A 57251-nucleotide genomic window follows, 5' to 3' on the forward strand; every position below is an offset into this window, starting at 1 on the left:
GACCCATAAGAATATTCCTTATATTGGCCGCGTTAATCCGGATAACTCAACGGCAGCGGCAGAGAATTCTGATCCTTAATGTAATACATAATGCGGGAAAGTCTCGCCTGATCTGGCTGTTTTTACGAAACACGCTGTCCTGAAAACAGGACGATGTTTTGTTTGGACTGTTTTCCGGCACGGCTCTTTACGATCAAAAAAAATGATGTTAAGCAAACACACCGCATCAGTTTGCGGCTATTCACCTTTCAGGAGAACGGAATTGACAGGTCTGCAGTTCATCCGACGATGAAATTGTAAACGGTGCGCGGCACCGGTGGATACCTGTTTGCGTTTTTATGCCCCATAGCGGCGACAAATCACGCGATAATTCTGAAGTCTAAATCTCTGAAATAGTGAAGTGCCATGTTGCAGTCTGAACTGACTTACACGCAGGAAACCTGCGCCCACGATGCGGAAATCGAAGAAATCAATGCGCTAGCTTTTGGTCCGGGCAGATTTGTCCGTGCAGCCGCGCGTATCCGCGAGGGCGGGGCGCATGACCGCGATTTGTCTTTTGTGGCTCTTCATGGCGGCAGACTGATCGGCTCCATCAGAATGACACCGATTGCTATCGGCACCACACCTGCGTTGCTGCTGGGGCCGCTGGTCGTGCGGGATGGCTGGAAAAGCCTCGGCATTGGCCGGATATTGATGAACCAGTCGATGGAAGCCTCAGCAAAAGCAGGGCACAGGCTGAGCCTGCTTGTCGGCGACGCACCTTATTATAATGCTTTCGGCTTTGTGAAAGTGGATGCCAATAAGGTGATTATGCCGGCACCGGTTAATCCGGAGCGGCTGCTTGCCTGTATTCTGCCGGGAGCTGAAACTCTGTCAGGCCCTGCGCTCAATGAGCTGGCGGGGCAGGTTAAGCATCTCAACCAGCTTTGATGTAAAAAGCGGTTTCAGTGATCTGAAACCGCTTCATTTCCTTATTTGCCGCGTATCTTTTCCGATCGAAGCAGGACGAGAAATCAGTCCAGTGAACTGATTTCCCTGCGTAGGCGCTTCACACTTTTCGGGATACGCTCTGGATTCTTGAGCGGTCGCATTATCACTGCCGTCAAGTTGATTCAACTTGACTGTGAAATGCTCTAACGCCCTTCACGATACCATGTGCCGCCGAGAATAAGCAGCAGTGCGGCTAAAGCCAGCAGGCTGGTGAAAAGCGGAATGCGATGCACTGCCACCAGACTTGTATCCTGAGTAGGCCGCAGCCCCAGAAGAGTGGCAGGGCTTTGTTTTTGCGACGGGTTCATCAGCGAAACATCCGGCACGGAGATTGCAGCCTGTTCAGCCGTTTCTTTCAGGCGCAGAACATTGCCGCCGCTGGCCTGTGCCACAGGTAGCAATTTTTGTGTTGTAGAAATACTGTCGCGCAGTTCCGGCGTGTCCACATTGCCGACATGGGCAAGCACGGAATAATCGCCGTTCTCAATCTTATACAGTCCCTGTTCATCGGCCGGTAATTGCGCTGTGAACTGTCCGGCAACGGATTGCGTCAGCGGCACTTCAATGATTTTGCCGGATGGCGTGGTGACTTTGGCCGGAGCGGCCTTGTCGCTCATGGTCTGGCGGGTAATCTCCAGACGATCGGCAGTGCCTTTGGCCGTCAGCGCTTCTTCTTCCAGCTCCGGTTCCTGCATCAGCCAGTGTGCCATGCGGCGATAGAGCGATGCATAAGGCCCGCCGCCTTCAAAATCACGCGCCCAGAGCCAGCCCTGATCGGACAGCAACATACCGACACGGCCTTTACCCTGATGGCCGAGCACCATCAGCGGCTTGTTGTCAGGCCCCTGCATGACGGTTTCGCCCTGCGGTGTGGCAATATCAATCGAGCGGAACCAGCGTCCCCATTGCGGCGGTTCCTGTTCACTGCCTTCCAGCCCGCGTGTGACAGGATGGCGCTTACCGGCTTCAGTCAGACGCGGATAGAAGCCTTTTTCCGTGACATCACCGGTTGGCAATGCAGGCAAAACGCTGAGCAGCGGGGTGCGTGCAATCGACATACTGTCTGCATATTCAGGGCCTGCGGCGATCAGCAGGGCGCCGCCATTTTGCACATATTGGGCGATATAATCATAATAGAGCAGCGGCAGCACATTTCGGTGCTGATAGCGGTCGAAAATAATCAGATCGAAATCTTCCACCTTATCGACGAATAATTCGCGTGTCGGAAAGACAATCAGCGATAATTCATTGATCGGCGTGTCATCCTGCTTTTCCGGCGGACGCAGAATGGTGAAATGCACGAGATCGACAGAGGTGTCGGATTTTAGCAGGTTACGCCATGTGCGTTCGCCATTATTCGGTTCACCGGATACCAGCAGCACACGAAGATTTTCGCGGATTGCATCAATCAGTGCAACGGCCTGATTATTGGCGGTGGTGACTTCACCACTCAACGGTTCTGTGGCGATTTCCACAATATTGCGACCGGCATGAGGCAGGGTGATCTCGGTTTTGACATCCTGACCTATGGATGCCGGAACTGTGGCGACCAGTTCGCCATTGATACGGATGGTGACGCTGGACTGTGATGCATCCACCGGAATTTTTCCGGCATCTTCCACCCGGAAAACCAGCTCCTGCGGCTTGCCGCTGAGGCCGAAGCGCGGCACGCGGATGAAGCGGATACTGCGGTCGAATTCATCGCCGGTGCCGGTAATCAGCGCATGAAGCGGGGCTTTGAAATTCAGCTCGTCTGCTTTGGCAGGCACATCATGCACCTGACCATCGGTAATCATAACCGCACCGCCGATGCGTGACGGCGGCACGTCGCGCAGGCCTTCATTCAGGGCTGTGAACAATCGGGTATTGTCGCGGTTTTCAGTACCGGAACCGGCTTCGATAATCCGCGTTTCAATATCGGATTGTGCGCCGAGCTTTTGTTTCAGCGCTTCAAGCGCAGCATCCGTATCCTGTGTGCGGTTGCCCTGAGACTGGCTGGCGCTGCGGTCAACCACAATGCCGACAATGGTTTTGAGCTGCTCGTGCTGCTCACGTGTGATCTCCGGATTAAACAAAGCCAGAGCAAGCGCTGCAAAACCGCCAAAACGCAACCAGCTGCCGCGTTTGCGTAAGAACAAGCCAGCCAGAGTAATGAGAGCCAGCGGAGCCAGACAAAGTCCGAGCCAAAGCGGTGAGAGCAGGGGTGCGAAATGCAGGGAAAACAGGCTCATTATCAGTTCCCCAGCCGTTCGAGCAAAGCAGGCACATGCACCTGATCTGCTTTGTAATTACCGGTCAGCACATACATAACCATATTCACACCGCCACGCAGTGCATAGATGCGCTGCATCGGATCATTCGGCACGGTCGGATATAGCGGTTGCCAGTTTTCATCCATCGCCCATGCACCGGCCAGATCATTGGCGGTAATGAGGATCGGGCTCACACCATCACCATTGCGCACAGGCCTGTCGGCGGGCTGGTCAGCGGCATCCGGATTATCGGCAGGGGCTTCCGCCCAAAGCGGGCTGCCGCGGTAGCGTCCGGGAAAATCCGGCATCAGAAAGAAAGTTTTGCTCAGCACATGATTATCGGCAACGGGTGCAAGAGGCGGGACATTCATTGCATCCAGCATATCACGCAGCCGCTGCGTGGCAGGGCTGGTGCCATTCAACCCGCTTGTGTCGCCGGAGAGTTGATCGCGGGTGTCAAAAATTACCGTGCCACCCTGCTGCATATAGGCATCAATGCGCTGCAGCGCTTTTTCACTCGGAAAAGGTGCTTTCTCATCAACAGGCCAATAGATCATCGGATAGAAAGCGAGTTCATCTTTTTCCGGATTAATACCGACCGGTGCACCGGGTTCCAGTGAGGTTTTATCTGCAACAAACTGATTGAGACCGCTAAGCCCGACACGGCTCACATCATCTGTCGCTTTGTCGCCGGTAATCACATAAGCCAGATGTGTGACATCCAGCACGTCAATTTTTGCCTGATCGTCGGGCTTGCTATCGTCTCTGACCTGTTTTTCCTGTGCCAGAACCGGCTGCACTATGAAGGGCATAGCTGTCAGACTTGCGGATAAAGCGAACAAGAAAAGCAGGGATTTCACGGTGCCGGACGCTTTGCCGGTGAAATTACGCGATCTGTTCCGCGAGAAAGTGCCGCCGATCCACAGCATCAGCAAACCATCTAGCGCCAGCAATATTGCGGCCAGCGCAAAGAGCGGGCCTTGCAGATTAACGGTCTGTGCCTTGGTGGCCGGCACCATTACAAGATTGGTCGTCATTTCCGGTTTGGTAAGCGGGTTCAGAACTGTGTCACTCTTCATCAGGTTCAGTGCTTTATAAGCCTGTTCTGTGCCGTAAAGTCCGGGCGGATTAAGCAGGGATGCTTCCGGTGTTTTGCCTTTTTCAATCACCAGCGGCTGCGCAGCTGCGGGCTGGCCTGTCAGATTACCTGCGGCATCCAGCAGGCGATAGGCAGGCAGTGTCACTGTTTGCTCACCGGCTGCATTGGCAGCCTGTGCGCCGGATGTTTCGGTAAGCCTGCGCAGAAGATCAACAAATCCGCCTGAGAGTGGCAGATTAGACCAGCCGATATCCGGCGCGATATGAAACAGAACCAAGCGCCCCGCGCCGCGGTTTTCACCGGTAATCAGCGGTGTGCCATCGGCAAGATTGAGCCAGCTTTTTTGCATCAAATCCGGTGACGGCTCTGCCAGAACCTGTCGCAACACTGTGACATCATCGGGCAGCTGAATATTGCGGAACGGGCTGTTTTCCGGTGCAGGTGCAACGGGCTGCGGCGTTGACCATGACAAAGTGCCGCCAAGATTGCGCTGGCCGCTGCGCAACTGTACCGGCAGCAGCGGATCGCGCTTGGTGTCCGTATCGCTTTGTGCTGCCGCCAGACGCGGACCGGCAAAACGCAACAATGTGCCGCCATTTTCAACCCATTGCATCAGTTTCGCCGCTGTGCTTTCCGGCAGTCTGCCGATATCCGACAAAACAATGACGGAGGGTTTCTGCTCCAGCAGACGGTCAACTGACTGGCTCAGGTCGCGGTCATTGGCGTTGATAAGGTCAGCAAAAGGTGCCAGCGCCGAGGAAATATAATGTAATGGCGATAACAGCGAATGCGCCTTGTCGGCATTGCTTGCATCCAGCAGGCCGACACGGCGGCGGCGGTTATTTTCATCCAGCAGCCATGTGGCTGCGGCATGGCGCATCTGATCTGCCCGCACCATGGCAATATCATTGCGCAACTCAACCGGAATGGTCATTTGCGCCACGGCCTTGATTTCTTTGTCGGCAAAATCCGCCTGTGTTTGCGCCAGCACACGCCCCTGATTATCATAGGCGCTGAGCTGAACTTTGGCTGCCTGCACATCACTGGACGGGCGCAACAGATCAATCACCAATGCGTTTTGCTGATTGGCTACGCCCTGAACGGCAAAAAGCTGCTGACTGTCCGGCATAATCAGCTGAATAGTTGTGGCTTTCAGCTTGTCGAGAGCCGTAAAGGCTTGCTGATCCTGCGCAGTCTCCAGTCCGTCATTCAGATAAAAAATACGGCTTTCCGGTGTATTGTTCAGAGCAGTGCCAAGACGTTCAGCGGCAGCCAGACGTTCAACCGGAACAGCGCGAGGCTCCAGTGCCTGCAAGCGTTCCAGTGCCTGCGCAGCGGTGAAAGGCCCGCTTGCTGTGTTTTGCGGATCGGCAGTGGCAATCAGATAGACCGGAGCATCATTTTTCTCTGCATTGGAGATCAGCCATTGCGCCTGATTTTCATAGGCTGCCCATTGCGGGGCTGAAGCCCAGCCATTGTCGATCATGATGACAACCGGCTGCGCGCCGGTGAAAGTGATCGGCTGTGGTTTCCATACAGGCCCTGCAACGGCGAAGATCACCAGAGCGGCCAGAACCAGACGCAGCAGCGTCAGCCACCACGGGCTTTTGCTGGCTTCCTGATCGTGACGGGCAATTTTTGCCAGAATGGCCAGTGGCGGAAACGGTTCCTGTGCCGGTTTCGGCGGCGTTGCACGCAGCAGCCACCAGATAACGGGCAGAGTGAGTAGACCGGCAAGCAGCCACGGGGCAGTAAAAATCAGCGGCATTTACGCGGCGCCTCCGCCGGTGGAAGAATGATGTCCGAGAAAGCCATGGAGTGTGGTCAGAGCCTGTGCTGCAGGTTTATCTGTGGTGCTGGTGATAAAACTCCAGCCAAAACGGGTGCAGGTTTCACGCAGAAATTCGCGCTGTGCCTGATAAAGCCTGCGATAATCTTCCGCATAATTCTGCGCACGACCGGCGACAAGAATTTGACCGGACACAGGGTCTCTGAATTCTGTGCGGCCGGAAAACGGAAAATCCGCCTCTGCAGGATCGGCAACGGCGATGAGATGCGCACGGATACCGCGTCTGGCAATCTGATCAAGCTTCGCGCTGAGTATATCGGCAGGCTGCAGAAAATCGCTGATGAGCACCAGTTCATTAAAACGCTGCAATGGCTGAAGATCAGGTTGTGCTGCTAAAGTACCGGTTTGCAACAAGGCTGTTGCCAAACGCTCTGCACCATTGCGGGCGAGCAATGGCGGCAGCACATCAGGATAGGCAATACGTTCACCGGAGCGGCTGAACAGTTCGGCGAGCGCCAGTGTCAGCACCAATGCGCGATGCTGTTTGGAAACCGGACTGAAACGGGACTGATACAGCATAGACGGCGACGGGTCGCACCACAGCCAGATTGTATGCGCCGTTTCCCATTCACGGTCACGCATATAGGTATGGTCGTCGCGGGCTGAACGCCGCCAGTCAATGCGCGAGAGCATATCGCCCTGCGCATAAGGGCGGAACTGCCAGAAATTATCGCCGGTGCCGCGTTTGCGCCTGCCATGCCAGCCATTGATGACAGAGCCGGCAATATGGCGTGCCTGCGTAATCAGATCAGGCATCAGTGCTGCCTGCCTGCGCGATGGCGCCAGCAGGTCAACGGCCTGTTCAGAACGGGTTATGGCACCGGTTGCTGTCATCAGTTGAGCGCCTGTGTCAGTTTGGCAATCACATCACGCACGCCCACACCATCGGCGCGGGCGGCAAAATTGAGAGCCATACGATGCTGGAGAACCGGTTCTGCCAAGGCTTTCACATCATCAACAGACGGAGCAAGGCGTCCTTCATAGAGCGCGCGGGCGCGGGTGCAGAGCATCAGTGCCTGACCGGCACGCGGGCCGGGACCCCAGCTGATATGGTTTTTCGCATGGTCATTATCCGCATCAGGACGGGCTGAGCGAACCAGTTTCAGAATAGCTTCAAGCACAGTTTCCGGCACCGGCATCTGACGGATCAGCTGCTGGATTTCCTGCAGGCGCGTGGCTTCAATCACTTTGGCTGGTCGTGCCTGCATTGTGCCGGTGGTGTTGAGTAACACGGCACGTTCCGCATCAATATCCGGATAATCCAGATCGATCTGCATCAGAAAACGGTCGAGCTGAGCTTCCGGCAGCGGATAGGTGCCTTCCTGTTCAAGCGGGTTCTGGGTCGCCAGCACATGGAACGGGCTTGGCAGATCATGGCGCTGACCGGCAACGCTGACATGATATTCCTGCATCGCCTGCAACAAAGCAGACTGCGTGCGCGGCGATGCACGGTTGATCTCATCGGCCATCAGCAGCTGGGCGAAAACCGGCCCTTTAATATAACGGAAAGAACGGCGTCCGTCGCTGTCCTGATCCATGACTTCAGAACCGATAATATCGGACGGCATCAGATCAGGCGTAAACTGGATGCGCTTTTCATCAAGGCCGAGAACAGTACCCAGCGTTTCCACCAGACGGGTTTTGGCAAGTCCCGGTACACCGACGAGCAGGGCATGGCCACCGGCCAGCAATGCGACCAGCGTATTTTCAACCGCTTGCTCCTGACCGTAAATAACCTGTCCGATTTGCTGACGGATCAGATTAATGTCACTGGCAGCCTGATCGGCAGCCCGTATCACGGCATCAGGATCAATTTTCGACGCAGCGGTAAAATTCATGATGTCCTCTTTATTCCAGATCAGATGCTTTATCTGGTTTACTTGAATCATCGGGCAAGACTATGTCATGCTGACGGGAGCGTAAATGGCACAGTTCGCATTAACCGGAATGCACCGGACTGTCAGGCACAGGTCTTAACAGGAAACTGAAATGAACAGCGGTAATATGTCGAAAAATAAAGAAACTGCTGATGTTGATGCCGGTTCTGTCACCAGTTCTGCCACGAGCTCTGCAAGCGGGCTTGATGCGTTGATGCGCCGTGCCGCCAGTCAATTGCCTGAGGGAAAAGAAGGCAAAGGTCTGCCACCGGTGGAACGCTGGGAGCCGGATTTTTGCGGCGAGCTGGATATGGAAATCAAAGCCGATGGCACATGGTTCTATATGGGTACGCCGATCGGCCGCCCTGCATTGGTGCGCCTGTTCTCAACCGTGTTGCGCAAGGATGCCGACGGTAAAACCTATCTGGTAACACCGGTGGAAAAAATCGCCATCCGTGTGGAGGATGCGCATTTCAATGCCGTGGAAATGCATGTTTCCGGCGAGAGGGAGGCGCAGGTTCTCACCTTCCGCACCAATGTCGGCGATGTGGTTGAGGCGGGAGAGCAGCATCCGCTGCGTTTTGTAACGGATAGTGAAACCGGCGGTTTCAAACCTTATATATTGGTGAGAGGGCGTCTGGAGGCGCTGGTCAGCCGCGCAGTTATGTATGATCTGGCAGCACTCGGAGAAGAACTGATGATCGAGGGAAAGCTGATGTTTGCCCTGCGCTCCAATGGCCGGATATTTCCGGTGATGGCTGCTGAGAATTTACAGTGATACAATGAAAAACTTGATGACTGATACAGGTTTTACCGCACAGGATCTGATGCGGAGAGTTGAACAAAAACAAAGTTTTATGACGGTTGCTGATGAATTTGATTCAGGCGGCCTGCCTTTGTCCGGCGATCATGCGCTCAATCCACAATGGACTGCCTCTCATGTGATGGCGGGAGCTGATCCACGGCTGAAAATTAAACTCAAACCGGCGGCGGTGCTGATCCCTGTGGTGGATCACGGTGACCATGCCAGTGTGCTGCTGACCACGCGCAATGCGCAGATGCGCAGCCATTCCGGTCAGGTGGCTTTTCCCGGTGGCAAGATTGATGCTGAGGATCTCAGCCCTGAACATGCGGCTCTGCGTGAAGCCCATGAGGAAATCGGGCTGGATGCAAGGCATACGCAGACGCTTGGCCGTTTGCCGCAATATATGACCGGCAGCGGCTATACGATTACGCCGGTGCTGGCGGTGATACGGACACCATTTGAACTCCATGCCAATCCCGACGAGGTGGCGGATATTTTTGAAGTGCCGCTGCATTTTCTGATGGACCCGCGTGAGCATCAGCGCGAGAGCCGGATATTTGCGGGGCATGAGCGGTTTTTCTATGCCATCCATTATCAGAATCGGAATATCTGGGGCGCAACAGCGGGGATTATCCGCAGCCTCTATGAAAGGCTTTATGCGTGAGTGAACAGACGACAACTGTGCTGAATATTGCAGATCGTGCGGAGTGGCTTGCCGTGCCGTCTTTGCAGCAATTGCTGGCAGCACTGGCTGAAGATGGTGAAGAAGCGCGGGTGGTTGGCGGTGCCGTGCGCAATACGCTTCTGGGCGAACCGGTGGGCGATATTGATATTGCCTCCACAACCCTGCCGGAAGAGACCAAAGCGCGTGCCGAAAAATGCGGTTTTAAAGTCGTGCCGACCGGCATTGACCATGGCACAGTGACTGTTGTTGCCCATGGTGTGCCCTATGAGGTGACAACTTTGCGCGCCGATGTGGAAACACACGGACGGCAGGCCACAGTCGCTTTTGGCCGCGACTGGCAGGTTGATGCCGAGCGGCGGGACTTTACCGTTAATGCGCTTTATGTCCGTGCCAATGGTGAAGTGGTGGATCATGTCGGCGGGCTTGCAGATATTGAAAAGCACGAGTTGCGTTTTATCGGTGATGCGGAGACACGGATTACGGAAGATTATCTGCGTATTCTGCGCTTCTTCCGTTTCTTCGCGTGGTATGGCTCAGGACGGCCGGATGCGGCGGGACTGAAAGCCTGTGCCAAGCTGAAAAGCCATTTGCAAACCTTGTCGGCTGAACGGGTGTGGTCGGAGTTAAAGAAGCTGCTTTCTGCCCCCGATCCGTCACGCGCATTGCTATGGATGCGCCAGTCCGGTGTGCTGACCCAGATTTTGCCGGAGAGTGAGAAATGGGGCATTGATGCTATTCATGCGCTGGTGCGCTCTGAGCGTGATCTCGAATGGAAGCCGGATGCTTTGTTGCGCTTGCAGGCGATTGTGCCGCCGGATGCAGCGCGCATGGCAGAGCTTGGCAAGAGACTGCGCCTGTCCAATGCCGATAAAGCCCGTCTGGAAAGCTGGGCGCTGGCTGATCTGCCTAAGCCGGAACTGTCGGAGACAGGTTTGATTAAGCTGATCTATAGCGGCTCACGGGAGGCTTTGATTGACCGGATTAAGCTGGCGCTGGTTGCCGCGCGTGCAGAGGCCGAAAATGATAATCAGGCGATGATCCGCGCAGGTCAGTACAGCCGTTTGCTGGATGTGGCAGTGCAGACTGACATGCCGGTATTTCCGGTCAGCGGAGCTGATCTGATGAAGCTGGGTTTTGAAAAAGGCCCAGAACTTGGCAAACAGCTCAAAGCATTGGAGGCGACATGGCTGGCTTCCGGATTTGAGCTCAGTAAAGAAAATTTGTTAGCAACATTATCCTGACATATCGGGGCGGAAATTCCGCCCCGTTTTTGTTTTTAGCTGCCGGTTCAGATGATTAATGCGATTTCTGCAGGTCATGATTCATCTGAGGTGATTTAAATATTTTCAGAATTCCGGAGTTGCGTATCATGGATAAAAAAATGCGTTCAGCGGCATTGTTGGCTTTTGCGCTGACAGGCAGCACAAGTTTTCAGGCTCAGGCCGGAGAGAAGGGGATTGTAACGGAATGTGCTGTGGTTATGGATGCCGCAACGCAGAAAATCCTTTCCCGTAAAGGTGTTTGCGACAAACGCTTTACACCGGCATCGACGTTTAAAGTGCCGCTTGCTGTGATTGGTTATGACAAAAATATCCTCCGCTCGGAGCATGATCCGGTCTGGCAGTGGAAGCCTGAAATGGAAGCGCCGGAACGTGACCGGATTGCCGTTGATCCGGCACGGTGGCTGGAGCAGTCGGTTGTCTGGTATTCGCGTGAGATCACAAAACAGTTGGGACAGAAGCAGTTTTCCGAAGCTGTTGCAGCGCTTGATTACGGGAATAAGGATGTTTCGGGCAGAGCCGGAAAACAAGACGGGCTGACAGGTTCATGGATCGGCTCTTCACTGGAGATTTCACCGGACGAGCAGGTACAATTTCTGAATAAGCTCGTGCATGAGACTTTGCCGGTTTCCAAGCAGGCACAACAGAAAGCCAAAGCTGCCATGACGGTTTTTACATCTGAAAAGGGCTGGAAAGTTACCGGCAAAACCGGCGCTGCGCGGTTGCGTGATGCAAATGGCAAATTTGCAGGGGAGCAGCGCTTAGGCTGGTTTGTTGGCTGGGCGGAAAAGGATGGTCGTCAATTGGTTTTTGCCAATATGCAGGTCTTTGACAAGGCATTAAAGACCAGCCCTGGGCTACTGATCCGCGGGCAGTTCCTGAAAAATTTTGATCAATAAAGAACGGCGCTCTCATAAAAAAAACGGGGGCTGATGCCCCCGTTCTGATTTTATATTAAGGCCATTTCACTACTGGCGGCATGGAAGACAGGATCGAGGCGATATTACCGCCGGTCTTGAGACCGAAGATCGTGCCACGGTCATGCAGCAGGTTGAATTCTACATAGCGGCCGCGACGGATCAGCTGTTCCTCGCGGTCAGCGTCTGTCCATGGCTGGTTGAAGTTCTGGCGCACAATATGCGGATAGACGACAGCAAAGCAGCGGCCGACATCGCGGGTAAATGCAAAGTCTGCATTCCAGCCGCCCTGTTCATCGCTTGAATGCAGCCAGTCATAGAAGATGCCGCCAATACCGCGCGGTTCCTGACGATGCGGCAGATAGAAATATTCATCGCACCATTGTTTCATGCGGTCGTAATCGGCAATGCCTGCATGTTTGTTGCAGACGAAATTCAGCGCCTTATGAAAAGCCTGGCTGTCGGTGTCTTCCTGCGTGCGACGACGGTCAAGCACAGGGGTCAGATCGGCGCCACCGCCGAACCACTGGCGTGTCGTCACAACCATACGTGTATTCATATGCACTGCCGGTACATTCGGGTTCTGCGGATGGGCAATCAGCGAGAGACCGCTCGCCCAATAGCGCGGATCTTCATCGGCACCCGGAATCTGGGCGCGGAACTCCGGCGAAAACTCGCCATAGACTGTGGAGACATGCACACCGACTTTTTCAAAAACGCGGCCATGCATCATCGACATAACACCGCCACCACCACGGCCTTCGTCTTTTGCCCAAGGGGTGCGGACAAAGCGGCCGGCTTCACGGTCGCTGAGCGGGCCTGTCAGTTCGTCTTCAAGGGTTTCAAACAGGGAGCAGATACGGTCACGTAATTCTTCGAACCAGTTTTGTGCCAGTTGTTTTTTGTCTTCAAGATTATCTGGAAGATGAGCTGGAAGATCCGGACGTTGCATGCTTGGTTCCTTATTATGTTTTGGGAGCTTTGGGCGAAGCCGCAGCGCCAGCATATCAGCAGCTGTCAACAGGTTATATAGTCTTCATAAACCGGATTATGTTTATGAAAGCTTTCTGCTTTTCGGAAAATGACAGATTTCGTTCATACTTTACAGCGATAACAGGCGCGGAAATGACTCGTTTCGGATGAGATTCTGCTGTAAATTGCACTATAGAGTTGTGATGGGTGCATCTGTGGATTGTAACCCTTTGTAACTCATAATTTATGTCCGCTTTGTCTTTTGCCCCGTTGCGGCGCTGTAAAGGAAATCGCTTATGACATCCATTCCGCCAAAGCCACCATTGGAAGGTTTGCGCAGGCAGATGCGCAAAGCAGCTTCCGGCGTGAAGCCGAATATCAGTGACGGCTATATCCGCGAAACATTTTCACTGCCTCGCAGCATAGCGCGGGTTAAGGCGCGGGAATGGTTTGAAACCTATCCGAAGGCCGCTTACTGGACAGAAATTGAAAGCTGGTATGTGCGCCCGAATGATGTGATCGAATTCACCATCCGCCGTCTGCCAAGTTCCGACTAGATAGGTTAGCGCTGTTTGCTCATATTCTGATTCAAGTGGATCAGAATATGATTCTGCTATTCTTTTTAATTGACTGATATTTAAAGATTTATTCTAAGTTTTACCTTGTCGAATAGCTTCTAGCCTTTAACCTGTCGAATAGCTTCTAGCCTTTAACCTGTCGAATAGCTTCTCCGGCGGCCATCGCGACCGAAAGCGCGAGGTTGAGTGAGCGCGCACCTTCGACCATCGGGATGATGATCCGCTCTTCACAGGTCTCATGCACATAGTCCGGCACACCGGCAGATTCACGGCCAAACAGCAAGATGTCATCCGGCCGGTAGCTGAAATCCGTATAGGGTTGTGCCGCCTTGGTGGAGAGCAGCACCAGCCTGCGGTTTTCAGACAAGCGCCAGTTGTTGAAATGCTCCCAGTCGAGATGGCGGGTCAGCGCTGCCTGTTCCAGATAATCCATGCCCGCCCGTTTCAGCCCGCGATCGGAGAGGTCAAAACCGGCAGGTTCAATCACATGCACGGCCAGTCCGAGACAGGCTGCCATACGCAGTATGGTTCCGGTGTTGCCGGGAATGTCAGGCTGGAAGAGGGCGATATGTATTGTCATCAGGCTGTTGCTTCTGTTTCGGGTGACATCAGATAAGCGGCCTATAGCATATAATTTCAAACAATAAGAATTGTGTGCAATCTGTCACAGTTTAATGTGTTCTCGGTAAAGTGAAGAGAAAAGAACGAGCAGTGACTAGCCGGTAAAATAACATAGTGCTATACGGAGCATCCATTTTATCAGATTGGCCATGCCAGATTGACCATGAAGGAGGCTGTGATGAATATTAAGATTTCTTTGAATCTTTGCCCAGTTGCAGCCGCACCTGTATCCGGCGAGCTTAACCCCGCTCCGGTAGCTTTCATGGCGGGTACCGCACCAATCGAAGCTGTGGTATCTTCTCCCGAATTGTTTTTGCGGGCGTTGCGCTGAACGGGACTGTTAAAATGAGCGTATATATCAGACTGCTGTAGCAAACCACCTGATAGCCTGAAACCGATGATGAGTTGTGCCGTCGGATCCGCAGGTCAAATACGATTCTTCCATCTATCTTCCGGTTAAGTGTACTCACGCATTTAATCCTCAAACCGCATCTGAGTGTTTCGGGTTCTGTGCCCGTTGATTTTCCGATGCTTTAAAAATGCTGAAATTCTGCCTCATATTCAGTTGCTGAAGTGAATGGCAGAACCCAAATGAATCAAAACTGACCCCTGCCGTCTTCGTTTTACGAAAATGATGCGGGGGAATTGGTTTTCGCACGGGATAGCCCGTATTTGAGGTCGAAAATGTTTCGTTGGTTCGAAAAGAAGCTGAACGCCTATCCGGATGTTCCGCTTGAACAACCGCCGAAGGGCTTGTTCAAATTCTGTATGTATTACAGCCGCGGCGCGTGGGGCTGGATTATTGTGATGGCCTTTCTGACAGCGCTGATCGCAATCTTTGAAGTGTCGCTGTTTGCTTTTCTCGGCAATGTCGTGGACTGGCTGAGTGAGCATAACCGTGAAACCTTCCTGCAGCAGGAGGGCTGGAAGCTGGCGCTGATCGGCGGCGTTGTTCTGGTGATTTTGCCATTGATTGTTTTGCTGCAATCTCTGGTTCTGCACCAGACACTGATCGGGAATTTCCCGATGCGGATACGCTGGCTGATGCACCGTTATCTGATCCGTCAGTCGATGACATTCTTTCAGGATGAATTTGCCGGACGTATCTCCACCAAACTGATGCAGACAGCACTGGCTGTGCGTGAAACGGTGATCAAACTTGCGGATGTGATGGTCTATGTAGCGGTCTATTTTACCGGTACAATTTTCATCGCAGCCACGGCTGACTGGCGCCTGATGATCCCGTTCATTGTCTGGCTGCTGGCCTATGTCGGTCTGCTTCGCTATTTCATTCCGCGCCTGCGGGTGATTTCCGAAGCACAGGCCGATGCCCGCTCCGAGATGACCGGCCGTATCGTTGACAGCTATACCAATATTGCCACGGTCAAACTGTTCTCGCACACACAGCGCGAGGAAGGGTATGTCCGTGACAGTCTTGAGCAGTTTCAGGGTACAGTAAACCGCCAGATGCGTATGGTGACGCAGTTCTTCGGTTCACTCTATTTCATGAACTCTTTGCTGCTGTTCTCAGTCGGTGCATTGGGTATCATGCTGTGGATGGATAATGTTGCTTCTGTAGGTGCGGTGGCCATCGGTATTGCGCTGTGTTTGCGTCTGAACGGTATGTCCCAGTGGATCATGTGGGAAATGTCGGCACTGTTCGAAAATATCGGCACAGTGGAAGACGGTATGCGTTCGATCGCACAGCCGCGCAAAGTGATCGACCATGAAGGTGCAAAGCCGCTGCATGTGCGTTCCGGTGAGATCACCTTTGACCGCATCGGTTTCCACTATGGCAAGGGCAAAGGCATCATCAATGATCTGTCGCTGAATATCCGTCCGGGTGAGAAGGTTGGTCTTGTCGGCCGCTCCGGCGCGGGTAAGTCCACACTGGTCAATCTGCTGCTGCGTTTCTACGATCTGGAGCAGGGCAAAATCCTGATCGACGGTCAGGACATTTGCAAAGTCACACAGGACAGCCTGCGCGCCAATATTGGTATGGTGACGCAGGATACCTCGCTGCTGCATCGTTCCGTCAGGGATAATGTCGGCTATGGCCGTCCTGATGCAACGGATGAAATGATGCTGGAAGCGGTTGCACAGGCGCAGGCCGATCAGTTCCTGCCGCATCTGACTGACCCGAAAGGCCGTCAGGGCTTTGACGCGCATGTCGGTGAACGTGGTGTGAAACTGTCCGGCGGTCAGCGCCAGCGTGTGGCCATTGCTCGTGTGATCCTGAAGGATGCGCCGATCCTTATTCTGGATGAAGCGACATCTGCGCTTGATTCCGAAGTGGAAGCGGCAATTCAGGACAGTCTGTACAGGCTGATGGAAGGCAAGACTGTGATTGCCATTGCCCATCGTCTGTCGACCATTGCCGCGCTTGATCGTCTGATCGTGATGGATCAGGGACGCATTATCGAAGACGGCACCCATGAAGAACTGATTGCGCAGGGCGGCATTTATGCTTCGCTTTGGGCACGTCAGTCCGGCGGGTTCCTCGGCTTTGATGATGAAGAAGAAAAACAGGCGCTGCCTGAGCCTGCTGAATAATCACTGTTCAAGCAGAGAAAAACACCCGCCGCCGTTCTACCCGAGCGGCGTCGGGTACGTTTTCAGTCTTTTAAAGATGACGTCCGGCGTTAATCGCGGACGGAAAGTTTTTTATTTTATATATTAAAAACATCAGCAACTTGCTTGCCGATTCTGTTTGCATGCGCCTTCCTGCCTGTAATTATTGCGGGGTGCTGCGGAAAGGCTTTCCGATGAATATGATTTACCGCTGGTTTGAAAACTGGATTGATCCGTTACAGGATTTTGACGGTAAACGCCCGCCGCAAACTACATTACGATTTCTCTGGCATTATATTTATCAGGCGCGGTGGCCTTTGCTGCTGGCTTTGATTGCCGGTGGTATTCTGCCGCTTCTGGAAGCCGGCCTGTTCTACTTCACCGGACGCATTGTGGATATTCTTGACCAGAGCGCAATGGAGCGTAGCTGGCACGGGCTATATGTTGCTGCCGGTGCCGAACTCTTGATGATGGGTTTTATCGTGCTGGTCGTGCGGGTGCTGATGACTGCGCTCAGTTCATTGCTTGATGACCAGACAATCACGCCCGGATTTTACAATCTGATCCGCTGGCAGGCGAACTCCTATGTGCTGCGTCAGTCCTATGCGTTTTTCCAGAATGATTTTTCAGGCCGTATTGCCACCAAAGTCTGGCAGGCAGGGCAGGCGGCAGGTGATCTGATTACCAGCTTCATTCAGGTGGTCTGGTTTATGATCATTTACAGCGTTACGACGCTGTTGCTGTTTGGTCAGCTTGATTGGCGTCTCGCTGCGCTGGTGGTGGTGTGGATGGTGCTGTTTGCGTGGATCGCCCGGCTCTATCTGCCGACCATGCGTAAACAGGCCGAGGCCAGTGCTGAGGCCGGTTCGCTTATCAATGGCCGTATTGTCGACAGCTACACCAATATTCAGACCATCAAGCTGAATACGCCGGATATGGATCAGGCCTATCTGCGGTCAGGCTTTGCCAGCTATATCAAGACCATGCTGCCTTTTATGCGCACGCTGACAGGAATGCGTGTTTCTATGACCGCGCTTTCCAGCCTGATGATTGTATTGGTAGCAGCATTTTCCATTGACTTGTGGACCAAAGGACAGGCGACAGTGGGTGAGGTGGCTTTTACGCTCGGTCTGGTGCTGCGCCTGAATATGCTGCTTGGCCGTTTGATGATGCAGATGAACGGTATGCTGCGCTCTTATGGCGTTATTGAAAACTCCATGCGGCTGATCTCTGCTCCGCTCGGCATGGAAGACAAACGCGATGCCAAGCCACTGAAGGTGACCTCCGGTGCTATTGATATCGCTCATGTGACTTTCCGTTATGGCTCTGAGAATGAAAACAGGGAGAAGGCAGGTGTGCTGAGCGATATCAGCCTTGCCATTCGCGGCGGCGAACGTATCGGACTGATCGGTCATTCCGGTGCGGGTAAAACCACGCTGATTAATCTGATGCTGCGGCTCTACGATGTTGATACCGGCTCTGTGTGCATTGACGGGCAGGATGTGCGCGATGTTACGCAAACTTCGCTGCGTTCTGCTTTTGCGGTGGTCAGTCAGGAGACGGCGCTGCTGCATCGCTCTTTGCGTGACAATATTATGCTGGCTAAAGCTGATGCCTCTGAGGAAGAGTTGCGCTTTGCGGCCAGTCAGGCCGAGGCTGAGGAATTTATCGGTGCATTGGAAGATTACAAAGGCCGTAAAGCCTATGATGCTTATGTCGGTGAGCGAGGAGTTAAATTATCGGGCGGTCAGCGACAGAGAATCAGTATTGCGCGCGCCGTTTTGAAAAAAGCGCCGATTCTTATTCTTGATGAGGCCACATCAGCTCTCGATTCAGAGGTCGAGGCAGCCATTCAGGAAAATCTGACGCGGCTGATGGCGGGTAAAACCGTGATCGCTATTGCGCATCGCCTGTCGACAATCGCACAGCTGGATCGTCTGGTTGTGCTGGATCATGGCCGGATTGCCGAAAGCGGTACGCATGACGAACTGATTGCTTCGGGTGGTATTTATGCCGGTTTATGGGCGCGTCAGTCCGGTGGCTTTCTTGGTGAGGCCGATGAGGAAATCTGAATAGCGGGGAAAATTCTCCCCGTGTGAACTTTGCGCGGGATTGGTCAAAACAGAGTTCTTATGCCGGTTGATGACGGAAATGCAGCGTTTTATGACGGTTTTATAACTCTTTATGCGGTTGTTGCATCTGCAGCCTGCCACCTCTTATTTTATATTGCATATAAGTAAACAGGATTTCCTGACCGGTTCATGCAGAGAGCAGTTCTGTTTTGATAGATGTTCGCGGGCGATTTTATAACAGGTGCGGAATTGCCGTTTGCCTGTTCTTCCCCGTTTGATTTTGCATGAAGTAGTCACAGGTGTTTTGCGATTGATACGGGTGAGGAAAGCCGTTTTTTGACCATAGTGCGGCCTTCACTTTGCCGGTTTCCATGCCTGCGACATGGTGCCGTAAGTGCCTCAGATGACTGGACAAGCTTTTTTATCATGCCTAAACCTTGAACAAGGTGGGGGAGTTATGTCCGGTTTGTATCTGTTTTCAGGTCTTACAGCTCTCAGCACAAAACGTCACATAATTACGGACGAATGTGCTCGCGGACAACAGAGGACAGTTCAACATGCAAGTCAAAAAGGAAGTGGTACGTGAGCGCACACGACACAGCTGAGCCGACACGGCGTGATTTTCTGTACATAGCGACGGGAATGGCCGGCGTAGTCGGTGCTGCCGGCTTGGCATGGCCATTTATCGACCAGATGCGGCCGGATGCTTCAACCCTTGCGGCGGCATCCATTGAAGTGGACGTTTCGTCCCTCGCGGAAGGCGGATCGCTGACAGTAAAATGGCGCGGTAAGCCGGTATTTATCCGTAACCGTACGGCTAAAGAAATCGAAGATGCCAAGAACACACCGATGTCTGCATTGAAGGACCCTTTGGCGCGTAATGCCAATCTGGCAGCAGACGCACCGGCTTCGGATCTGGAACGCACTGCCGGTGAAGGCAAAGAAAACTGGATCGTCATGATCGGCGTTTGTACCCATCTGGGTTGCGTGCCGCTTGGTGAAGCCGGTGAATTCGGCGGATGGTTCTGCCCGTGCCACGGTTCGACTTATGATACGGCTGGCCGTATCCGCAGCGGTCCGGCACCGGAAAACATGCACATTCCGGAATTTGCATTCATTTCCGATACCGTCATTAAAGTCGGTTGAGTGGTCTGAGGAGAAATTTTATGAGCGGCGGACACTCTTCATATACGCCAAAGACCGGTATCGAAAAATGGGTTGACGCAAGGCTGCCTCTGCCGCGCCTCGTCTATGACTCGTTTATTGCTTATCCGGTTCCGCGTAACCTGAACTATATGTATACATTCGGTGGCATTCTGGCCTTCATGCTGATTGCTCAGCTGTTGACCGGTATTGTGCTGGCTATGCATTATGCAGCATCCACCCAGCTGGCTTTCGGCTCGGTTGAAAAGATCATGCGTGATGTCAATTCCGGCTGGTTGCTGCGTTATATGCACTCCAATGGTGCATCCTTCTTCTTTATTGCGGTTTACCTGCATATCGCCCGCGGTATGTATTACGGTTCCTATAAGGCTCCGCGCGAACTGCTGTGGATCCTCGGCGTGGTCATTTTCCTGCTGATGATGGCAACCGCATTCATGGGCTATGTGCTGCCATGGGGACAGATGTCCTTCTGGGGTGCGACCGTTATCACAGGCTTCTTTACGGCGTTTCCGATTATCGGTGAACCGATCCAGCAGCTGCTGCTTGGCGGTTTTGCCGTGGATAATCCGACACTGAACCGCTTCTTCTCGCTGCACTATCTTCTGCCGTTCATGATTGCCGGTGTTGTTGTGCTGCACGTATGGGCACTGCATGTGACCGGTCAGACAAACCCGACCGGTATTGAAGTGAAAACGAAGACAGATACTCTGCCGTTCACACCTTATGCGACGATCAAAGATGCATTCGGCGCGGTCGTGTTCTTCATCTTCTTCGCCTATTTCGTCTTCTATATGCCGAACTATCTCGGCCATCCGGATAACTATATTGAAGCAAATGCGATGGTAACCCCTGCGCATATCGTTCCTGAATGGTACTTCCTGCCGTTCTATGCGATGCTGCGCGCGATTACCTTCAATATCGGCCCGATCGACTCCAAGCTCGGCGGTGTTCTGGTGATGTTTGGTTCGATTGCTATCCTGTTTGTGCTGCCATGGCTTGATACATCGAAGGTACGTTCGGCGGTTTACCGTCCTTGGTTCAAGATGTTCTTCTGGGTATTTGTCGCCAATGCGATTTTCCTCGGCTGGCTCGGTTCCCGTCCTGCTGAGGGTGTCTATACCCTGATGGCGCAGATCGGCACGCTGTATTATTTCGCATTCTTTATCATCATTCTGCCGGTACTCGGTTTGGTTGAAAAGCCGAAGCGTATACCAAACTCCATCACTGAAGCGGTTCTCGGTTCGGATGATGAAGTTGCAAAAGCAGATGCTAAAGCCTGATTGCAGCACCAGATAGGAAGAGTACAGTTATGAAAATGTTCTTTACCGGTCTTGCTGCTTTCGGTCTGGCCACAGCGCTCACACTGGGCGCTGTACAGGCTGAGACTGCGGGCAGTGAAGCAGAACCGGCACATTACCCGATCAAGCATCCGACACAGGAAAGCTGGTCATTCGCAGGGCCTTTCGGCACTTATGACAAGGCACAGTTGCAGCGCGGCCTGAAAATCTACAAGGAAGTCTGCTCCGCCTGTCATTCGATGAAACTGGTACCGTTCCGCACGCTGAGCGATCTTGGTTATAATGATGACCAGATCAAAGCTTTTGCTGCGGAATATGAAGTGCAGGACGGCCCGAATGCTGATGGTGAAATGTTCACCCGTGCAGCGCGTCCGGGCGATTATTTCCCGTCACCTTTCGCGAATGCGGAAGCCGCGGCCGCTGCCAATAATAATGCAGTTCCGCCGGATTTCTCGCTGATCGCCAAGGCGCGCGGTGTTGAACGTGGTTTCCCGACATTTGTGTTTGATATTTTCACACAATATGCGGAAGCGGGTCCTGATTATATTCACGCCTTGCTGACCAGCTATGATGAAACGCCGCCTGCAGGTATGCAGATTCCGGAAGGTACGCATTATAACCCTGCCTTTATCGCCGGTAAGTCGCTTGCTATGGCCAAGCCACTCAGCGATGGTCAGGTGACCTATGATGATGGTTCGCCGGAAACAGTTGAACAATATTCGCGCGATATTTCTGCGTTCCTGATGTGGGCTGCTGAGCCGCATATGGAAGATCGTAAGAAGACCGGCTTCCGCGTTATCGTGTTCCTGCTGTTGCTGGGTGCAATTGTTTACGCAACGAAACGTCGTGTTTTTGCGGGTATTAAGCACTAATTGGCTTCACACTGATCGTGTGATCCTATAAATAAGAAAAAGGGCGCTTAGGGCGTCCTTTTTTATGTGAAGTTTGATCTGTTTTATCTGCTTACTGTGCGTATCCGGTAAACAGAGCGCTATAACGCCGGATGGCGATTATCTGTCTCAACAGAGGATTGAGCGGATAGAGCCAACCAGAGAGTTACAAATGAGGATTTGCCATGAATGATGAAACCAAAGAGTTTCTGAAGGCTTCGTTGCGTACAATTCCGGACTATCCGCGTCCGGGCGTAATGTTTCGCGATGTAACGACACTGATGGGCAATCCTCAGGCTTTCCGCCGTGCGATTGATGAACTGGTATTTCCGTTTGCCGGTGGCAAAGCTGACAAGATTGCAGGCGTAGAAGCCCGTGGCTTTATTCTCGGTGGCGCAATGGCGCATCAGTTGTCGGCCGGTTTCGTGCCGATCCGCAAAAAAGGCAAGCTGCCTTATGAGACTGTGCGTATTGCCTATAGTCTGGAATATGGCCTTGATGAAATGGAAATGCATAGCGATGCGATCCATCCGGGCGAACGGGTCATCCTCGTTGACGATCTGATTGCAACGGGCGGCACAGCTGTTGCTGCGGTCAATCTGCTGCGTCAGATGAAAGCTGAAATTGTTGCTGCCTGTTTCATTATCGATCTGCCTGATTTGGGCGGACGCAAGAAGCTGGAAGAGCTTGGTGTGCAGGTTCGCACCTTGCTGGAATTTGAAGGCGATTAAGTCTGCTTATCTGTGAGATGAGAGCATAATTTCTTCAACTTGGATCAGTTTAAGGTAAAAATTATGCTCTCATTTTTAAGTGTTAGAGCGACCTTGTGTAGCGCCCAATCGGGCGCACGGCGCACTAATAAAAAGCCTGCCTGAGCAATCAGGCAAGCATTTTATATTTCTAATGTGCTTACGATCAGGGCAGCTTCACCAGAGCGGCACCGTCAAATTGCATCACACGCTCGCCATGCTGGTTTGTGCCTGTGGAGTGATGGCTGAGCATAGACCAGCCCGGTTTTGTCGCCAGCGGGCGAATGCCGGTAATCTGTGCTGTATAAGCGATCACATCACCTGCAAAGACCGGGTGCTCCCAGCGCAGGTTTTCAAAACCGGGTGAGGGGCCGAAAACCGGCGGCGTTTCTCCGCGCTCCATGCAGGTTTTAATTATACCAATCATGGATTGCACATTCAGGCGCATCCAGACCGCAGTGGTGTGCCAGCCTGAGGCGCAGAGGGCGCCAAAGAAACTTTCTTTGGCTGCAACCGGATCAGTATGAAAGACCTGCGGGTCATATTTTTCTGCAAAGCGGATAATCTTCGCCTCGGTAAATTCATAAGAGCCGATGGTAACTGTTTTGCCGATATTCTCTTCAAGAATGGATGGCTTGCTGGTCTTTTCCATCATCACGCCTCCTGAATATTTACGCGCATGAAAATTGAACCCTGCGCTTCACAAACCGGAATGTCATTCTGATTGGTGATTTTGTGGTTCAGCCGGATGATGCCGAGTGCAGGTTGTGAGCGAGAGATACGCTTTTCCAGCACTGTTGTGGTTGCGCTGATTGTGTCTCCGGCCAATACAGGTTTCAGCCATTTGACATATTCCACGCCGGGTGCACCCTGACTGTCGGAATTGCTGATAAACCGGTCAGCCATCATACGCATCAGCATGGCACAGGTATGCCAGCCGGAAGCGGAAAGCCCGCCGAGAATTGACGCTTTGCCTGCTTCTTCGCTCATATGAAAAGGCTGAGGGTCAAACTCACTGGCAAAGGCAATGACTTCTTCTGCAGTCACCAGTTTGGAGCCGAGTTGCAGGCTGTCGCCGACGATAAAATCATTATAGGTGAAATGGGGCTGGCTCAACGGCACTCTCCTCCGTTTATATGACAAGCTGCCGTGCAATAGTGATATGTGGCTGCTTTGTTTTCGGTGTTGTATCCTATGATCTTTTACGTAAACGTCAAATGATGTTTTGTTAAATTGCACAGATACAAAAAAAGCCCTGCAGAGCAGGGCTTTAAATTCGGTGATATATAAAATCAGGTGTTGAATTTGAACAGCATCACATCGCCGTCCTGCACCACATATTCCTTGCCTTCATCGCGGGCTTTACCGGCTTCTTTGGCGCCGACTTCACCCTTAAAGGTAACGTAGTCATTAAACGCGATAGTCTGCGCGCGGATGAAGCCGCGTTCAAAATCAGTATGGATCACACCGGCTGCCTGCGGAGCTTTAGCACCGCGATGCACAGTCCATGCACGGGTTTCTTTTGGTCCGGCAGTGAAATAAGTAATCAGATCAAGCAGGCTGTAGCCCGCACGGATCAGACGGTCGAGACCCGGCTCTTCCAGACCCATTTCACCAAGGAACAGCTGTGCATCTTCGTCAGGCAGCTGCGAAACTTCCGCTTCAATCGCTGCGGAAATGATAACAGTTTCCGCACCTTGTTCTTTTGCCATTTTGGCGACAGCTTCGGTGTGCTCGTTGCCGTTTGCTGCATCGCTTTCAGCGACATTGCAGACATAAAGTACAGGCTTTGAAGTCAGCAGGTTCAGGCCTTTGAGGATCAGCAGATCGTCCGGTGCAATGCCTTTCAGCAGCATACGGACAGGCTCACCATTCTGAAGCAGCTTCAGGGATTCTTCCATCATCGGCAGAACGGTTGTTGCTTCTTTGTCTTTGCCGGTGGCGCGCTTGCGGATCTGCACGATGCGGCGCTCAAGGCTTTCGAGATCGGAGAGCATCAGTTCTGTTTCAACAGTCTGCGCATCGGAGACCGGATCAATACGGCCTTCAACATGGGTGATGTCATCATCTTCAAAGCAGCGCAGCACATGAACAATGGCATCGACTTCACGGATATTGGCGAGGAACTGGTTGCCCAGACCTTCACCCTTGGAAGCGCCGCGTACCAGACCGGCAATATCAACAAAGTTGATACGGGTCGGGATCAGTTCTTTTGAACCGGCAATATCGGCGATCTGGCGCATGCGGCTGTCCGGCACTGCAACTTCACCGGTATTCGGCTCAATGGTGCAGAAAGGATAGTTTGCAGCCTGTGCAGCAGCTGTTTTGGTCAGTGCGTTGAAGAGGGTGGACTTGCCGACATTTGGCAGGCCAACGATACCGCATTTGAAACCCATGGTAGAACCTTATCCGGTCTGGTGCGAATTTTAAGAACGACCGGCAATGGTGCGGTTCAGCCCTTATCCTTCAGCATGAAACGTAATGAATATTGCCATTGCCTATGCGCTATGGGGCAAGCACAGGTCAAGGGCAGTGGTGTAAATTGCGGGAAAAAGCCGCTGAAATTTGCAGCTTGCAGCGCGTTTTGTGTTTAGTCGCCCTTTTTGCCGAAGAGTTTGGCCAGCATATCGGCCATAGGGCCGGTTGTCGGAACTTTGGGGGTAATCGTATTATTCTGCCGTGCCTGACGGATATGGCTCTGGGCTTTGGGCGCAGCTTTTACCGGTGCTTCCGCTTTGGCATCCTGCTTGCCGCCCATGACAAGCGAGAGCTTATTCATGAAGCCGTTATCGTCTTTTTTGACGAGATAGGACAGATTGTCAGCAATGCCGGTAAAGAGCAGATCCAGCCATTCATTATCGGCTTTGGCAAAATCACCCAGCACATAATGATGCACCAGATCTTTCGAACCCGGATGACCGATACCAAGGCGCATACGTCGATATTCCTTGGAGTTCAGCAACCCGTGCATATGCTGGTCAATGGACTTGATACCATTGTGACCATTGGCACTGCCTCCGGCTTTGACCCGCAATTTGGCAGGGGGCAGATCAAGCTCGTCATAGACTACAATGAGATCGCTGATTGCCAGCTTATAGAAACGCATCGCTTCGCCGACAGACTGACCGGAGAGGTTCATAAAAGTTTGCGGCTTGAGCAGCAGTACTTTCTCACCGTCGATCATGCCTTCGGAAATCAAACCCTGAAACTTTTTCGACCATGGCGAAAAGCGATGGCGGGCATGAATTTCATCCACGGCCATAAAACCGATATTATGACGGTTTCGCGCATATTGCGCACCGGGATTGCCGAGGCCGGTTATCAGCAGCATGGTCGTCTCCGAGAGTAGGATATGGCAAGCGTTTTATCAGGCTGTGCTGGTATCACAAACAAAAACATCTCCGGTTTGCACCGGAGATGTTTGATAAATCAGAAGCCGGAAGGCTCGAAATTTATGCTACGCGGATGAAGTCTACGTGCAGAGGCGTGTCTTTAACGCGATCCATCTGGTAGTCTTTAGGCTGAACTTTGATGGTCTGGCCGTCAACATCAATGTTGAAAACGGTAGACTTGAAGCCGCCGCCATAGATCAGGTAGTAAATGGTCTTATAGTCGATAGCGACCGAAATAGCAGGCTGCTTGTCACCATAGATGACTGCTGGAATCTGACCGTTGTCGCGAAGTGCACGGGAGGACCCCTTACCAGCCCGTTCGCGTTTTACGGCCTTGAGAGTTTTAACTTCGCTCATGGCTTTTCCTTATCAAGTAATTTGGAGTGTTCCGCAAAATCAGTGAAATTCCGAAACATGATATATCCGTTAAATACGCAGCAAAAACAGCGATGATGCGGGCATATCATTCCGCGTTGCCTCCAAGGGTGTCTACGCGGATGCGCTCTCATAAGCGATAAAACCCGTAAGTGCAAGTTTTTGTGCACAAGACAGGCATTTTTGAACCTTATATGGCTTGTCGCTGTGTATTCCGCAGCAGCCGTGATAAATGCGCGCGCTTCGTGGCTTGGTGTTATGATACATAGCTGATAGACAAGTTCCATATCCCGAATCTTATTTTATCACACCCGTTCATCAGGGTGTTTTTTCACGTGTATTTCAGGAGGTCATATGAAGGTCGGCATCGACATGGGAGCCACAACGAACGGCACCGCGGCTATGCTCGATCTCGAAGAGCTTCTGGCCACACGTCTGCTGGTTCAGGGTAATTCCGGTTCCGGTAAATCCTATTTGTTGCGCCGCTTGCTGGAGCAGAGCGCGCCGTGGGTGCAGCAGTGCATCATTGATCCTGAAGGTGATTTTGTCACGCTGGCCGATGTTTACGGCCATGTGGTGGTTGATGCTGCACGCACCGAGGCTGAACTGACGCGTATTGCCCAGCGTATCCGTCAGCACCGTGTGTCTGTGGTGGTTAATCTCGAAGGCCTGGATATTGACCAGCAGATGAAAGCCGCAGCCGCATTCCTCAATGGTATGTTCGATGCTGACCGTGATTATTGGTATCCGATGCTGGTGGTTGTCGATGAAGCGCAGCTTTTTGCACCTTCTGTCGGTGGTGAGGTTTCGGATGAAGCGCGTAAAATCTCGCTGAGCGCCATGACCAACCTGATGTGCCGTGGCCGTAAGCGCGGACTGGCCGGTGTCATTGCCACGCAGCGTCTGGCAAAGCTTGCCAAGAACGTGGCGGCTGAAGCTTCCAACTTTCTGATGGGGCGTACCTTTCTTGATATTGATATGGCGCGTGCGGCCGATCTGCTGGGTATGGATCGCCGTCAGGCAGAACAGTTCCGTGATTTGCAGCGCGGTCATTTTGTGGCGTTGGGACCTGCTTTATCGCGCCGTCCGCTGCCGGTGAAAATCGGCAAGGTTGAGACCTCTGCGCGCTCATCCAGCCCGAAACTGATGCCATTGCCGGATTCTCCGGTTGATGCGGCTGATCTGATTTTTACGCCAAGTGCGGCTGAAGCGAAGATGATTGTGCGTCGTCCGCCGCCACCGCCGCCACCGCCGCGCCCGATTGCAGAAATTCTGGAGCAGGTGGTCAAAGCCAAGCCGGAAGCTGAAGTGCCGGATGAGCCGCTGTTTCCGGGCTTGGTGGAAGCCGAGCGTGAAGAACTGCTGGATAAGGTGATGACCGAGATCATCGAAGATCCGGAAGCCGCCTATCGCACTGTGGCAGTACTGTATCAGGATTTTCTGGTGCGCTGCCGTATTCATCGTGTGCCGGGGGAGCCGTTGGCGTTACCGGCATTCCGTCGTCGTCTTGCTGTGGCGCAGGCCAGCGGCGGGGACGAGCTGATTGATGATGAGAAGTGGCAGACTGCACTGCAATTGTCAGAAAGCCTGACCGATGATGTGCAGGGCGTGTTTCTGATTGTGGCGCAGGCTGCGGTTAAAGGGGCGCCATGTCCGTCTGATGCCACATTGGCGCGTGCCTATGGCAGTCACTCCACCAGCCGCGCCCGTCGTCTGCTGACTTATTTTGAAGAGCGCGGTCTGCTGGTTGTGCGAAATGACTTCAAGGGCATGCGTATTGTTGCATTTCCCGATATGGGCTGTGAAACCGCAGCCGGTGATCCGAACGGGCCGGATGAAAGCGCAGACGGCGCTGAGGCTGCAGAATAATCAGGCTTTCATTTTCGCCATGTCGGCATCATCGAGCGCTGTTGCCCGTTGTAGGGCAGGGCGTTCCAGCAGTCTCTGGCTGTAAGCGATAAAGCTCGGGCGTTTTTCAATTGTATTGAAACCCAGACCGAAATTCACTTGCGCACCGACATAGACATCGGCTGCGGTAAAGCGGTCGCCGGTAATGTAAGGCGTTTCTGACAGCGCCTGATCCAGCACATCCATAACAGTTTCATAGGAGCCATAGCCGATAAACCGCCCCTGTTCTTCTGTCGGATTAAATCCGCTGGCATGGTTGCTGACAGCCGCTTCCACAGGTCCTGCGCCGAAAAACAACCAGCGATAATATTTTGCCCGCTCGTCTGCGGTTGGCGCCAGTTTGGCATCCGGAAAAACATCAGCGAGATAGGCGATGATCGCAGCTGTTTCGGTGATGATATGATCGTTATGCTGCAATGCCGGTACTTTGCCCATCGGATTGATTGACCGGTATTCCGCATCTTTCATAACCGGACCGAAAGGGACGATCTGTGTAGTGTAGGGAGAGCCGGTTTCTTCCAGCATCCAGCGGGCAATGCGTCCGCGCGACATCGGATTTGTATAGAGTATGGGATCTGACATGATGCATTCTCCTCCGTTTGAGAAAAAGAATGCACTGTCTTTGTGAAGAAGAAAACAAAAAAGCCGGATCAGTGATCCGGCTTTTTCAATTCAGATAACCAGCAGTTTTTAGTCAAACAGGCTGGATACGGATTCTTCCGCAGCGGTGCGGGCAATCGCTTCACCGATCAGGCCGGAGATCGACAGAACACGGATGTTGTGTGCCTGATCGATTGCAGCGGTTGGCTGAATGGAATCGGTGATAACCAGTTCTTTCAGCTTGGAATTGGTGATACGGGCAATCGCGCCGCCGGAGAGAACACCATGGGTGATATAGGCGGTAACGCTGGTTGCGCCTTTAGCCAGCAGAGCTTCAGCCGCATTGCAGAGTGTGCCGCCGGAATCAACGATATCGTCGAACAGCAGACAGTCTTTGCCGGTCACATCACCGATGACGTTCATAACTTCCGATTCTCCCGGACGGTCACGGCGCTTGTCAACGATTGCCAGCTGCGCATCAATGCGCTTGGCCAGCGAGCGGGCGCGTACCACACCACCAACGTCCGGCGAAACCACCATCACATTGGATGTGTCGTAATTGGCTTTAACATCGCGGGCGATAACCGGAACAGCATAGAGATTGTCGGTCGGGATATCGAAGAAGCCCTGAATCTGACCGGCATGAAGATCAAGGGTCAGAACGCGGTTTGCACCGGCTTCAGTGATGAGATTGGCAACCAGCTTGGCGGAAATCGGTGTGCGCGGGCCTGGTTTACGATCCTGACGGGCATAGCCGTAATAAGGCAGCACTGCAGTGATGCGGCGTGCTGAAGAGCGACGGAATGCATCGATCATGATCAGCAGTTCCATCAGGTGGTCATTGGTCGGATAAGAGGTGGACTGCAGAACGAAAACGTCCTCACCACGCACATTTTCCTGAATTTCCACGAAGATTTCCTGATCGGCAAAACGCTTCACAACGGCTTTGCCGAGCGGAATATTCAGATGTTTTGCGACGGATTCTGCTAGGACACGATTGGAGTTGCCCGCGAAAAGTTTCATGCTTTTTTGCCTCTGGCGCTGGTTTGCCTAGCGCATAAACCTTGAATGCATTTTGCATTGGTCATGCGCGGATTCCCTGTATCCGGGTTTGATTGTGAGAGTTCAGGGCCTGCAACCCGTCCGTCTCATAGAATTTCAACTTCAGCAGCTATGCATCATTTCTTCATACAACACTGGCTGGATGAGCGGCCTTTTACAAAGCTTGGCCAGTATTGCAAGGGTACAAAAGCCGCAGGGCAGCATTAATGCCCCGATATTTCACAAAAGCTGCATTTTCATGCTCTCTATAGGCCAAAAAGACACGTTTGTGTGAAGTTTCTGAGAACAGGCTTAACATGACCGGCAGGATCAGGTGAAACTGAGTCTCACCTGATGTTTGATCGCGATTGAAGCTGTTTACGGAGCGTTGGCCGAGACCCAGCGGAAATAATCCGCCAGCGTATCATCGGCAATTTTACCCATCACAGTAGCAGGAACGGAAGACCAGCCGTTTTTGCCCGAGACTTTCTCCTGACCTTGCAGGCGATGGACGCGATTGCCCTGCTTATCCATGACATCCCAGACATAAAGCACAGAAGTCTGATTATTCTCGGTGAGGTTGGACAGATAGCCTTTGAGAATATAATCGGCTTCGGTTTCCATATTCGAGGCGAGAGTAATGGACTGGGTTTTTATGATTGTGTCAAAACGCAATGAGAGCGGTGTCACAATCTCCAGCGGTGCGCCGATGATCGGTGCAATATAGAGTTTGTAATTACGCACCTTGGCCATATTCAAAGGCGCCTGAGCAGCCTGTGCGGGCTGACCAAAATCAGAGGTCAGCGGGGCAAGCGCCGCGCTTTTCTCACTGGTCGTCTGCGAGGAGCAACCAGCCAGCAGAAGGGCTGATACCAGCAACGGTAATGTTGCGGAAGACTTAAAAAGCAACGGTACTGTTGCGGAGGATTTAAAAGGCAACGACAGTGTTGCTTTCCGTTTAAATGAAGCATCAACAGAGGCAGATAAAGTAACCGGCATCGGCTTCAGTTCCCGTTAAATAATCACCAGATCAAGACTGCTTTTCGACAGGCTTTCGGCAGGGCCGTTGGTGGTCAGATAAGTCTGGCCTAAAGTCATGGCCGTATTGGTTTCAGAATCCATAATAATCATATGGGCAAACAGCGTCATATCCGGCTCAATACGCTCGGCATTGCCCGCATAGAACATCTGCGGATCCATCCATGACGGTGTGAAGCGTGCACCAACAGAATAGCCGCAGGCATTGAGGCGGTGCCGCGTCAGTGAATGCGCTTCCAGTGCTTTGGCATGGGCTTCAAAAACATCGCCGAATGTCGAGGCAGGGGTGAGGGCGGCTTCAACAGCCATCAGGGCTTCATGTGCAGCCTGATACAGTTCCTCGTGACGCTTGGTGGCTTTGCCGGTCAGTACTGTGCGCATCATCGGCGCGTGGTAATGGCGGTAAACGCCGGACCATTCAAGGGTCAGCTGGTCGTTTTTGTGCAGCTGCCTGCGGCCGGATTTATAACGGCAGAGAAGAGCATCGGGGCCGGAGCCGATAATATATTCATTGGCCGGAAAATCACCGTCACCGAGGAAATTGGCTTCCATCATCGCGGCAAGAATATTCGCCTCATTGGCATTCTTACGCGTCTGATCAAGCGCAGCATCATAAATCGCATCGCTCAGAGCCGCAGCCTTGCGGGCATAATCGGCTTCCGCAGGGCTTTTCAGCAGACGCAGGCGATCAACCATGCCGGAAGCATCGATGACTTTGGCAAAGCTGTTCAGCTGCTCATCCAGTTTGCGGCCATTGGCGGCGGTCAGCCCGTGGGTCTGATATTCAACGCCGATGCGGGCACCAAGCAGATCCATATCATTGAGCAGATTGCGCAGATCAATCGCAGGATTGGCGTTTTCGCGATCTGTCCATTGCACGATATGTTCAATCGTAGAAGTGTGGCGCGCCTGACGCAGATCGGCGGAGCGCGTCATCAGTACCATGCTGCCGTCCTGCTTGACGACCAAACACTGGAAAAAACAGAAGCCGAAAGTGTCGTAGCCGGTCAGCCAATACATGCTTTCCTGAGAAAACAGCAGCAATGCATCAAGCTTGTTCTCAGCCATGCAGAGCATCAGCCGGTCACGGCGTGCCGCAAATTCTTCCGGTGCAAAGTGAAGTGCCATAATTATCTCCGCATTGAACAAACGACCGTGCCGGTTACCGCTCTGCGAGCAGTCCGGCAGGATCATGCATGTTTTCAGAACCGGAAGCGCTTACTTCCGGATGGCAATAGCGGCGATCTGGCGTCCGTAATCCGGTTCCTTGCGATGGGTGGTGCGGCGATAAGAGAAAAACCGCGCTTCATCGGCATAGGTGCAGAGATCAAGAGACGCTGTCTGGATACCGCAGGCTGACAGACGATCAACGATAAAGCTCCAAAGATCAAACATTTTACGCGCCGGATCGCTCGATGGGCGGAAATATTGTTCATAAGTCTGATCGCGGGCAGTGAATTCCGCAACGAATTCAGCGCCGACTTCATAATTGTCCTGACCGATGCATGGCCCCAGAACTGCGCGGATTTTTGACCTTTCACCGCCCAGATTAACCATGGCTTCCACGGTGTTTTCCAGAACACCGGCAAGCGCACCGCGCCAACCGGCATGAGCGGAGCCGATAATGCCCGCTTCCGGCTCACAAAACAGCACGGGGCCGCAATCTGCACTTAATGCACCCAGAATCAGTCCCGGCACATTGGTCACCATCGCATCCGCCTGCGGGCGTGGCGAAGGCAGGGCTTCGGTGATAGTCAGAACGGTTGGTGAATGCACCTGATAGAGAGTTTGCAGATCTTCCGGTTGGAGGTCGAAATAGGCTGCTACGCGACGGCGGTTTTCAGCTACAGCATCAGGATCATCTTTAGAACCTGCGCCGACATTGAGGCTGTCATAAATGCCGGAAGATACGCCGCCGAGACGGGTGAAAAAACCATGCGCGATGCGGTCATTGGTTTCGAGCAAAGGAGAGCGGATCGGATCAGGCATATTGGTCATGATAGTCTCTCTGGAAAATGAAATATCAGATTGTTTTCAGGTCGGGATAAGTGACGCTTAAGACTTTAAACAGGCTGCCCATCTGGTTCGGCGCCGCCAGCCGCTCCACATCATCGCGGATTTGCTCCTGCACGCTGGCAGACTTGCCTGCACCAAGCTGACCTGCACGGCTGAGCAGCCCCATTCTAAGCAGGAAGTCGCCCTGTTCCTCAGCTTTTGTCGTGCAGCCAAGGCCGGAAGCGATTTGCGCGAGAGCGGCAAAATCCACATGGGTAGTAATATCGGCCTGACCGGGAGCGGCAAAAACATCCTGATAGGCATGCTGATAGAGCGCCTGCAAAGTGTCGCCAAAGCCAGCTTCATGAGAGCCATAGTCAATCAACAGCGCCGCGCCTTTGTGCTTGCGGATATGTTCGCTGATTTGTTGCATCAGCGCAGAACGCGCTGGTGAGGCTTCAAAAATAGCGCCTTCCGGTGCTGCTTCATGACCTTGAGGCAGAAGGGCAGGGTCAATGCCGCCGGTTCCGGTGGTGAAGCAAAGTTCCGGTGCTGCCTCATTGCAGGTCGCTACCATGCGCTCAACAAAGCGTCCCTCATGTTTGACATATTGATGATCGGGCAGCGCGTCGAACAATTCATTGGCGACGAGGATCAGCGTATTTTGCGGGATTTCCCCGAAGCTTTTATACCAAGATATATGGGGTGCTGCACCCTCAAGCTTTTTCTTTTGCACGCCTGTCAGCCGGTCGCTGGTTTCCACCATCGCAATATGGGCGGTACGCAGCATGTCCGGTGCCAGTTTGCCAGCCGCGCGCAGCAGATCGCTCATCAATGTGCCGCGACCACCGCCAATTTCGCAAATGGTGCAGTTTTCCGGTTTGCCCAGAGCTTCCCAATGGCTGACGACCCAGATACCGATCAGCTCACCAAACATCTGGCTGACTTCCGGCGCGGTGATGAAGTCACCTTTCGCCCCGAACGGCTCACGGGTCATGTAATAGCCGCCGTCATGATCGGCGAGGCAGAAAGCCATATAATCTGCCACGCTGATCGGCCCGCCATTGGTAATCAAGCGGATCAGACGCTGTTTCAGCCTGTCTGCGGCGGGGATTGTCGTTTCTGCCATTGTTTATGCCTTTGCCGCAGCGCGGTTTCCGCGCCACATTGCCCAGACACCAAGCAGTACCATCGGAACAGACAGAACCATGCCCATAGTCATCCAACCGCCGACGAGATAGCCGAGCTGTGCGTCCGGCTCGCGGAAGAATTCCACCAGAATACGTGACAAGCCATAACCGGCGACAAAGGCTCCGGCGATGAAACCCGGAGCTTTGAGTTTATTGCCCTTCCAGATCAGCAGAGCAAGTGCGCAGAACAATACAAAACCTTCGAGCGCTGCTTCATAAAGCTGGCTCGGGTGGCGTGGCAGCGGGCCGCCATTCGGGAAATAGACCGCCCATGAAACATCGCTGACACGACCCCAGAGTTCGGAATTGATGAAATTGGCAATGCGCACGACGCCAAGGCCGATCGGCACACCGGCGGCGATAGTGTCGAACATGCTCCAGACAGGAATGCCGCGCTTGCGTGCAAACAGGATCATGGCAACGGTCGTGCCGAGAATGCCGCCATGGAAAGACATGCCGCCGTCCCAGACGGCCGGTATTTCCAGCGGGTTACTGATGTAAAAACCAAAATTATAAAACAGCACGTAACCGAGACGTCCGCCGATCACGACACCAAGCGCTGCCCAGAGTACAAAATCGTCCAGAGCCAGCGGATCCATCGGCGCATTATTGTTTGGCCATAGACGCGCTGTGTTTACGAGTTTCTTGCCATACCACCAGGCGAAAAGGATACCGATGACATAGCCGATACCATACCAGTGCACGGAGAGCGGCCCTATGGAAAACAGCACAGGATCAATATTCGGAAAGGGCAGTGCAGCCATCATGATCTGCGGTTCGGTCATTCTTCACTCCGTTATGGCTGCGTCTGCTATTATGCGTTCAGCACTGGTTGATGCTGTTGTTAATGAGGCATAGCGAATTTTTGTTCAGGATAAAAGTCCGTTGCTTTTATGGCTTTATTCGGGTTCCAGTGGTCTGATACCGACATTTGCATCCCGTGGATGTAGATGCTGAGCAAATGTCGGTATTGAAATGACCACTGGCAATTATATGAAACGAGTGGATTTTCGAATTTGACGTTTGAAACAACATTGGTGTCGGTCGGTGACAAACGTCAAATTCAATCCACTCGCCTTAAGCCGAACTTAAATGTCTTACAAAGTAAGGCTGTTTAAGTCTTGCATACGATATAATGCGGGCTTATCTCAGAAGCAGAAATTATTTCCGCCTGTGGCGGCTAAAAAGAGGTGATCCAATGAGTAATGCAACCGGTAAAGTTCTTGATGAACTCGCAAAACTCGTCACTGATGCTGCGGGTGCCGCGCAGGGCGTGCGTCGTGAAGTCGAGACAGCAATGCGCTCTCAGGGTGAAAAGCTGCTTAACACTTTGGATGTTGTGCAGCGTGAAGATTTTGAAGCCATGCGTGAAATGGCAGTTAAAACCCGCACCGAAAACAGTGCCCTGACGGTCAAAATTGCCGAGCTCGAAGAGCGTATTGCTAAAATCGAAGCAGCACTGGCAGAAAAACCAGCGAAAAAAGGCGCTTAAGGTCTAAAAATCTCAAAGATTTTTTAACTTTTTATTCACAGGGGCGAATGCCTAAAAGCCCTTATTCCAGAATCGGTTACAGCGGCGCCCACTCGGGCGCCGTTTGTTCTTTCCACATGGTTTCTTAGAGTTTTGACAAAAAGGACTGGTACTCTGACTCAGCATCAATAGACTGAAAACACTGCATGATTCGTAATTGAGTCATGAAGCATGGCAGAAACGGGGAGCGGCAGGACAATAAGTTCAGCCGCACAGATCCGGTTGATGCGTCAGTGTAACAGTCATGTGTTTGCGCGTGTGTTGGAGGCGGGGTTGCAGCGTTTGGCAACATTTGTCTCGGCCTATTAACCAGTGTGTCTTTTTTGTGGCAATTGCTGCGGGGGATACATTCCGGCTGCGTGTTTATGACAGCCGGAATCCGGGTTTTACTCTTGCGGGTAAGCCCAAAAACAGGGAACGAACATGAACCTTCTTGAGCTCGATATCGCTCGCGATGCACATCCGGTGGATGTCATTGAACAGGTTGCGCACGCCAATGACTGGGCTTTTGACCGTACCGGTGACGATGAGATTGCAGTTTCTGTTGTCGGTAACTGGACAGATTATCACCTTTCATTCTCGTGGATGGAAGAGTTTGAAGCGCTGCATCTGGCCTGCGCCTTTGATGTAAAGGTGAGTGAGCCGCGCGTGAATGAAGTCATGCGTCTGCTCTCGCTTATTAATGAGCAGCTGCTTATGGGGCATTTTGATCTGTGGCGTCAGGAAGGGGCGATTATGTATCGCCAGTCCCTGTTGCTGGCGGGCGGCGCTAAGCCAACCAGTCGTCAGGTCGAAGTATTGCTGGCCAGCGCGCTGGAAGCCTGTGAATGCTATTATCAGGCTTTCCAGTTTGTGGTCTGGTCGGGTGTGCCGGCGAAAGAAGCTTTGCAGGGCGTGCTGTTTGAAACGGTTGGCCGGGCTTAAGGTGATAAAACAAGCGCTGCCTGTTTAAAAAGGCAGCGTTAGAGCGGTTTACGTCCAGATTGGATCACAGTGCTCGCTCTAGATTCTTTAATTTGCCGCATTATCACGGGCGTCAAGTTTATCTAACTTGACTGTGAAATGCTCTAGAGCGTCGTGTGCCAGACTTGGCACACAAAACTCGCTCTAACACTTTAAAATTAGAGCATAATTTTGTCTTAAACTGATCTAAGTTTAAGGAATTATTCTCTAGAGCATGTCGCGGAAAAGCGGCTACCGGTTTTCCGGTTGTGACATGTGTAAAAACTTGGAGACAGAGCGGGCGCAGTGGATAAAATTACACGCGACACGCTTTACAAGTATGGGCGGGGGTGTCGTGTCTGAGCAGCAGGAAATCAGTTTTGCGGATTTTGAAAAAGTCGATATCCGCACCGGTACGATTATTGAAGCGGAAGTTTTCGCCAAAGCCCGCAAGCCTGCTTATAAGCTGAAAATTGATTTCGGCGATGTGATCGGTATTAAAAAATCATCCGCACAGATTACTGTTCATTATACGCCGGAAACGCTGGTCGGCCGTCAGGTTCTGGCCGTTGTCAATTTCCCGCCGCGCCAGATCGGTCCGTTTATGTCTGAAGTATTGACGCTTGGATTTGCCGATGAAAATGGCGATATTGTCTTGGCGGCAACAGAGCGGAATGTGCCGAACGGGCAGAAGCTGATCTAGTCTTATACCGCGTTACGCTGTCTTATCTAAACCGCTTGAGAAGGCATCAGGCAGGAATACTGACAATGGCACGCAGGCCGCCGGTCGGGCTGCTGTCCAGTGTGATATCACCACCGTGATTGCGGGCGATGTCGCGGGCAATCGCTAAGCCCAGACCTGTGCCGCCTGCATCCTGATTACGGGCTTCATCCAGACGGACAAAGGGTTTGAAAACTTCTTCCCGCTTGTCTTCCGGTATGCCTGCGCCGTCATCATCGACAACAATGGTCAGCCAGTCATTTTCATGGGTTGCCGTTAAATGCACGGATTGCGCATAGCGGAAAGCATTGCCGACGAGATTGCTGACCAGCCGTGTGAACGCATTCGGACGGACGTGAATATTGCTGTTACCGTGTATCTCGGCGGAGAAACCGCGATTGCGCAGCCGCGCTTCTTCTTCCAGTTTTGTGATGAGGATTTGCAGATCCAGAACGCCTTGCTCTTCACTGCCTTCACCGCGTGCAAAAGCCAGATAGCCTTCCAGCATATTCTGCATGTCGGTAATATCCTGATTGAGCGACACCGTATCAATCTTGCTGCCTGCAATGGCCAGCTGCAATTTAAAGCGCGTGAGAATGGTGCGCAGATCGTGGCTCACGCCGCTGAGCATGGCTGTACGCTGTTCAATCTGCCGCTCAATGCGTTCGCGCATCTGAATGAAGGCAATGCCCGCCTTGCGCACTTCTTCAGCACCATGGGGTCGGAAGCCGACAGGCATCGGCTGGCCTTTACCAAAGCTTTCAGCCGCTTCTGACAATTGCTGGATCGGTTTGATCTGATTGCGCAGGAAGGCAATCGCAATCGTAAGCAAGACCAGAGCCGTACCGATCATCCATGTAAGGAAGATCAGCGTATTGGATGCATAGGCCTGACTGCGCTTGGCAAAAACACGTAAGACTTTGTCATCCAGCTGAATGCGGATTTCTACCAAGTCAGAATCCCCGACCGTATCAATCCAGAACGGGCGATTGATCTGGCGGGTGATTTCCTCATTGAGAAAATAATCAAGAATAGAGAAAAACGGTTTCGGCCCCGGCGGCGGCAACGGCGAGGGTGGCAGAACAGATACGTTGAGATCCAGCCGCTGTTGTGCAATGCGGATAATATTCGCGTAATCGGGTTCCTGCGGATAGGTTTCCAGAATATCAATAATAGCAGAAATATCGCGCACAACCGCAGTGGACAGACGCTCTGTCACCATCTGCCAGTGCCGCTCCATAAAAACGAAGGCAATAACCGACTGCAACAGCACCATCGGAGCGATGATGATGATGAGCGAGCGCGCATAAAGCCGCTTGGGCATACGCAATGCCAGCCAGTCGGAAAACCTTTTCCAGAGCAACTGCTATTCTCTCCTGTCCGTCAGGATTCTGTTATTGGCGACGAGCGCTTTTATTGCTCAATGCTCAGCTTGTAGCCGATGCCGCGCACTGTTTGCAGCCAGATCGGATTGGCAGGATCAACTTCAATCTTGCGGCGCAGACGGTTGATCTGCACATCGATTGTTCTTTCTCCGACTTCCCCGTCCTGACCGGTCAGTTCATGACGCGGCACTGTCTCACCGGCGCGTTCAGCGAAGATCGTCATAATATCCTGTTCACGATCCGTCAGTTTGATAACTTCGCCGCCCTGTTTGAGTTCCTTGCGCGGAATAGAAAAAGTGTAAGGACCGAAAACAATCTGCTCAATAATATGCTGTGTCGGCTGGGCACCGCGGCGCAGAATATTATTGATACGCAGGGTCAGTTCACGCGGATCAAACGGCTTGGAGAGATAATCATCGGCACCGGCTTCGAGGCCGCTGATACGGCTGTCAGTTTCTGAAAGCGCGGTGAGCATCAGAATGGGCACATTTTTCTGCTCACGCAGGGAGCGGGTCAGCTCCACACCGCTTTCGCCCGGCATCATGACGTCGAGAATAATGAGATCGAAATCAATACCTTCGAGCTTGCGGCGGGCTTCCTGCGCATTGGCTGCCATTGTGACACGGTAACCGGTGGTGCTCAGATATTGCGAGAGCAGGCTGCGGATACGGGTATCATCATCAACCACCAGCAGGTGCGGGGCATCGTCGGACAGAATTGTGTCTTCGCTGGTCATTGGTTTACCCTTTCAGTACAGAGCTTTTCCTGCCTCAGGCGAGGCGTGTATTCAGCTTGTTATCTCGGCTTCTGCAGTCTGTTTATCTGTGTGTACGGCCTTCGGATATACACACTATGTGAATGAAGGCTGTTTATATTTACCGGCTGAGCGGCAGGCTGTCGATCTGATCGCGCTGGTCGCTGTTGACCATGGCTTTCAGGAAATTCTGGATAATTTGTTTTTCCGTAACATTGCTTTCCGCCAGAGCGGCGGCAATGCGGTTTGACTGTGGCTGTGTCAGCGAAAGAATAAGCTCGCGGCCGGAAACAGTCGGATATAATTCTCGCTGGCGGCGGTCTGTTTCACCGGTCAGCTGGATAATATGGCCGTTATCAACCAGTTGTTTCAGAACGCGGGCAAGGCTCTGCTTGGTGATTTTCAAAACATCCAGTAGTTCCGCAACACTCATGCCGGGCTTGCGGTTGACGAAATATAACACACGGTGATGTGCGCGGCCGAAGCCCATGGTTTCAAGCTGCTTATCGGGATCAGCTGTAAAATCGCGATAGGAAAAGAACAGAAGTTCAATGATGCCCAGATCGTTGACCTCATCTTCTGAGAGGGCGGCACGAATAGTAGTATCATTGTGATTGAAACGCACGTCCGGTCTCCGGTTCATTCATATTTCAGCCTGCTAGTTCTATCAGCCTGTTTGCTATGCGGATAGATTATCTGCATCTTACTTTCCATTATCCGCTTTAGAAACAACCATGGCAATATTTTGCGGCGCAACATGCTGCATTTTCACACTATCTGCCGTTTAAATCTGATTCTGTGTGAAACTGTATGATTGCGGGCAGCGCCGAGGGATGAAACATGCTGAATTTATCAGGTAATAATTATAAGAATTGACAGTCTCCTTTTTCTTGTCATCATCAAGATGTCAAGGCGTTCTACTTTGATGTTTAACATTAATTGGGGTGACAATTATGGATGCCATTATTCCTATTCTTGTACAGTTAGTCGCCGGTGCTGTCGGCGGCAATCTGGCCGGTGCAGTTAAGAATCTCAGCCTTGGAACAACAGGCAATACAGTTGCCGGTGGTATCGGCGGTCTGATCCTCGGTCAGCTTCTGCCAATGCTGGCCGGTGGCGGTGTCGATTCTGCTTTGAGCGGTATTGTCGGGCAATTGATCGGCGGCGGTGCCGGTGGTGCCGTTCTGACAGCCGTAATCGGTCTGATTAAAAACAGCATGGCTAATAAAGCCTGACCGTAAAAACTCGGGATTAATTACCTTATGACCGGCAGGGTATGATATCATGCCGGTCTTATGAATATGTTTTTTCTTCAGGCGGTGCGCGATGCGCTGCTTTTTTGATTTATCCGGCCTATATAAAGGACAGCTACGGCTGTCCTTTTTGTTTGCACCAGAGCGTGCCGCGCTTAATTATACGCATGGCACTTACTCTGGATTTTTCTATGGTCGCATGTTCGCGGGAACTCAAATGAATCCATTTGAACCAGACATGTGCGAATTTTAAAGTGTTAGAGCGTCCTTTGTGTGCCAGATCTGGCACACGGCGCTCTAGGCAAAACGAAAACCGGTCAGAGCACGCAAACGATAATCGGGTGATAAATGAGCAAGCTTCAGGCAATCATAGTGGCAGTCACGCCTTTTCGGCAGAATTGCACAATCCTGTTCGATAAGGACAGTAAAAAAGGCGTTGTTGTTGATCCGGGCGGTGATGTTGATGCGCTGAAAGAAGTGATCGAGAACAATCAGCTGAAGATCGAAGAGATCTGGATCACCCACGGTCATGTCGATCATATCGGTGCTGCTGCTGATCTGCGTGATGCTTTACAGGTGCCGATTATCGGCTCTCAGGAAGAAGACGCGTTTCTCTACGATAATGTTGAAGCCTCGGCGGCCAAATTTGGTCTGGGAGACGGCTTCCGCAATTTTCAGCCGGATCGCTGGCTGAAAGAAGGCGATGTTCTGCAGGTTGCCGGTGAGAATTTTGAAGTCCTGCATTGTCCGGGGCACTCACCTGGGCATGTGGTTTTCATCAATAAAGCCATGCATTTTGCAATTGTCGGTGATGTCTTGTTCAACGGATCAGTGGGCCGTACGGATTTGCCGGGCGGAGATCATGATACATTGATCCGCTCCATCAAGGAGAAGCTGCTGCCGCTTGGTGATGAATTCAGCTTTATCTGCGGTCATGGTGCAGGCAGCCGCTTTGGCGATGAGCGCAGAGGCAATCCGTTTCTGGTGTGAATGAGTTGCCACAGGCACTCAAAACTCTAATAAAAAACCGCCGGAGTGACCGGCGGTTTTTTTTATCTGAACGGGATCAGTTTGCGACGCAGAAGTGATCCTGACCATCATAGCCACGGAATGTACCGGACTGGGCATTAAAGGAGCGGTATTTCTGGGAGCACCAGTTATACCATTCGCGTGTCCATGGCTGGTAAGAGCCACGATAGTCACGGCCATAATTCCCGCGTGCCGGCTGGGCAGGGTAGAAAGTCTGCGGTGGCGGTGCATTGTAAATCGGTTCACGATAAACAGGCTGCGGTTGCGGCTGCGACATGGCACCGGCGATAATCGCACCGGCTGCAAGGCCAAGCACGCCTGCGGCTATCGCATTGTTGCGATCACGGCGGCGGTCGCGGCGATCCCAGTCTCTGTCACGGTTGCGCCAGCCATTATCATGATTCCAGCCGCCATTGTTCCAGCCCCCGTGGCGGCGTCCCCAGTCATCAGCGGATGCAACTGAAAGATTGCCGGCTATCGTGGCAATGGAGAGGCCTGCGATCAGAGCGGTCTTGGTCAACTTATTCATCATAATCTGTGCCTCCTTACGAAGCTATACGCATTCGATAATGCCGGTTTTGGTCTTCTCTCAGCAGCAACTTTATGTGCTGTGATAAGATGATGACCAATCATTAAAGCAGGGCATATGAATGCTTGCTGAACAGAAAATAGGGGGAATGTTCAGCTTTTTAAATATCTCCGTATGTCACGATTAATGACAAGCAGCGTGGATTTGAAAACATGGCTTCATGTGCCTTGAGAGTGTGCGGACACATTGCTTAGAGGGAGGCGGGGTTCAGCTGTAAGACATTCATGAAAACAACGGGATAGGAGGTTCTCTAATGAAAGAAGCAATCCCGTAATGCTCTGCGTGCTGGTTTGAACCGTCTTTTTTGGTTTTCAGACTGTATCAGAAAGTGAACAGCGAGCGCTCACAGGAGCCGCTCTGCAGATAATAAAAAACCCCGGCGGAACCGGGGTTTCTGGATAAAGCACTGCTTGCAATCTGACTTCTGTGAGAATGTCACGCAGAAATCATATATAGGCAGTTGGTGCTTTTTACTCGGTAATGCTGATGTCTACAGCTTTAGGGCCTTTGCCGCGACGATCCGGTTCAGTTTCGAAAGAAACTTTCTGATTGTCAGCGAGGTTTGTGAGGCCGGAAGCCTGAACAGCAGAGATATGTACGAAAATATCTGGTCCGCCATTATCCGGTTTGATAAAGCCAAAGCCTTTTTCACCATTAAAGAATTTGACTACGCCGGTTTGTGCCATGGGATACGTTCCTTTTCCTTGGCGCCGTCTTGGCCTTTCAGCCGCAACGGAATTTTTCGAACCGCTATGCGCACCACACGCCCAGCGGTAGGGGTATGCAGGCAGTTATCGAAATCAGGAAAGGAGCCGATCATTGTCAGTTGCCTGACCCGGAGCTTATAGCGGTTCCGGCGCGCCGTTCTTCCAGTCTTCCATTGTTCGCCAAATGCCCGAACATTTGAAGACTGATCTATAGAGAGGTATTTGGCAAGCAAATTTTTGTTATGACGCTGTTTTTTCTTTGCCAAGATGGGCTGTAATAAAAAATAAATAGTCATAAATACAAAGATACTTCACTAAAAAGAAATTCAAGATGACTTAAGTTTTATTTAGTTTTGAAAATTGTTGTATAATAACTGAATTATGTAGTTCTTTATGGTTGGAAGAAGTCGGATCACTTAAAAAATCGCATATTTTGAGAAAAAAATACACGAAAAGGCTGCTTTCGATTTTAAAGAGCGTTGTTTTCACTGCTGAAATTGAACAATTGCTGGCATTCCGGTTGTGTATTCGGGTTGTCGCTTATTCCGGAAAGTGATGCAGCCCCGTGTATTTCACTTTCATTGTCGCCAAAGGCTCTGAAAGTTTCAGCGGTTTCTGCGAATGATGCACGAGCCGCCACTGATTCTGATGGTCTGGCAGAGATTATCCGCTGTCTGACGGCTATTCGCACCGAGGCGGGCGACGTAGATTCCTCTTCTGCCGATCGGGCTGCGCACACGCGATATATAGATTTCCCGACCGGCGAACAGTTTCGGATTCTGTTTGCGCAAGCGGTTCCATTGCGCGCTGACAACATTTTGACGGAAATTTCCTGCCACCTGAACCGCCCATGGAAACGGATTAAGCTGTGCCATAGAGATTGAGCGGGATTTGATGACGGGTAAAAGCTGGCAGGCTTGCTGAAAGGGCAGTTTGTCATCCAGCGGCGTGTCCGTCAGCTCTTGTCCGGTACTGAAATGATCCACGCTTTTGCCGGTAATGGAGAGAACATAATTTTCTGTCTCCAGCGGCAGAAATCCGCCATTCTTCATCCAGTTGGACAGGCGTGTCGGCCCTGCATTATAGGCTGCTGCTGCCAGCCCCCAATTGCCGAAACTGCCATGTAAATCTTTCAAAAACGATGCCGAGGCGGGTAGCGCCAGTTCAATATTAAAAGCATCGGTCAGGCCGCGTTCTTTAGCTGTATAGGGCATGAACTGCGCAATACCCTGCGCACCGACAGGGCTGACAGCCAGATGGTCAAAACGGCTTTCTTTCCAGATCAAGCGGGCAAAGAAATTCGGCGGAATGCCATGTTTTTCAGCCGATCCGGCAATCAGGCGGCAGATTTGCGCAACATCCGGCGCAGGTTTCGCAGCGGTGTCAGACTTCTCACTCTGTTTTTTCTCCGTTACGGGAGGGGCAGATTCAGCCGGTTTTTCCTGCTGCTCCTGTGCAAAGGCAACAGACAGACCAGAGACCGGAACAGACAGCATGAGTGCAGCAAATAATCCGGCCGGAAGGCGCATAGGCTGATCCTGTCAGAATATATCGCAAAAGTCCTGCGCGGGTTTTGAGATATATGTTAATGCCAGAGCATAATTTCTTAAACTTGAATGAGTTTAAAGTGAAATTATACTGCAAATATAAAATGTTAGAGCGATTTTTGTACGCTCGAAAGGGCGCGCGGCGCTCTAAGAAATGGAAAACGCACATAGCTTTCATGCGTTTTCCGTCTTGTGCTGTCAATACAGGCAAGAAGCAGACGTTATTTGCCGGGACGTCCGGTCTTGCCGGAGCGGCGGGTTTTACGCTTTACATCTACCGGATCTTCATAGGAGCCTGCACCGGTACGATGCCGTCTTACCGGAGCCGGATCTTCGTCGCTCTGCGGGCCGAGCGGTTTCGCCATATCTGTTCCGGGTCCCATATTGTCGAGCGACGGTTTTTTAAACAGTGATGGCGACGGTGATGTTCTGCCACCTCTGGACGGTCGTTCAAGGGACAGCTCCGCTTCACGCGCCAGCGGATCATCGGCAATAGCCAGCTCTTTTTCTCGCAGACGTTTGATTTCGTCACGCAGTCTTGCAGCCGTTTCAAAGTCGAGATCGGCCGCGGCGTCACGCATCTTCTTCTCAAGATGTTCAAGATGCGCGCCGAGATTATTGCCGACCATGCCGCCTTGTTCTGCAAAGCCACTGATATCCGCGCGCACATGATCCCGCTCATAAACGGAATTGAGAATATCCGAGATATTCTTGCGCACGGATGCCGGTGTAATGCCATGTTCGGTATTATAGGCAACCTGCTTCTCACGGCGACGGCTGGTTTCCTCCATCGCGCGCTGCATGGAGCCGGTGATCGTATCCGCATAAAGAATAACGCGGCCATCGACATTTCGCGCTGCACGGCCGATTGTCTGCACCAGTGAAGTTTCTGAGCGCAGGAAGCCTTCTTTATCTGCATCGAGAATTGCAACGAAGCCACATTCCGGAATGTCCAGACCTTCGCGCAGCAGGTTAATCCCGATCAGCACATCAAATGCACCAAGGCGCAGGTCGCGGATAATCTCGATACGCTCCAGCGTATCAATATCCGAGTGCATATAGCGGACGCGTACGCCCTGTTCATGCAGATATTCTGTCAGGTCTTCGGCCATACGCTTGGTCAGCACTGTGACCAGCGAGCGGTAGCCGTTCTTTGCGGTTTCGCGGATTTCTCCCAGCACATCATCGACCTGCGAACGGGCTGGGCGCACTTCAACCGGCGGATCAATCAGGCCGGTCGGACGGATCAGCTGTTCAGCAAATACACCGCCGGATTGCTCCATTTCCCATTTGCCCGGTGTTGCCGATACCGCAATGGTTTGCGGACGCATGGCATCCCATTCCTCAAAGCGCAGCGGGCGGTTGTCCATGCAGGATGGCAGGCGGAATCCGTATTCCGCGAGCGTTGCTTTACGACGGAAGTCGCCGCGATACATGCCGCCGATCTGCGGAACGGTAACGTGGCTTTCATCAATGAAAACCAGAGCATTATCAGGAATATATTCAAACAAAGTCGGCGGCGGCTCACCCGGTTGGCGGCCGGTGAGATAACGCGAATAGTTTTCAATACCGGCGCAGGAGCCGGTTGCCTCAAGCATTTCCAGATCAAAGGTTGTGCGCTGGTCAAGACGCTGAGCTTCGAGCAGACGTCCGGCATTGTTCAGCTCGACGAGGCGGTGCTTCAGTTCTTCTTTGATGGATTTGATCGCCTGATTAAGGGTAGGGCGCGGCGTTACATAGTGCGAATTCGCATAGATTTTTACGGATTTGAGATCGCCGGTTTTCTGGCCGGTCAGCGGGTCAAATTCCGTAATGGTTTCAATCTCATCGCCAAAGAGTGAGATACGCCATGCACGGTCTTCCAAGTGGGCAGGGAAGAGTTCAATCGTATCGCCGCGCACACGGAAGGAACCGCGCACGAAATTGATATCCTGCCGCTTATATTGCTGCGCTACCAGATCAGCAAGCAATTGGCGCTGATCGAGACGGTCGCCGATGGTCATTTCAAAGGTCATCGCCGTATAGGTTTCGACGGAACCGATACCGTAAATACAGGAGACCGAGGCGACGATAATCACATCATCGCGTTCCAGCAGTGAGCGGGTTGCGGAGTGGCGCATCCGGTCGATTTCTTCATTGATCGAGGATTCTTTCTCGATGAAGGTATCGGAACGCGGCACATAGGCTTCCGGCTGATAATAGTCATAATAGGAAACGAAATATTCAACCGCATTATTCGGGAAGAAGCTTTTGAACTCTCCGTATAGCTGGGCTGCCAGTGTCTTATTCGGTGCGAGGATCAGAGCAGGGCGCTGTGTGCGTTCAATAATATTGGCAACGGTAAAGGTTTTACCCGAACCGGTCACGCCAAGCAGAACCTGTGTCTGGTCGCTGTTTTCAATACCTTCTACCAGATCGGCAATAGCTGTCGGCTGGTCACCGGAAGGGGTATACTCGGTTTCCATTTTAATCTGGATGCCGCCCTCAGATTTGGCAGGGCGTTCCGGCCGGTGCGGTGTCCAGAGTTTACCGTTTTTGAACAGCGGATTGCCGGATTCAATCAAGGCAGACAGAGCTTCCACAGTTGCAGTGGCGCCGCTGGAAGGCATATTGGCTGCATCTTCCATAGTGATATCCATGCCGGAGACAGGATTAAGACCTGCCGCGACGCGTTCTTTCAGCGTGGCTGCTTTGGCGCGGGATGAAGGTGCTTTTTTTGTTTCTGTTTTTTTTGCTGCCGGTTTTTTAGCGACTGGTGCGGAAGGCATAGCTTCCGGCTGCTCAGCCATTTCACGGATCATCCGCGACCAGTCTCCGACCGAAGAGGAGAGCGGAATGCCTGAAAATTCTGCCTGAGGCACCTCGCCGAAACCTGAGCTATGAGGTGTTTCACCGAAACCATCAACTTGCGGCGCTTCGCCGAAACCTGAGCTATGAGGTGTTTCACCGAAACCAGCGTCCTGTTTCTGCTTGTTCAAATCAGCAGGGGGCTGTGATGACTTATCTTTTTTGGACATGTCAGAACTCTCTCGGCAAGCAGAAGCGAAGGACAGGTGATGGATACAGCCAGTCTGTAACCCGATCAAAAGAAAGCGGGTGGTCAGACATTAGCGAATATAGGCATATAAGTATAGAACGAAAAGGGTACGTTTTCATTCTGACGATAATTATCAGAAACAAAAAAACGCCGCAGAAAATCCCTGCGGCGTTTTTAGAGGCTCAGTGATTACTGGCCGTGCGGACCATCACCGCCGCGACGCGGGCGGTTCCAGTGCGGACGTCCCGGACGATGGCCGTTTTCCCAGCCCGGACGACCCGGACGGTATCCATCCCAGCCCGGACGATAATTCGGCCGGTAATATGGGCGATGCGGGCGATAATATGGGCGATCCCAGCGGTCATACCTGTCATTGTTGATCGCCGAGCCGATAACTACACCGGCAATCAGCGGAATGCCGATAGCGGCAGCCGTATTGCCGAAATTATTATTACTGTAGTTGCCGGATGATCCTTCACGCACTGCGAGATAGCGTGAAGATGCCCAGCCCGAGCGCCCTGCGTAATTGACCCGACACCAGCCATAACCGCTGGTGCAGCCGTTTACATCAACGCGTGCACCGTTCGGAATAGAGCCGAGCGTACGATAATTCGTGCCGGGGCCGGTACGCAGATTAAGATTGGTTGTTACAATCGCATTCGCAGCCTGTGCGGCTGTGGCGGAGAATAAAGCAAGGGCAATAATTGCCGATTTGATACCAAGTTTCATTTTTCGGTCTCCCCGTGATGAATTGTCTGTTTTTGCAGCAGAACAATCTGCGCGCTTTTCATGTCAGAGGCTTTCTGAGCTCAGAGCATCAAAGGGCGCCATGAATTATAAACGAATAAGCACCTGTTCCGGTTCCGTCATACATCCATTCGGAATGTGGACGGACGGATAGCGGAGCTTTTTCGTTTGTCAGAATCTATACGGAATTATGTGAATGTAGCCTGAATGCTTACCGGCTCAATATAGGCTTTTATTGATAGGGATAAAATCAATATTGCAAAATGTGGTTACTGCAGAAAACAGATTTTACACCACCCCCGAAGTCAAAACAGGTCGGGGATGGTGTGAGAGCTTGACACTATTGCTGAAAGCCTGTGGCAGCCGCAGTTAAAATACGTCCCGGCAGATAGATAACCATAGAAGCGGCACCGGTAATCACATTTGTACCATCGGCCAATATGGCCTGACCGGATGTCTGACCTTCGCCTTTCAAAGTATTGAAGGACAGGCTGCCGTCACTAACCAGTGCCATCAGCGTTGGCGAAGAGGCAAAGACACTGTGATCTCCGCCGTCAACCGTGCTGGCATCCAGCACGGCAATGCCATATTTCTGCAGTGTTTCAATGCTGGAGCCGTCGCCGACGCGGGAATGTCCGCCGGTAATGCGGCCTGAAATATTCAGCGCGCTGTCATTGCGCGAAACCAGAACGGCCATAGGAGGCAGAGGCTTCACATCTTTGACCTGCTTTTCAAACACATCCAGATCAATATCAGGGGCGGCCAGCAGAACATTGGTCAGACGGTTCAGTGCAGTCCGTTCTTCATTGAGTGCCAATGTGCGCAGGGCTTCCATGGTGACGAAACTGCCCATGGAGTGTCCAACCAGCAAAATCCGTTTGGCTTTGGTCTTTGATGCCAGTTTCAGCAATTCTGCCAGACCGTCGCGCGCAAAATTGGCGCTGTCGCGGTCATAAACATAAAGGCCGAGCGAGGCCGCAGACGGCCATGCATAATGCACGGTCACGGATTTCAACCCGTAATCATGGGTAAACTGGGCAGCGCGGAACGTGCTGTCCGCAAAATTATTGTTATAGCCATGCACAAAGATCAGCAGTTCCTGATCTTTTGCCGAGTGCTGATCCAGAGCCTGATTCAGCTGATTGACGAAAATCTGGCTGTTATCAAAAGGCTGGAAGCTGACTGCCGCGAAATGCTTGGCCGGATCCGGCTTATAGCCGGTCTTTTCCACAACGCCTTTCACATGGGATTTCGGGATGCCGATATCAACGCGTGAAAAATTCAGCTTGTCTGAACGTTTCGCATTGTAAGGCATTGAAAAATCATCACTGCGCTGACGGCTTGTGGCTACATAAACAGGGACGACGGAAGCTGGCTGAGCCGGTTTGATGATGGCAGCATTGGCCACAGCTACAGAAGCCGGATTGGAATTGGGGCCGTGCCAGAGTACCGCGCGGGAGCCTGTGCAGCCGCTGATAATGATGGAAACGAATGCCAGAAACAAAATACGAGTCATTCGCTGCTCTATCCTTGCCAAGCCTGTTACTGTTCAACCAAGCGGAACATCTTCCGTGTACGTAACCGGATGTTCAGTGTTTTTAAAAGCAGTAATTAACCAGTCTGGCAATCTGTAAAACTAAACCGCACAGATAAATCCGGCGGTTTAACGCGCTGTCGTGTCTTTTAAACCATAGCTGTGATGGCTTGGCTTACAGGTTTTCTGCCGGAACCTCTGAAAGACTTGTCTTGCCGGTTGCCGGTTTTTTGAAGCGCAGACGGGGTACAATTTCGACCATCAGCATAGACAGGAAAATCAGCGCACAACCGGCAAGGCCGATAAATGGCAGACGTTCGCCAAGCAGAATTGCACCGAACAGGGCTGCGAATAAAGCTTCGGAAGACAGGAAAATAGCTGCCTGCGGTGCGCTGGTGTAACGGGTGCCGATGGCTTGCAATGTAAATGCCACGCCGGATGAGAACATGCCGGTAAACAGAATTTCCGGCGCTGCGGCCTGAATGGTCTGCCATTCGATCTGTTCAAAAATCGCAGCGCAAACAATGCCGGCAAATGCAACGACCGCGAACTGAACGCAGGCCATAGTGACTGGTCTGCCGATACGCAATGCATAGCGGGCAATGAACAGCCCTTGCAAAGCCCAGAAAAATGCACCGGCAATCATCAGCCAGTCGCCTTGACTGAAACCGTCAAGCGAACCGCCGGACAGCATGAATATGCCTGTAAGGCTGAGTACTGCGCAGATCCAAACGACCGGATGCGGCCATTGGGAAAATAAAATCACGCCTAAAATCGGCACCAGCACAACATAAAGACCGGTGAGAAAGCCTGCATTGGTGACGGAAGTGGTGAGCAGGCCGGTTTGCTGCAGAACCATACCGGAAAACAACATGCTGCCGAGAATCATGAAGGCTTTATGATCGGAAAAGGAAAGCGGTTTGGATGCGCGTCCGGCTTCCATAAAGGCAAAAGGCGCAACTGTTGCTGTGGCCACGATAAAGCGCAGACCGATAAAGGTCAGCGGGCCGATATTTTCCATGGCGGTTGACTGGGCAACAAAGCCAAGACCCCAGATCAGGCCGGCAAAAAGAAGCAATAAATTAGCGCGTGACTGGGTCATGATATGCCTGCGGAATGCAATAAACGTGGATCGTTACAGTTCAGATCATGTTTGTCTTGCGGAAGACGGAACTGTCCGGCAGGCCGGAACTGCTTTTCTCTGTATGATACGCGACAGAGCTGAGGGCAAACCGGATCTGAGCAGGCTGAGACTATGTGCTGAACCGCGGTCACTATGCTGTATTATTGCAGGAAAGCAAGCCGGATTTCAGCATAATATATGATGTTACAACGTATATCCGAAATGATTCTCACGCTGTCAGCTGTAGTTTTTTTGAAATTTTCGGACTTATAATACTTTATACTGAAGTCTTATATATTGTTTCAGCGTTTTCATGCTGTTGTGTTCATGTAAAAGCTGTCACAGTTTTTTAGTAAAAAAGATCTGTTTTTTTAAAAAAATGTTTCAGAAAAGCTTGGCGCGGGGCGGGCAGGCCCCAAGTTTTTCACAAGTTTTTTGCCGATGCTTTTTGCTCTTTCTTTTTGTTTGCAAAGCTGGCACGATAACTGAAACAGATGATGAATGATGAACGGTTCCGAAGCACCGCTTCGGCGACCGTTTTATTTTTGAGTCTCGGGGGTGTTCTCCGGCTGCTGCAGCATAATTCCTTAAGCCTGAAACAGCTTAAGGTAAAATTACGCTGTAAATATAAATGTTAGAGCAACCTTTGTGCGGCCAGCAGGGCGCATGGTGCTCTGCTAGCCGGAAGATAGTCTCATTTTTTGTTTCTGCATTTTCGTGGTTTTATGACTGCGGAGTGCTTTAGCGCGATTGAAGACCGCGCATCAGGCATGAGAAAGGACAGGGCATGGAAAAGTTCCCTATGACACAGGCTGGCTTCGATCAGCTGAAAGAGGAACTGCGCTGGCGTCAGCAGGAAGAGCGTCCGCGCATTATCGAGGCGATTTCGGAAGCGCGCGCGCACGGCGATCTTTCTGAAAATGCCGAATATCATGCAGCCAAAGAAGCACAGAGCCTCAATGAAGGCCGTATCGGTGAAGTTGAAGACTTTATCGCCCGTGCTGAAGTGATCGATATTTCAAAGCTGACAGGCACGACCATCAAATTCGGCGCGACTGTTACGCTCATTGATGAAGACACCGAAGAAGAGCGCATTTATCAGATCGTCGGCGATCAGGAAGCGGATGTTAAAAAAGGCCGCATTTCTATCTCGTCACCGATTGCGCGTGCCTTGATCGGTAAAAGCGCAGGCGATACTGTGGAATTCAATGCACCGGGCGGCGCCCGTTCCTATGAAATCCTTGGTATGAGATTTATTTAACCAGTGCGCGTATCCCTTTCTGACACTGATATTCTGGCTCCGAATTTTAAAAAGCGTCTCTCCGGCGTCACCTCGACGATTGTCCAGCTGGTGCCGGTGCAACGCAAAATGGGGATCAGGATTGCAGCTGTCGGGCGGGGATTGCCGGATGATCTTCCGCATGTGAATTTGCGTGATCTTGCCGGATTGTGGCGCAAACCTGCGTCCGGCAAAAAATTCCGCATCTGGCATGCCCGCCGCAATGTTGAAATGCTGGCCGGTATTGTGATGCGCGATGTGCTGCGGATGAAGCTGAAGGTGATTTTTACCTCGGCTTCACAGCGCCATCATAAGAAATTTACCAAATGGCTGATCCGTCGTATGGACGGTGTTCTGGCAACCAGTGGCCGCACGGCGAGCTATCTGGACGTGCCGAATACTGTCAGCATGCATGGTATTGATCTGGAACAGTTCCGCCCGCCGCAAAGCGCGCAGGATCGTTTCGCGGCAACCGGTCTGCCCGGAAAATATGCCATTGGCTGTTTTGGCCGTGTGCGGCATCAGAAAGGCACCGATCTTTTTGTCGATGCGATGATTGAGCTGCTGCCGCGCTATCCTGACTGGACGGCCGTGGTGGCAGGGCGTGCTACAGCCGAGCATGTTGGCTTTGAAAAAGAACTGCAGGAAAAGGTCAGAAAAGCGGGTTTGGCTGACCGGATTATTTTTCTGGGTGAGGTGCCGTTTGTCAGTGCCGATCCTGCGGGCGACAGTATCAGTGCATGGTATCGCCGTCTGGATGTTTATGTGGCGCCCTCGCGCACCGAAGGTTTTGGCCTGACACCTCTTGAAGCCATGGCTTCACAAACCGCAGTCGTGACCAGCGATGCCGGTGCCTATCCGGAAATCGTGATTGAGGGTGAAACCGGTTATGTCGTGCCGTCCGGTGCGACTATGGCACCTGCGATTGAAAATTATCTGCGCGACCCCGCACTTGCCGCACAACATGCGGAAAAAGGCTTGCAGCGGGTGCGCGAGTTTTTCCCGCTGGAACGCGAAGCGAAGACGATTGGTGATTTCTACCAACGGATTTTCGAGCAGACATAAATAAAGCCGGTTTTCACCGGCTTTTTTAATATTCAGAGATATGTCGCTTTTAAATTGCGATCAGAACTTCGTCTTTGACCGGCTTGATGGTCAGTGCTGTGCGCACGGAATCCACATTCGGCGTCGCGGTCAGTTCTTCAATCACAAAAGTCTGGAACGCGTTGAGATTTGGTGCAACGCAATGCAGCAGAAAATCGGATTCACCGGACACCATCCATGCGCGGCGCACCAGCGACCAGGATTTGGTTTTCTCGGCAAAGGCTTTCAATTCGCCATCGGACTGGTGTTTCAGACCGACTGAGCAGAAAGCCACCAGATCCTGACCGACAGCTTCACCTTTAATGATCGCCTGATAGCCCTGAATGATGCCGCTTTCTTCAAGCTTGCGCACACGGCGCAGGCATGGTGGTGCCGAGATGCCGACGCGTTCCGCCAGCTCGACATTTGTCATCCGCCCGTCATTTTGCAGTTCCCGCAGAATTTTCCAGTCAATATCATCAAGATCAACCTTAATCGGCATAGGAACTCCGTAAGAGGGTGGCAATAAAAGGGCTGTGAACTGCCGGAGGCAGAATGGAAGTCTCAGAAGTGCATAAAGCAATTATATAACAACAATGCAAGGCTCAGTGCCTGTGACGGGCTTTCCAAGAATTGCTTTAGAGTCATTGCATTATATCATGAATGAAACAATGAGAATGGTTAATTGAAATTATCAACCATTCTGCATCATTTTCTTTTCCGGAACCGGATCAGTTTTTCGTGATTGTCACTGTTCAGCGTACCCAAAAGGCACGGGTGAACAGAATGACCACAGTAATCAGCTCCAGACGTCCGGCGAGCATGAGATAGCTTAGCACCCAGAGAGCATTGTCATTGATGGTGGAGAAGTTACCTGCAGGGCCGATGGTTTCGCCAAGGCCGGGGCCGACATTGGAGAGGGCGGTAAGCGCGCCGGTAAAGGCGGAGACAAAATCCAGCCCGAAGATGGACAATGCCATCGTGCCCAGCACCAGCGAGGCAAAATACAGAAACAGATAGAGCAGGGCGCTCTGGGCAATATCCGGTGTGATTTCTGATGTGCCGTAGCGGGCTTTGACGACGGCGTGAGGCATGACCAGACGGGTGAGGCTGGCTTGTGTGGTGCGCCACAAAATGATGATGCGGTTGATTTTCATACCGCCGGAGGTGGAGCCGGCGCAGCCGCCGATAAAGGAGGCAAGAAAGAATACACCGACCGCCGCAGGGCCCCAAAGTGTGTAATCTTCCATTGCAAAACCGGTGGTGGTGATAACGGAAATGAAATGAAAGCCTGCGGTCAGCAAAGCAGTGCCGAAAGGCATATCGGAGCTGATGCGCAGCATTACTGCCAGCCCGAATGTGAAAATAAGGATCAATGACAGGAAAAGCTTGACCTGCGGATCAAGCAGATTGGGCATTTGCTGCGGAATGACAGCTTTGATGAAAAGAATGAACGGCAGGGAGCCGAGCGTCATAAAGACCATAGCCACAATCAGAATGGCTTTATTACCGTCAAAAAAGCCGAAAGAACTGTCATGGGTCGAATAACCGGCCGTGGAGATCGTGGTCAGCCCGTGATTGATGGCATCAAACATGCCCATTCCGGCGGCAAAATATGCAACAATACATAGGATAGTCAGGCCGCAATAAGCGACAATGATGCCGATCGCCAGCTGATTGACGCGTGGTAGAATTTTCTCGGACTTGTCCGAGGATTCCATATGGAAAAGCTGGACGCCGCCGATGCGCAGAGACGGCAGCAGCAACAGCGCCAAACCGATAAACCCGATACCGCCGATCCAGCACAGCAATGAGCGCCAGATCAGAATGCCGCGCGGCATCTGGTCGAGACCGGTCAATGCTGTAGAGCCGGTGGCGGTAATGCCGGATGTGGATTCAAACAGGGCTGTCGCAAAGCTGATCGGCAAATGGGAGAAGTAAAACGGAATCGAGCCGAGCAGAGCAGCCGTTACCCAGAGCGAGACTGTGAGCAGAAAGCCGAGACGCGGCGAAAAGCGGATATGACTGTTTTGCGTGGAGAGGAAGACCAGTGACGATACAACGGCGGTAAACAGGGATGAGCGGATGAAAATCAGCCAGTCCGGTGTACCGTCGCGCAGGTCAAACATTGCAGGAAACAGCATGGCGACGGCCATCATCATGCCTAAACGCGCGCAAATATTACTAACGAAGCGAAATATGATCCTGCCCTCTCGGCTGTAATAACTCTTCCCGTCAGCAGGACTGCCTGTTTATGCGTAAAGCAGCACGGGTTTGGTAACTCTATAGGAAAACTATAGGAATCTAGCAAAATTTTTATGCATTTCCTATGGGGGGCAGACACAAAAGCCGATTTGTGACTTCTCAGAAACACAAGCGCGGTTTTCTGACCGATGGATAAACTTGCCTGTGATTAAGCCCCGCTTCAGCTTGTAATCGGAGACTGCGAAACCTAGTTTCACACTATCTGGGTGCAATACGGATTTTATTCTGTAATGCGCGGCAATGAAGTTACGCGGAAAGAGAAAAGTCTATGACACAGCGCCATGTTCCTGTCCTCATTATCGGTTCAGGACCTGCCGGTTATACGGCAGCTATTTATGCGGCTCGTGCCATGCTGAAACCGGTTATCATCACCGGTCTGGAGCAGGGCGGTCAGCTGATGATTACCACCGATGTTGAAAATTATCCGGGCTATGCGGAAACCGTGCAGGGGCCGTGGATGATGGAGCAAATGGCCAAACAGGCTGAAAATGTCGGCGCTGAAATTGTCTATGATCTGGTATCGGAAGTTGATCTGTCGAAGCGTCCGTTCACGGCGAAAACCGACAGCGGTGCGGTGTTTACCAGTGATGTTGTGATTATTGCGACCGGGGCTCAGGCCAAATGGCTTGGTCTTGAAAGTGAACAGCATTTCATGGGCGGCGGTGTGTCTGCCTGTGCAACCTGTGACGGCTTCTTCTACCGCGGCAAGGATGTGATTGTTGTCGGCGGCGGTAATACTGCTGTCGAAGAAGCACTGTATCTTTCGCATATCGCTCAATCAGTTACTGTTGTGCATCGCCGTGACAGTTTCCGTGCGGAGAAAATTCTTCAGGAACGTCTGCTGAAGCGCGAAAATGTAAAAATCATCTGGAATCATGCAGTTGAGGAAATCACCGGTAATCCTGCCAATCCGCCTATGGGACCGGTTGTAACCGGCGCAAGGCTCAAAGATACGGTGAGCGGTGCGATTACCGAAGTGAAAACTGATGGTGTGTTTGTCGCAATCGGTCATGCGCCGGCGGTGTCATTGTTCAAAGATCAGCTGAAGATGAAGGATAGCGGTTATTTGTGGACCGCACCGGATTCAACCGCGACAAGCATTGAAGGTGTATTTGCTGCCGGTGACGTGACGGATGATATTTTCCGTCAGGCTGTAACTGCGGCAGGTATGGGCTGTATGGCTGCGCTTGAAGCTGAACGCTGGCTGGCGGCACAACCGGAAGCCTGAGTGGTAAAGCTCGTGGTTTAAACAACCGGCACCTGATAATTCTGCACTGCAGAGCGGTTTTGAATGACCCTGAATCGCAAAATCGCTCTGTTTCTTTGTTTCGGCTACATTTTCTTTGCAAAACCGGTTTTCGTTTTTGTTGAAAATGCTCTGGCTCTTTAAAGTTGCCACAAAATTTAGTTCTTTGTCTTGTGGCAGTTATGAGCTGATTCTGATTTACTGTTGGACATCGGCGAGAAGTTGAAATGGGAAGTGCATAGCGGATGAACCGCATTGTGCCGGAGGATGA

General features: G+C 52.1%; 52 protein-coding genes and 3 pseudogenes (1 of these 55 only partly in view). 22 read left to right on the forward strand and 33 right to left on the reverse strand.

The features are described 5' to 3' along the window. Positions 1–7 carry the beginning of a glutathione S-transferase family protein gene (locus JNC80_RS05020; RefSeq protein WP_220160046.1) on the reverse strand. It extends 974 nt beyond the left edge of the window, so 7 of the gene's 981 nt are visible here — the first part of the coding sequence; the start codon lies at positions 5–7; its stop codon lies off the left edge, out of view. A gap of 398 nt (positions 8–405) precedes the next feature. Between JNC80_RS05020 and JNC80_RS05025 the strand changes: the two genes are divergently transcribed. Beyond that, positions 406–930, forward strand: coding sequence for a GNAT family N-acetyltransferase (locus JNC80_RS05025; RefSeq protein WP_376709697.1), 525 nt, complete (start codon positions 406–408; stop codon positions 928–930). A 203-nt stretch (positions 931–1133) separates the two neighbouring features. Here JNC80_RS05025 and JNC80_RS05030 read toward each other — a convergent pair whose 3' ends face one another. The 4 genes from JNC80_RS05030 to JNC80_RS05045 are packed head-to-tail and all read right to left on the reverse strand — an operon-like array spanning position 1134 to position 8028. After that, positions 1134–3221: a glutamine amidotransferase gene (locus JNC80_RS05030; protein ID WP_376709698.1), complete on the reverse strand. Its 2088-nt coding sequence runs from the start codon at positions 3219–3221 to the stop codon at positions 1134–1136. 2 nt (positions 3222–3223) lie between these two features. Continuing rightward, positions 3224–6109, reverse strand: a complete 2886-nt coding sequence (locus JNC80_RS05035) for a DUF4159 domain-containing protein (RefSeq protein ID WP_376709699.1) — start codon at positions 6107–6109, stop codon at positions 3224–3226. Further along, the gene (locus JNC80_RS05040) at positions 6110–7024 is read right to left on the reverse strand and encodes a DUF58 domain-containing protein (RefSeq protein WP_376709700.1); all 915 of its coding nucleotides are present in this window, start codon (positions 7022–7024) and stop codon (positions 6110–6112) included. It abuts the gene before it with no gap. Further along, positions 7024–8028 (reverse strand): AAA family ATPase, encoded by a 1005-nt coding sequence (locus JNC80_RS05045; protein WP_075656366.1) that lies wholly within the window; start codon positions 8026–8028, stop codon positions 7024–7026. The genes JNC80_RS05040 and JNC80_RS05045 overlap by 1 nt, the downstream gene beginning before the upstream one ends. 253 nt (positions 8029–8281) lie before the next feature. Between JNC80_RS05045 and JNC80_RS05050 the strand changes: the two genes are divergently transcribed. The 4 genes from JNC80_RS05050 to blaOXA all read left to right on the forward strand — a co-directional run bounded on the left by JNC80_RS05050 (position 8282) and on the right by blaOXA (position 11736). Next, positions 8282–8845 (forward strand): DUF1285 domain-containing protein, encoded by a 564-nt coding sequence (locus JNC80_RS05050; RefSeq protein WP_376709885.1) that lies wholly within the window; start codon positions 8282–8284, stop codon positions 8843–8845. A 79-nt stretch (positions 8846–8924) separates the two neighbouring features. Beyond that, on the forward strand, positions 8925–9536 hold the full coding sequence (locus tag JNC80_RS05055) for a CoA pyrophosphatase (protein WP_376709886.1): 612 nt from the start codon (positions 8925–8927) through the stop codon (positions 9534–9536). A gap of 20 nt (positions 9537–9556) precedes the next feature. Further along, entirely contained in the window at positions 9557–10798 is a 1242-nt protein-coding gene (locus tag JNC80_RS05060) for a CCA tRNA nucleotidyltransferase (protein WP_376709887.1), read from the forward strand. 140 nt (positions 10799–10938) lie between these two features. Then, on the forward strand, positions 10939–11736 hold the full coding sequence (blaOXA, locus tag JNC80_RS05065) for a class D beta-lactamase (protein ID WP_376709888.1): 798 nt from the start codon (positions 10939–10941) through the stop codon (positions 11734–11736). A gap of 55 nt (positions 11737–11791) precedes the next feature. Here blaOXA and hemF read toward each other — a convergent pair whose 3' ends face one another. Then, positions 11792–12706: an oxygen-dependent coproporphyrinogen oxidase gene (gene hemF, locus JNC80_RS05070; protein ID WP_376709701.1), complete on the reverse strand. Its 915-nt coding sequence runs from the start codon at positions 12704–12706 to the stop codon at positions 11792–11794. A 316-nt stretch (positions 12707–13022) separates the two neighbouring features. On the opposite strand from hemF, the gene JNC80_RS05075 reads away from it, so the two are divergent. Next, a complete protein-coding gene (locus JNC80_RS05075) occupies positions 13023–13283 on the forward strand; it encodes a hypothetical protein (RefSeq protein ID WP_022710117.1) in 261 nt (86 codons plus the stop codon). 145 nt (positions 13284–13428) lie between these two features. Here JNC80_RS05075 and JNC80_RS05080 read toward each other — a convergent pair whose 3' ends face one another. Beyond that, complete coding sequence (locus JNC80_RS05080; protein ID WP_022710118.1) at positions 13429–13884, reverse strand: tRNA (cytidine(34)-2'-O)-methyltransferase; 456 nt, start codon at positions 13882–13884, stop codon at positions 13429–13431. 219 nt (positions 13885–14103) lie between these two features. Here JNC80_RS05080 and JNC80_RS05085 point away from each other — a divergent pair, with 219 nt between their 5' ends. The 7 genes from JNC80_RS05085 (at position 14104) to JNC80_RS05115 (ending at position 22651) form a co-directional block, all read left to right on the forward strand. Then, positions 14104–14256 carry a hypothetical protein gene (locus tag JNC80_RS05085; protein ID WP_376709702.1) on the forward strand — a complete coding sequence of 51 codons (153 nt, stop codon included), beginning with the start codon at positions 14104–14106 and terminating at the stop codon, positions 14254–14256. A 353-nt stretch (positions 14257–14609) separates the two neighbouring features. Continuing rightward, complete coding sequence (locus JNC80_RS05090; RefSeq protein WP_022710120.1) at positions 14610–16478, forward strand: ABC transporter ATP-binding protein; 1869 nt, start codon at positions 14610–14612, stop codon at positions 16476–16478. A gap of 212 nt (positions 16479–16690) precedes the next feature. Continuing rightward, entirely contained in the window at positions 16691–18568 is a 1878-nt protein-coding gene (locus JNC80_RS05095) for an ABC transporter ATP-binding protein (RefSeq protein WP_376709703.1), read from the forward strand. Positions 18569–19150: 582 nt separating this feature from the next. Next, positions 19151–19714: a ubiquinol-cytochrome c reductase iron-sulfur subunit gene (gene petA / locus JNC80_RS05100; RefSeq protein WP_028233437.1), complete on the forward strand. Its 564-nt coding sequence runs from the start codon at positions 19151–19153 to the stop codon at positions 19712–19714. 20 nt (positions 19715–19734) lie between these two features. After that, the gene (locus tag JNC80_RS05105; RefSeq protein ID WP_022710124.1) at positions 19735–21012 is read left to right on the forward strand and encodes a cytochrome b; all 1278 of its coding nucleotides are present in this window, start codon (positions 19735–19737) and stop codon (positions 21010–21012) included. 29 nt (positions 21013–21041) lie between these two features. Then, a complete protein-coding gene (locus JNC80_RS05110) occupies positions 21042–21902 on the forward strand; it encodes a cytochrome c1 (RefSeq protein WP_022710125.1) in 861 nt (286 codons plus the stop codon). Positions 21903–22105: 203 nt separating this feature from the next. Beyond that, positions 22106–22651, forward strand: coding sequence for an adenine phosphoribosyltransferase (locus JNC80_RS05115; protein WP_022710126.1), 546 nt, complete (start codon positions 22106–22108; stop codon positions 22649–22651). Positions 22652–22835: 184 nt separating this feature from the next. Here JNC80_RS05115 and JNC80_RS05120 read toward each other — a convergent pair whose 3' ends face one another. From JNC80_RS05120 to rplY, 5 genes and pseudogenes are all read right to left on the reverse strand, one after another. After that, positions 22836–23321, reverse strand: coding sequence for a MaoC family dehydratase (locus tag JNC80_RS05120; RefSeq protein ID WP_075656373.1), 486 nt, complete (start codon positions 23319–23321; stop codon positions 22836–22838). A 2-nt stretch (positions 23322–23323) separates the two neighbouring features. Beyond that, positions 23324–23785 carry a MaoC family dehydratase gene (locus tag JNC80_RS05125; RefSeq protein WP_116087827.1) on the reverse strand — a complete coding sequence of 154 codons (462 nt, stop codon included), beginning with the start codon at positions 23783–23785 and terminating at the stop codon, positions 23324–23326. Between the two features lie 176 nt (positions 23786–23961). After that, positions 23962–25065: a redox-regulated ATPase YchF gene (gene ychF / locus JNC80_RS05130; RefSeq protein WP_116087826.1), complete on the reverse strand. Its 1104-nt coding sequence runs from the start codon at positions 25063–25065 to the stop codon at positions 23962–23964. Positions 25066–25259: 194 nt separating this feature from the next. Next, positions 25260–26000, reverse strand: a complete 741-nt coding sequence (pth, locus tag JNC80_RS05135; protein WP_376709704.1) for an aminoacyl-tRNA hydrolase — start codon at positions 25998–26000, stop codon at positions 25260–25262. 124 nt (positions 26001–26124) lie between these two features. Further along, a pseudogene (gene rplY / locus JNC80_RS05140) lies at positions 26125–26418 on the reverse strand (50S ribosomal protein L25); the annotation flags it as partial. A 372-nt stretch (positions 26419–26790) separates the two neighbouring features. On the opposite strand from rplY, the gene JNC80_RS05145 reads away from it, so the two are divergent. Continuing rightward, positions 26791–28305, forward strand: coding sequence for an ATP-binding protein (locus tag JNC80_RS05145; protein ID WP_213598530.1), 1515 nt, complete (start codon positions 26791–26793; stop codon positions 28303–28305). Here the strand turns inward: JNC80_RS05145 and JNC80_RS05150 are convergent, their stop codons facing one another. From JNC80_RS05150 to lgt, 7 genes are all read right to left on the reverse strand, one after another. Continuing rightward, positions 28306–28926 carry a glutathione S-transferase family protein gene (locus JNC80_RS05150; protein WP_213598528.1) on the reverse strand — a complete coding sequence of 207 codons (621 nt, stop codon included), beginning with the start codon at positions 28924–28926 and terminating at the stop codon, positions 28306–28308. It abuts the gene before it with no gap. A 108-nt stretch (positions 28927–29034) separates the two neighbouring features. Further along, positions 29035–29967, reverse strand: coding sequence for a ribose-phosphate pyrophosphokinase (locus tag JNC80_RS05155; protein ID WP_075656032.1), 933 nt, complete (start codon positions 29965–29967; stop codon positions 29035–29037). A gap of 396 nt (positions 29968–30363) precedes the next feature. Then, positions 30364–30984 (reverse strand): hypothetical protein, encoded by a 621-nt coding sequence (locus tag JNC80_RS05160; protein WP_376709705.1) that lies wholly within the window; start codon positions 30982–30984, stop codon positions 30364–30366. A gap of 15 nt (positions 30985–30999) precedes the next feature. Then, positions 31000–32151, reverse strand: coding sequence for a M24 family metallopeptidase (locus tag JNC80_RS05165; protein WP_075656377.1), 1152 nt, complete (start codon positions 32149–32151; stop codon positions 31000–31002). 90 nt (positions 32152–32241) lie between these two features. Continuing rightward, positions 32242–33021, reverse strand: coding sequence for a peptidoglycan editing factor PgeF (pgeF, locus tag JNC80_RS05170; protein WP_221720512.1), 780 nt, complete (start codon positions 33019–33021; stop codon positions 32242–32244). 25 nt (positions 33022–33046) lie between these two features. Continuing rightward, a complete protein-coding gene (locus tag JNC80_RS05175) occupies positions 33047–34147 on the reverse strand; it encodes a class I SAM-dependent methyltransferase (protein WP_376709706.1) in 1101 nt (366 codons plus the stop codon). A 3-nt stretch (positions 34148–34150) separates the two neighbouring features. Next, entirely contained in the window at positions 34151–34993 is an 843-nt protein-coding gene (lgt, locus tag JNC80_RS05180; protein WP_376709708.1) for a prolipoprotein diacylglyceryl transferase, read from the reverse strand. A 413-nt stretch (positions 34994–35406) separates the two neighbouring features. Here lgt and JNC80_RS05185 point away from each other — a divergent pair, with 413 nt between their 5' ends. From JNC80_RS05185 to JNC80_RS05195, 3 genes are all read left to right on the forward strand, one after another. Then, the gene (locus tag JNC80_RS05185) at positions 35407–35700 is read left to right on the forward strand and encodes an accessory factor UbiK family protein (protein WP_022710141.1); all 294 of its coding nucleotides are present in this window, start codon (positions 35407–35409) and stop codon (positions 35698–35700) included. 462 nt (positions 35701–36162) lie between these two features. Further along, positions 36163–36663 (forward strand): type III secretion system chaperone family protein, encoded by a 501-nt coding sequence (locus tag JNC80_RS05190; RefSeq protein ID WP_022710142.1) that lies wholly within the window; start codon positions 36163–36165, stop codon positions 36661–36663. Positions 36664–37036: 373 nt separating this feature from the next. Then, complete coding sequence (locus JNC80_RS05195) at positions 37037–37384, forward strand: tRNA-binding protein (RefSeq protein ID WP_225685009.1); 348 nt, start codon at positions 37037–37039, stop codon at positions 37382–37384. Between the two features lie 46 nt (positions 37385–37430). On the opposite strand, the gene JNC80_RS05200 is transcribed toward JNC80_RS05195, so the two are convergent. The 3 genes from JNC80_RS05200 to JNC80_RS05210 form a co-directional block, all read right to left on the reverse strand. Continuing rightward, the gene (locus JNC80_RS05200) at positions 37431–38726 is read right to left on the reverse strand and encodes an ATP-binding protein (RefSeq protein WP_376709889.1); all 1296 of its coding nucleotides are present in this window, start codon (positions 38724–38726) and stop codon (positions 37431–37433) included. Positions 38727–38815: 89 nt separating this feature from the next. After that, on the reverse strand, positions 38816–39523 hold the full coding sequence (locus JNC80_RS05205; RefSeq protein ID WP_022710145.1) for a response regulator: 708 nt from the start codon (positions 39521–39523) through the stop codon (positions 38816–38818). Positions 39524–39662: 139 nt separating this feature from the next. After that, positions 39663–40184, reverse strand: coding sequence for a MarR family winged helix-turn-helix transcriptional regulator (locus JNC80_RS05210; RefSeq protein WP_051138994.1), 522 nt, complete (start codon positions 40182–40184; stop codon positions 39663–39665). A 310-nt stretch (positions 40185–40494) separates the two neighbouring features. On the opposite strand from JNC80_RS05210, the gene JNC80_RS05215 reads away from it, so the two are divergent. Together JNC80_RS05215 and JNC80_RS05220 are read left to right on the forward strand one after the other, a co-directional pair. After that, positions 40495–40776, forward strand: a complete 282-nt coding sequence (locus JNC80_RS05215) for a hypothetical protein (RefSeq protein WP_022710147.1) — start codon at positions 40495–40497, stop codon at positions 40774–40776. Positions 40777–41142: 366 nt separating this feature from the next. Then, the gene (locus JNC80_RS05220; protein ID WP_022710148.1) at positions 41143–41784 is read left to right on the forward strand and encodes an MBL fold metallo-hydrolase; all 642 of its coding nucleotides are present in this window, start codon (positions 41143–41145) and stop codon (positions 41782–41784) included. Positions 41785–41860: 76 nt separating this feature from the next. On the opposite strand, the gene JNC80_RS05225 is transcribed toward JNC80_RS05220, so the two are convergent. From JNC80_RS05225 to JNC80_RS05265, 9 genes and pseudogenes are all read right to left on the reverse strand, one after another. Next, positions 41861–42352: a BA14K family protein gene (locus tag JNC80_RS05225; protein WP_075656380.1), complete on the reverse strand. Its 492-nt coding sequence runs from the start codon at positions 42350–42352 to the stop codon at positions 41861–41863. A gap of 530 nt (positions 42353–42882) precedes the next feature. Further along, positions 42883–43098 (reverse strand): cold-shock protein, encoded by a 216-nt coding sequence (locus tag JNC80_RS05230; RefSeq protein ID WP_022710150.1) that lies wholly within the window; start codon positions 43096–43098, stop codon positions 42883–42885. After that, positions 43080–43415 (reverse strand): hypothetical protein, encoded by a 336-nt coding sequence (locus JNC80_RS05235; protein WP_139316403.1) that lies wholly within the window; start codon positions 43413–43415, stop codon positions 43080–43082. Before JNC80_RS05235 ends, JNC80_RS05230 begins: the two co-directional genes overlap by 19 nt. A gap of 309 nt (positions 43416–43724) precedes the next feature. Continuing rightward, on the reverse strand, positions 43725–44648 hold the full coding sequence (locus JNC80_RS05240) for a lytic transglycosylase domain-containing protein (protein WP_376709709.1): 924 nt from the start codon (positions 44646–44648) through the stop codon (positions 43725–43727). 239 nt (positions 44649–44887) lie between these two features. Further along, a pseudogene (locus JNC80_RS05245) lies at positions 44888–45082 on the reverse strand (hypothetical protein); the annotation flags it as partial. Between the two features lie 42 nt (positions 45083–45124). Then, positions 45125–47545: pseudogene (gene uvrB, locus JNC80_RS05250) on the reverse strand (excinuclease ABC subunit UvrB); the annotation flags it as partial. A 347-nt stretch (positions 47546–47892) separates the two neighbouring features. Beyond that, positions 47893–48432 carry an SH3 domain-containing protein gene (locus JNC80_RS05255; RefSeq protein ID WP_075656049.1) on the reverse strand — a complete coding sequence of 180 codons (540 nt, stop codon included), beginning with the start codon at positions 48430–48432 and terminating at the stop codon, positions 47893–47895. Positions 48433–48790: 358 nt separating this feature from the next. Further along, on the reverse strand, positions 48791–49966 hold the full coding sequence (locus JNC80_RS05260) for an alpha/beta hydrolase (protein ID WP_376709710.1): 1176 nt from the start codon (positions 49964–49966) through the stop codon (positions 48791–48793). A gap of 193 nt (positions 49967–50159) precedes the next feature. Beyond that, the gene (locus JNC80_RS05265; RefSeq protein WP_022711703.1) at positions 50160–51086 is read right to left on the reverse strand and encodes a DMT family transporter; all 927 of its coding nucleotides are present in this window, start codon (positions 51084–51086) and stop codon (positions 50160–50162) included. Between the two features lie 808 nt (positions 51087–51894). On the opposite strand from JNC80_RS05265, the gene greA reads away from it, so the two are divergent. Then, positions 51895–52368 (forward strand): transcription elongation factor GreA, encoded by a 474-nt coding sequence (greA, locus tag JNC80_RS05270; RefSeq protein ID WP_022711704.1) that lies wholly within the window; start codon positions 51895–51897, stop codon positions 52366–52368. Positions 52369–52371: 3 nt separating this feature from the next. Further along, complete coding sequence (locus JNC80_RS05275) at positions 52372–53451, forward strand: glycosyltransferase family 4 protein (protein WP_376709711.1); 1080 nt, start codon at positions 52372–52374, stop codon at positions 53449–53451. A 49-nt stretch (positions 53452–53500) separates the two neighbouring features. Here the strand turns inward: JNC80_RS05275 and JNC80_RS05280 are convergent, their stop codons facing one another. Together JNC80_RS05280 and JNC80_RS05285 are read right to left on the reverse strand one after the other, a co-directional pair. After that, positions 53501–53971 (reverse strand): Lrp/AsnC family transcriptional regulator, encoded by a 471-nt coding sequence (locus JNC80_RS05280; protein WP_022711706.1) that lies wholly within the window; start codon positions 53969–53971, stop codon positions 53501–53503. Between the two features lie 253 nt (positions 53972–54224). Beyond that, positions 54225–55625 carry a TrkH family potassium uptake protein gene (locus JNC80_RS05285; RefSeq protein WP_028233828.1) on the reverse strand — a complete coding sequence of 467 codons (1401 nt, stop codon included), beginning with the start codon at positions 55623–55625 and terminating at the stop codon, positions 54225–54227. 377 nt (positions 55626–56002) lie between these two features. Between JNC80_RS05285 and trxB the strand changes: the two genes are divergently transcribed. Next, positions 56003–56962 (forward strand): thioredoxin-disulfide reductase, encoded by a 960-nt coding sequence (trxB, locus tag JNC80_RS05290; RefSeq protein WP_022711708.1) that lies wholly within the window; start codon positions 56003–56005, stop codon positions 56960–56962. Positions 56963–57251: the final 289 nt, after the last annotated feature.

This window comes from Pseudochrobactrum lubricantis (assembly GCF_041929865.1).
In the GTDB taxonomy this organism is placed as follows: Bacteria; Pseudomonadota; Alphaproteobacteria; order Rhizobiales; family Rhizobiaceae; genus Pseudochrobactrum; species Pseudochrobactrum saccharolyticum.

What these genes read in the sequence shown, in the direction of transcription:
- JNC80_RS05175 (WP_376709706.1), bottom strand. Translation starts at nt 34,147, where the DNA reads ATGGCAGAAACGACAATCCCCGCCGCAGACAGGCTGAAACAGCGTCTG.
- JNC80_RS05090 (WP_022710120.1), top strand. Translation starts at nt 14,610, where the DNA reads ATGTTTCGTTGGTTCGAAAAGAAGCTGAACGCCTATCCGGATGTTCCG.
- JNC80_RS05225 (WP_075656380.1), bottom strand. Translation starts at nt 42,352, where the DNA reads ATGAATAAGTTGACCAAGACCGCTCTGATCGCAGGCCTCTCCATTGCC.
- JNC80_RS05200 (WP_376709889.1), bottom strand. Translation starts at nt 38,726, where the DNA reads ATGCCCAAGCGGCTTTATGCGCGCTCGCTCATCATCATCATCGCTCCG.
- trxB (WP_022711708.1), top strand. Translation starts at nt 56,003, where the DNA reads ATGACACAGCGCCATGTTCCTGTCCTCATTATCGGTTCAGGACCTGCC.
- JNC80_RS05190 (WP_022710142.1), top strand. Translation starts at nt 36,163, where the DNA reads ATGAACCTTCTTGAGCTCGATATCGCTCGCGATGCACATCCGGTGGAT.
- JNC80_RS05095 (WP_376709703.1), top strand. Translation starts at nt 16,691, where the DNA reads ATGAATATGATTTACCGCTGGTTTGAAAACTGGATTGATCCGTTACAG.
- blaOXA (WP_376709888.1), top strand. Translation starts at nt 10,939, where the DNA reads ATGCGTTCAGCGGCATTGTTGGCTTTTGCGCTGACAGGCAGCACAAGT.
- JNC80_RS05155 (WP_075656032.1), bottom strand. Translation starts at nt 29,967, where the DNA reads ATGAAACTTTTCGCGGGCAACTCCAATCGTGTCCTAGCAGAATCCGTC.
- JNC80_RS05215 (WP_022710147.1), top strand. Translation starts at nt 40,495, where the DNA reads ATGGATGCCATTATTCCTATTCTTGTACAGTTAGTCGCCGGTGCTGTC.
- ychF (WP_116087826.1), bottom strand. Translation starts at nt 25,065, where the DNA reads ATGGGTTTCAAATGCGGTATCGTTGGCCTGCCAAATGTCGGCAAGTCC.
- JNC80_RS05145 (WP_213598530.1), top strand. Translation starts at nt 26,791, where the DNA reads ATGAAGGTCGGCATCGACATGGGAGCCACAACGAACGGCACCGCGGCT.
- JNC80_RS05285 (WP_028233828.1), bottom strand. Translation starts at nt 55,625, where the DNA reads ATGGCCGTCGCCATGCTGTTTCCTGCAATGTTTGACCTGCGCGACGGT.
- JNC80_RS05120 (WP_075656373.1), bottom strand. Translation starts at nt 23,321, where the DNA reads ATGGAAAAGACCAGCAAGCCATCCATTCTTGAAGAGAATATCGGCAAA.
- JNC80_RS05165 (WP_075656377.1), bottom strand. Translation starts at nt 32,151, where the DNA reads ATGGCACTTCACTTTGCACCGGAAGAATTTGCGGCACGCCGTGACCGG.
- JNC80_RS05220 (WP_022710148.1), top strand. Translation starts at nt 41,143, where the DNA reads ATGAGCAAGCTTCAGGCAATCATAGTGGCAGTCACGCCTTTTCGGCAG.
- JNC80_RS05085 (WP_376709702.1), top strand. Translation starts at nt 14,104, where the DNA reads ATGAATATTAAGATTTCTTTGAATCTTTGCCCAGTTGCAGCCGCACCT.
- JNC80_RS05080 (WP_022710118.1), bottom strand. Translation starts at nt 13,884, where the DNA reads ATGACAATACATATCGCCCTCTTCCAGCCTGACATTCCCGGCAACACC.
- JNC80_RS05230 (WP_022710150.1), bottom strand. Translation starts at nt 43,098, where the DNA reads ATGGCACAAACCGGCGTAGTCAAATTCTTTAATGGTGAAAAAGGCTTT.
- pgeF (WP_221720512.1), bottom strand. Translation starts at nt 33,021, where the DNA reads ATGACCAATATGCCTGATCCGATCCGCTCTCCTTTGCTCGAAACCAAT.
- JNC80_RS05050 (WP_376709885.1), top strand. Translation starts at nt 8,282, where the DNA reads ATGCGCCGTGCCGCCAGTCAATTGCCTGAGGGAAAAGAAGGCAAAGGT.
- JNC80_RS05105 (WP_022710124.1), top strand. Translation starts at nt 19,735, where the DNA reads ATGAGCGGCGGACACTCTTCATATACGCCAAAGACCGGTATCGAAAAA.
- JNC80_RS05205 (WP_022710145.1), bottom strand. Translation starts at nt 39,523, where the DNA reads ATGACCAGCGAAGACACAATTCTGTCCGACGATGCCCCGCACCTGCTG.
- pth (WP_376709704.1), bottom strand. Translation starts at nt 26,000, where the DNA reads ATGCTGCTGATAACCGGCCTCGGCAATCCCGGTGCGCAATATGCGCGA.
- JNC80_RS05185 (WP_022710141.1), top strand. Translation starts at nt 35,407, where the DNA reads ATGAGTAATGCAACCGGTAAAGTTCTTGATGAACTCGCAAAACTCGTC.
- JNC80_RS05040 (WP_376709700.1), bottom strand. Translation starts at nt 7,024, where the DNA reads ATGACAGCAACCGGTGCCATAACCCGTTCTGAACAGGCCGTTGACCTG.
- JNC80_RS05025 (WP_376709697.1), top strand. Translation starts at nt 406, where the DNA reads ATGTTGCAGTCTGAACTGACTTACACGCAGGAAACCTGCGCCCACGAT.
- JNC80_RS05280 (WP_022711706.1), bottom strand. Translation starts at nt 53,971, where the DNA reads ATGCCGATTAAGGTTGATCTTGATGATATTGACTGGAAAATTCTGCGG.
- JNC80_RS05030 (WP_376709698.1), bottom strand. Translation starts at nt 3,221, where the DNA reads ATGAGCCTGTTTTCCCTGCATTTCGCACCCCTGCTCTCACCGCTTTGG.
- JNC80_RS05160 (WP_376709705.1), bottom strand. Translation starts at nt 30,984, where the DNA reads ATGCCGGTTACTTTATCTGCCTCTGTTGATGCTTCATTTAAACGGAAA.
- JNC80_RS05260 (WP_376709710.1), bottom strand. Translation starts at nt 49,966, where the DNA reads ATGACTCGTATTTTGTTTCTGGCATTCGTTTCCATCATTATCAGCGGC.
- JNC80_RS05240 (WP_376709709.1), bottom strand. Translation starts at nt 44,648, where the DNA reads ATGCGCCTTCCGGCCGGATTATTTGCTGCACTCATGCTGTCTGTTCCG.
- JNC80_RS05255 (WP_075656049.1), bottom strand. Translation starts at nt 48,432, where the DNA reads ATGAAACTTGGTATCAAATCGGCAATTATTGCCCTTGCTTTATTCTCC.
- JNC80_RS05150 (WP_213598528.1), bottom strand. Translation starts at nt 28,926, where the DNA reads ATGTCAGATCCCATACTCTATACAAATCCGATGTCGCGCGGACGCATT.
- JNC80_RS05235 (WP_139316403.1), bottom strand. Translation starts at nt 43,415, where the DNA reads ATGACTATTTATTTTTTATTACAGCCCATCTTGGCAAAGAAAAAACAG.
- JNC80_RS05110 (WP_022710125.1), top strand. Translation starts at nt 21,042, where the DNA reads ATGAAAATGTTCTTTACCGGTCTTGCTGCTTTCGGTCTGGCCACAGCG.
- JNC80_RS05035 (WP_376709699.1), bottom strand. Translation starts at nt 6,109, where the DNA reads ATGCCGCTGATTTTTACTGCCCCGTGGCTGCTTGCCGGTCTACTCACT.
- JNC80_RS05265 (WP_022711703.1), bottom strand. Translation starts at nt 51,086, where the DNA reads ATGACCCAGTCACGCGCTAATTTATTGCTTCTTTTTGCCGGCCTGATC.
- JNC80_RS05055 (WP_376709886.1), top strand. Translation starts at nt 8,925, where the DNA reads ATGACGGTTGCTGATGAATTTGATTCAGGCGGCCTGCCTTTGTCCGGC.
- JNC80_RS05075 (WP_022710117.1), top strand. Translation starts at nt 13,023, where the DNA reads ATGACATCCATTCCGCCAAAGCCACCATTGGAAGGTTTGCGCAGGCAG.
- JNC80_RS05115 (WP_022710126.1), top strand. Translation starts at nt 22,106, where the DNA reads ATGAATGATGAAACCAAAGAGTTTCTGAAGGCTTCGTTGCGTACAATT.
- JNC80_RS05210 (WP_051138994.1), bottom strand. Translation starts at nt 40,184, where the DNA reads ATGAACCGGAGACCGGACGTGCGTTTCAATCACAATGATACTACTATT.
- hemF (WP_376709701.1), bottom strand. Translation starts at nt 12,706, where the DNA reads ATGCAACGTCCGGATCTTCCAGCTCATCTTCCAGATAATCTTGAAGAC.
- greA (WP_022711704.1), top strand. Translation starts at nt 51,895, where the DNA reads ATGGAAAAGTTCCCTATGACACAGGCTGGCTTCGATCAGCTGAAAGAG.
- JNC80_RS05045 (WP_075656366.1), bottom strand. Translation starts at nt 8,028, where the DNA reads ATGAATTTTACCGCTGCGTCGAAAATTGATCCTGATGCCGTGATACGG.
- lgt (WP_376709708.1), bottom strand. Translation starts at nt 34,993, where the DNA reads ATGACCGAACCGCAGATCATGATGGCTGCACTGCCCTTTCCGAATATT.